The sequence below is a fragment of the Bradyrhizobium sp. genome, assembly GCF_035484855.1.
Lineage (GTDB): Bacteria > Pseudomonadota > Alphaproteobacteria > Rhizobiales > Xanthobacteraceae > Bradyrhizobium.
On the sequence record NZ_DATHOP010000095.1, the window covers coordinates 56,393 to 108,559 of the forward strand.

The 52,167-nt window shown below is 63.7% G+C and carries 53 protein-coding genes and 1 tRNA gene (1 of these 54 running past the window's edge); 21 read left to right on the forward strand and 33 right to left on the reverse strand.

Annotation, left to right across the window (positions count from 1 at the left end; all coding sequences use genetic code 11):
* From clpA to VK804_RS10975, 3 genes are all read right to left on the reverse strand, one after another.
* Positions 1-1,599: the 5' portion of an ATP-dependent Clp protease ATP-binding subunit ClpA gene (gene clpA / locus VK804_RS10965; RefSeq protein ID WP_325370825.1), read on the reverse strand. 825 nt of this gene lie to the left of the window's left edge; 1,599 of the gene's 2,424 nt are visible here — the first part of the coding sequence; its start codon is at positions 1,597-1,599; its stop codon lies beyond the left edge, outside the window.
* 285 nt (positions 1,600-1,884) lie between these two features.
* Positions 1,885-2,217, reverse strand: coding sequence for an ATP-dependent Clp protease adapter ClpS (clpS, locus tag VK804_RS10970; RefSeq protein WP_325370826.1), 333 nt, complete (start codon positions 2,215-2,217; stop codon positions 1,885-1,887).
* A 512-nt stretch (positions 2,218-2,729) separates the two neighbouring features.
* Complete coding sequence (locus VK804_RS10975) at positions 2,730-3,071, reverse strand: phasin family protein (RefSeq protein ID WP_325370827.1); 342 nt, start codon at positions 3,069-3,071, stop codon at positions 2,730-2,732.
* Between the two features lie 404 nt (positions 3,072-3,475).
* On the opposite strand from VK804_RS10975, the gene VK804_RS10980 reads away from it, so the two are divergent.
* Entirely contained in the window at positions 3,476-5,275 is a 1,800-nt protein-coding gene (locus VK804_RS10980; RefSeq protein ID WP_325370828.1) for a serine hydrolase, read from the forward strand.
* Positions 5,276-5,503: 228 nt separating this feature from the next.
* Here the strand turns inward: VK804_RS10980 and VK804_RS10985 are convergent, their stop codons facing one another.
* Complete coding sequence (locus VK804_RS10985) at positions 5,504-6,232, reverse strand: DnaJ domain-containing protein (protein WP_325370829.1); 729 nt, start codon at positions 6,230-6,232, stop codon at positions 5,504-5,506.
* A gap of 135 nt (positions 6,233-6,367) precedes the next feature.
* On the opposite strand from VK804_RS10985, the gene VK804_RS10990 reads away from it, so the two are divergent.
* Positions 6,368-6,778 (forward strand): DUF302 domain-containing protein, encoded by a 411-nt coding sequence (locus VK804_RS10990; protein WP_325370830.1) that lies wholly within the window; start codon positions 6,368-6,370, stop codon positions 6,776-6,778.
* A gap of 62 nt (positions 6,779-6,840) precedes the next feature.
* On the opposite strand, the gene VK804_RS10995 is transcribed toward VK804_RS10990, so the two are convergent.
* The 3 genes from VK804_RS10995 to VK804_RS11005 all read right to left on the reverse strand — a co-directional run bounded on the left by VK804_RS10995 (position 6,841) and on the right by VK804_RS11005 (position 9,829).
* On the reverse strand, positions 6,841-7,590 hold the full coding sequence (locus tag VK804_RS10995) for a VWA domain-containing protein (protein ID WP_325370831.1): 750 nt from the start codon (positions 7,588-7,590) through the stop codon (positions 6,841-6,843).
* Positions 7,591-7,708: 118 nt separating this feature from the next.
* Positions 7,709-8,596: an alpha/beta fold hydrolase gene (locus VK804_RS11000; protein WP_325370832.1), complete on the reverse strand. Its 888-nt coding sequence runs from the start codon at positions 8,594-8,596 to the stop codon at positions 7,709-7,711.
* 309 nt (positions 8,597-8,905) lie between these two features.
* The gene (locus tag VK804_RS11005) at positions 8,906-9,829 is read right to left on the reverse strand and encodes a division plane positioning ATPase MipZ (RefSeq protein ID WP_325370833.1); all 924 of its coding nucleotides are present in this window, start codon (positions 9,827-9,829) and stop codon (positions 8,906-8,908) included.
* A gap of 274 nt (positions 9,830-10,103) precedes the next feature.
* On the opposite strand from VK804_RS11005, the gene panC reads away from it, so the two are divergent.
* A complete protein-coding gene (panC, locus tag VK804_RS11010; protein WP_325370834.1) occupies positions 10,104-10,940 on the forward strand; it encodes a pantoate--beta-alanine ligase in 837 nt (278 codons plus the stop codon).
* A gap of 85 nt (positions 10,941-11,025) precedes the next feature.
* Entirely contained in the window at positions 11,026-11,787 is a 762-nt protein-coding gene (locus VK804_RS11015) for a hypothetical protein (RefSeq protein ID WP_325370835.1), read from the forward strand.
* Positions 11,788-11,809: 22 nt separating this feature from the next.
* On the opposite strand, the gene VK804_RS11020 is transcribed toward VK804_RS11015, so the two are convergent.
* The 9 genes from VK804_RS11020 to mgtE all read right to left on the reverse strand — a co-directional run bounded on the left by VK804_RS11020 (position 11,810) and on the right by mgtE (position 18,699).
* On the reverse strand, positions 11,810-12,247 hold the full coding sequence (locus VK804_RS11020; RefSeq protein ID WP_325370836.1) for a DUF1489 domain-containing protein: 438 nt from the start codon (positions 12,245-12,247) through the stop codon (positions 11,810-11,812).
* Positions 12,248-12,339: 92 nt separating this feature from the next.
* Positions 12,340-13,311, reverse strand: a complete 972-nt coding sequence (locus VK804_RS11025) for a hypothetical protein (RefSeq protein ID WP_325370837.1) — start codon at positions 13,309-13,311, stop codon at positions 12,340-12,342.
* A gap of 153 nt (positions 13,312-13,464) precedes the next feature.
* Entirely contained in the window at positions 13,465-13,668 is a 204-nt protein-coding gene (locus tag VK804_RS11030) for a hypothetical protein (protein WP_325370879.1), read from the reverse strand.
* A gap of 212 nt (positions 13,669-13,880) precedes the next feature.
* Complete coding sequence (locus VK804_RS11035; protein ID WP_325370838.1) at positions 13,881-14,249, reverse strand: YidB family protein; 369 nt, start codon at positions 14,247-14,249, stop codon at positions 13,881-13,883.
* 107 nt (positions 14,250-14,356) lie between these two features.
* Entirely contained in the window at positions 14,357-15,013 is a 657-nt protein-coding gene (locus VK804_RS11040) for a glutathione S-transferase family protein (RefSeq protein ID WP_325370839.1), read from the reverse strand.
* 48 nt (positions 15,014-15,061) lie between these two features.
* Positions 15,062-15,937 (reverse strand): hypothetical protein, encoded by an 876-nt coding sequence (locus tag VK804_RS11045; protein ID WP_325370840.1) that lies wholly within the window; start codon positions 15,935-15,937, stop codon positions 15,062-15,064.
* Positions 15,938-15,992: 55 nt separating this feature from the next.
* A complete protein-coding gene (locus tag VK804_RS11050; RefSeq protein WP_325370841.1) occupies positions 15,993-16,811 on the reverse strand; it encodes an aldo/keto reductase in 819 nt (272 codons plus the stop codon).
* An 88-nt stretch (positions 16,812-16,899) separates the two neighbouring features.
* Positions 16,900-17,205 (reverse strand): helix-turn-helix domain-containing protein, encoded by a 306-nt coding sequence (locus VK804_RS11055; protein WP_325370842.1) that lies wholly within the window; start codon positions 17,203-17,205, stop codon positions 16,900-16,902.
* A gap of 75 nt (positions 17,206-17,280) precedes the next feature.
* Entirely contained in the window at positions 17,281-18,699 is a 1,419-nt protein-coding gene (gene mgtE, locus VK804_RS11060) for a magnesium transporter (RefSeq protein WP_325370843.1), read from the reverse strand.
* A 107-nt stretch (positions 18,700-18,806) separates the two neighbouring features.
* Here mgtE and VK804_RS11065 point away from each other — a divergent pair, with 107 nt between their 5' ends.
* Both VK804_RS11065 and VK804_RS11070 read left to right on the forward strand, forming a co-directional pair.
* Positions 18,807-19,604, forward strand: a complete 798-nt coding sequence (locus VK804_RS11065) for a polysaccharide deacetylase family protein (protein WP_414642753.1) — start codon at positions 18,807-18,809, stop codon at positions 19,602-19,604.
* A gap of 169 nt (positions 19,605-19,773) precedes the next feature.
* Positions 19,774-21,066 carry a polysaccharide deacetylase family protein gene (locus VK804_RS11070; RefSeq protein ID WP_325370845.1) on the forward strand — a complete coding sequence of 431 codons (1,293 nt, stop codon included), beginning with the start codon at positions 19,774-19,776 and terminating at the stop codon, positions 21,064-21,066.
* Positions 21,067-21,070: 4 nt separating this feature from the next.
* Here the strand turns inward: VK804_RS11070 and VK804_RS11075 are convergent, their stop codons facing one another.
* The 3 genes from VK804_RS11075 to VK804_RS11085 form a co-directional block, all read right to left on the reverse strand.
* Positions 21,071-21,445: a hypothetical protein gene (locus VK804_RS11075; protein WP_325370846.1), complete on the reverse strand. Its 375-nt coding sequence runs from the start codon at positions 21,443-21,445 to the stop codon at positions 21,071-21,073.
* Between the two features lie 219 nt (positions 21,446-21,664).
* Positions 21,665-21,749: transfer RNA gene (locus tag VK804_RS11080), tRNA-Leu, on the reverse strand.
* A gap of 100 nt (positions 21,750-21,849) precedes the next feature.
* Entirely contained in the window at positions 21,850-22,092 is a 243-nt protein-coding gene (locus tag VK804_RS11085; protein ID WP_325370847.1) for a FliM/FliN family flagellar motor switch protein, read from the reverse strand.
* 66 nt (positions 22,093-22,158) lie between these two features.
* Between VK804_RS11085 and lipB the strand changes: the two genes are divergently transcribed.
* Positions 22,159-22,881, forward strand: coding sequence for a lipoyl(octanoyl) transferase LipB (lipB, locus tag VK804_RS11090; protein WP_325370848.1), 723 nt, complete (start codon positions 22,159-22,161; stop codon positions 22,879-22,881).
* 1 nt (position 22,882) lies between these two features.
* Here the strand turns inward: lipB and VK804_RS11095 are convergent, their stop codons facing one another.
* The 10 genes from VK804_RS11095 to VK804_RS11140 all read right to left on the reverse strand — a co-directional run bounded on the left by VK804_RS11095 (position 22,883) and on the right by VK804_RS11140 (position 33,037).
* Complete coding sequence (locus VK804_RS11095) at positions 22,883-23,446, reverse strand: WHG domain-containing protein (protein ID WP_325370849.1); 564 nt, start codon at positions 23,444-23,446, stop codon at positions 22,883-22,885.
* Positions 23,447-23,695: 249 nt separating this feature from the next.
* On the reverse strand, positions 23,696-24,385 hold the full coding sequence (locus VK804_RS11100; protein WP_325370850.1) for an outer membrane protein: 690 nt from the start codon (positions 24,383-24,385) through the stop codon (positions 23,696-23,698).
* 147 nt (positions 24,386-24,532) lie between these two features.
* Positions 24,533-25,852 carry an MmgE/PrpD family protein gene (locus VK804_RS11105; RefSeq protein WP_325370851.1) on the reverse strand — a complete coding sequence of 440 codons (1,320 nt, stop codon included), beginning with the start codon at positions 25,850-25,852 and terminating at the stop codon, positions 24,533-24,535.
* A gap of 224 nt (positions 25,853-26,076) precedes the next feature.
* Positions 26,077-26,745: a class II aldolase/adducin family protein gene (locus tag VK804_RS11110; protein ID WP_414642754.1), complete on the reverse strand. Its 669-nt coding sequence runs from the start codon at positions 26,743-26,745 to the stop codon at positions 26,077-26,079.
* A 276-nt stretch (positions 26,746-27,021) separates the two neighbouring features.
* On the reverse strand, positions 27,022-27,612 hold the full coding sequence (locus VK804_RS11115; protein WP_325370853.1) for a class II aldolase/adducin family protein: 591 nt from the start codon (positions 27,610-27,612) through the stop codon (positions 27,022-27,024).
* Positions 27,612-27,842: a hypothetical protein gene (locus VK804_RS11120; protein WP_325370854.1), complete on the reverse strand. Its 231-nt coding sequence runs from the start codon at positions 27,840-27,842 to the stop codon at positions 27,612-27,614. The genes VK804_RS11115 and VK804_RS11120 overlap by 1 nt, the downstream gene beginning before the upstream one ends.
* 26 nt (positions 27,843-27,868) lie before the next feature.
* Complete coding sequence (locus tag VK804_RS11125; RefSeq protein ID WP_325370855.1) at positions 27,869-28,168, reverse strand: acylphosphatase; 300 nt, start codon at positions 28,166-28,168, stop codon at positions 27,869-27,871.
* Positions 28,169-29,035, reverse strand: coding sequence for an isocitrate lyase/PEP mutase family protein (locus VK804_RS11130; protein WP_325370856.1), 867 nt, complete (start codon positions 29,033-29,035; stop codon positions 28,169-28,171).
* A 105-nt stretch (positions 29,036-29,140) separates the two neighbouring features.
* Positions 29,141-31,156 (reverse strand): acetyl/propionyl/methylcrotonyl-CoA carboxylase subunit alpha, encoded by a 2,016-nt coding sequence (locus VK804_RS11135; RefSeq protein ID WP_325370857.1) that lies wholly within the window; start codon positions 31,154-31,156, stop codon positions 29,141-29,143.
* 186 nt (positions 31,157-31,342) lie between these two features.
* Positions 31,343-33,037, reverse strand: coding sequence for a Na/Pi cotransporter family protein (locus VK804_RS11140; RefSeq protein ID WP_325370858.1), 1,695 nt, complete (start codon positions 33,035-33,037; stop codon positions 31,343-31,345).
* Positions 33,038-33,250: 213 nt separating this feature from the next.
* On the opposite strand from VK804_RS11140, the gene VK804_RS11145 reads away from it, so the two are divergent.
* From VK804_RS11145 to VK804_RS11155, 3 genes are read left to right on the forward strand one after another with little or no spacing between them, the layout of a single operon-like run.
* Entirely contained in the window at positions 33,251-34,300 is a 1,050-nt protein-coding gene (locus VK804_RS11145) for an ABC transporter substrate-binding protein (protein WP_325370859.1), read from the forward strand.
* Between the two features lie 3 nt (positions 34,301-34,303).
* Entirely contained in the window at positions 34,304-35,995 is a 1,692-nt protein-coding gene (locus tag VK804_RS11150) for an iron ABC transporter permease (protein ID WP_325370860.1), read from the forward strand.
* 2 nt (positions 35,996-35,997) lie between these two features.
* On the forward strand, positions 35,998-37,083 hold the full coding sequence (locus VK804_RS11155) for an ABC transporter ATP-binding protein (protein WP_325370861.1): 1,086 nt from the start codon (positions 35,998-36,000) through the stop codon (positions 37,081-37,083).
* 28 nt (positions 37,084-37,111) lie between these two features.
* Here VK804_RS11155 and VK804_RS11160 read toward each other — a convergent pair whose 3' ends face one another.
* On the reverse strand, positions 37,112-37,747 hold the full coding sequence (locus tag VK804_RS11160) for an HAD family hydrolase (protein ID WP_325370862.1): 636 nt from the start codon (positions 37,745-37,747) through the stop codon (positions 37,112-37,114).
* A gap of 189 nt (positions 37,748-37,936) precedes the next feature.
* Between VK804_RS11160 and VK804_RS11165 the strand changes: the two genes are divergently transcribed.
* The 8 genes from VK804_RS11165 to VK804_RS11200 all read left to right on the forward strand — a co-directional run bounded on the left by VK804_RS11165 (position 37,937) and on the right by VK804_RS11200 (position 46,266).
* Positions 37,937-38,707 carry a thermonuclease family protein gene (locus VK804_RS11165; RefSeq protein WP_325370863.1) on the forward strand — a complete coding sequence of 257 codons (771 nt, stop codon included), beginning with the start codon at positions 37,937-37,939 and terminating at the stop codon, positions 38,705-38,707.
* Between the two features lie 85 nt (positions 38,708-38,792).
* Positions 38,793-39,161 carry a cyclic nucleotide-binding domain-containing protein gene (locus tag VK804_RS11170; RefSeq protein ID WP_325370864.1) on the forward strand — a complete coding sequence of 123 codons (369 nt, stop codon included), beginning with the start codon at positions 38,793-38,795 and terminating at the stop codon, positions 39,159-39,161.
* A gap of 104 nt (positions 39,162-39,265) precedes the next feature.
* Positions 39,266-41,116 carry an alkaline phosphatase family protein gene (locus tag VK804_RS11175; protein ID WP_325370865.1) on the forward strand — a complete coding sequence of 617 codons (1,851 nt, stop codon included), beginning with the start codon at positions 39,266-39,268 and terminating at the stop codon, positions 41,114-41,116.
* A gap of 77 nt (positions 41,117-41,193) precedes the next feature.
* Positions 41,194-42,318 (forward strand): hypothetical protein, encoded by a 1,125-nt coding sequence (locus VK804_RS11180; protein ID WP_325370866.1) that lies wholly within the window; start codon positions 41,194-41,196, stop codon positions 42,316-42,318.
* A gap of 243 nt (positions 42,319-42,561) precedes the next feature.
* Complete coding sequence (locus VK804_RS11185) at positions 42,562-43,728, forward strand: acyl-CoA dehydrogenase family protein (protein ID WP_325370867.1); 1,167 nt, start codon at positions 42,562-42,564, stop codon at positions 43,726-43,728.
* Positions 43,729-43,863: 135 nt separating this feature from the next.
* The gene (locus VK804_RS11190) at positions 43,864-44,367 is read left to right on the forward strand and encodes a heme-binding protein (protein WP_325370868.1); all 504 of its coding nucleotides are present in this window, start codon (positions 43,864-43,866) and stop codon (positions 44,365-44,367) included.
* 235 nt (positions 44,368-44,602) lie between these two features.
* Positions 44,603-45,829 carry an SMP-30/gluconolactonase/LRE family protein gene (locus VK804_RS11195; protein ID WP_325370869.1) on the forward strand — a complete coding sequence of 409 codons (1,227 nt, stop codon included), beginning with the start codon at positions 44,603-44,605 and terminating at the stop codon, positions 45,827-45,829.
* 176 nt (positions 45,830-46,005) lie between these two features.
* Entirely contained in the window at positions 46,006-46,266 is a 261-nt protein-coding gene (locus VK804_RS11200; protein WP_325370870.1) for a hypothetical protein, read from the forward strand.
* Between the two features lie 162 nt (positions 46,267-46,428).
* On the opposite strand, the gene VK804_RS11205 is transcribed toward VK804_RS11200, so the two are convergent.
* Both VK804_RS11205 and VK804_RS11210 read right to left on the reverse strand, forming a co-directional pair.
* Positions 46,429-47,568, reverse strand: coding sequence for a hypothetical protein (locus tag VK804_RS11205; protein WP_325370871.1), 1,140 nt, complete (start codon positions 47,566-47,568; stop codon positions 46,429-46,431).
* A 162-nt stretch (positions 47,569-47,730) separates the two neighbouring features.
* Positions 47,731-48,153 carry a helix-turn-helix domain-containing protein gene (locus tag VK804_RS11210; RefSeq protein ID WP_325370872.1) on the reverse strand — a complete coding sequence of 141 codons (423 nt, stop codon included), beginning with the start codon at positions 48,151-48,153 and terminating at the stop codon, positions 47,731-47,733.
* A gap of 116 nt (positions 48,154-48,269) precedes the next feature.
* Between VK804_RS11210 and VK804_RS11215 the strand changes: the two genes are divergently transcribed.
* Positions 48,270-49,142: an NmrA family NAD(P)-binding protein gene (locus VK804_RS11215; RefSeq protein WP_325370873.1), complete on the forward strand. Its 873-nt coding sequence runs from the start codon at positions 48,270-48,272 to the stop codon at positions 49,140-49,142.
* Between the two features lie 99 nt (positions 49,143-49,241).
* Entirely contained in the window at positions 49,242-49,607 is a 366-nt protein-coding gene (locus VK804_RS11220; protein ID WP_325370874.1) for a DoxX family protein, read from the forward strand.
* Positions 49,608-49,744: 137 nt separating this feature from the next.
* On the opposite strand, the gene VK804_RS11225 is transcribed toward VK804_RS11220, so the two are convergent.
* A complete protein-coding gene (locus VK804_RS11225) occupies positions 49,745-50,497 on the reverse strand; it encodes an SDR family oxidoreductase (protein ID WP_325370875.1) in 753 nt (250 codons plus the stop codon).
* A 219-nt stretch (positions 50,498-50,716) separates the two neighbouring features.
* Here VK804_RS11225 and VK804_RS11230 point away from each other — a divergent pair, with 219 nt between their 5' ends.
* The gene (locus VK804_RS11230; protein ID WP_325370876.1) at positions 50,717-51,664 is read left to right on the forward strand and encodes a fumarylacetoacetate hydrolase family protein; all 948 of its coding nucleotides are present in this window, start codon (positions 50,717-50,719) and stop codon (positions 51,662-51,664) included.
* The last annotated feature ends 503 nt before the right edge of the window (positions 51,665-52,167 follow it).

Below are 52,167 nucleotides of genomic sequence, written 5' to 3' on the forward strand. Positions count from 1 at the left end.
CATATATTCCGACATGTCGAAGCGGATCAGCTCGACGCCGAGCGACGCCGCGAGCTGCTTTGCGACCTCGGTCTTGCCGACGCCGGTGGGTCCTGAGAACAAATAGCAGCCGATCGGCTTTTCCGGCTCGCGCAGGCCGGCGCGCGCCAGCTTGATCGAGGCCGACAGCGCGTCGATCGCCTTGTCCTGGCCGAACACCACGCGTTTGAGGGTCTGCTCGAGATGTTTCAGCACCTCGGCATCGTCCTTCGACACGCTTTTGGGCGGAATCCGCGCCATGGTCGCGATCGTGGTCTCGATCTCCTTGATGCCGATGATCTTCTTGCGCTTGTTCTCAGCCACCAACATTTGCGCCGCGCCGGATTCGTCGATCACGTCGATCGCCTTGTCCGGCAGCTTGCGGTCGTGGATGTAGCGCGACGACAGCTGCACCGCGGCCTCGATCGCCTCGTTGGTGTATTTCAGCCGGTGATAATCCTCGAAATAGGGTTTTAGCCCTTTGAGGATCGCGATCGCGTCTTCCACCGTCGGCTCGTTGATGTCGATCTTCTGGAACCGGCGCACCAGCGCGCGGTCCTTCTCAAAGTGCTGGCGGTATTCCTTGTAGGTCGTTGAACCCATGCAGCGAATGGTCCCCGACGCAAGCGCCGGCTTGAGCAGATTGGAGGCGTCCATCGCCCCGCCCGAGGTGGCGCCGGCGCCGATCACCGTGTGGATCTCGTCGATGAACAAAATCGCGTTCGGGTGCGCCTCGAGCTCTTTGAGGACCTGCTTCAGCCGCTCCTCGAAATCGCCGCGATAGCGGGTGCCCGCGAGCAAGGTGCCCATGTCGAGTGAGAACACGGTGGCCGCCGCCAGCACTTCCGGCACTTCGCTGTCGACAATGCGTTTAGCGAGTCCTTCCGCGATCGCGGTCTTGCCGACGCCGGCCTCGCCCACGAACAGCGGATTGTTCTTCTGGCGGCGGCACAGCACCTGAATGGCGCGGTTGATCTCGGAGTTGCGCCCGATCACCGGATCGATCTTGCCGTCGCGCGCCTTCTTGTTGAGGTTGACGCAGTACGTCTCCAGCGCCTCGCCCTTCTTCTTGGAATCGTCGTTGCCCTTGGTCTCGGTCTCCTCGTCGACGCCGCGCACGGGCCGCGCTTCGGACACGCCTGGCCGCTTGGCGATGCCATGGCTGATATAGTTGACCGCGTCATAGCGGGTCATGTCCTGCTCCTGCAGGAAATAGGCGGCGTGGCTCTCGCGCTCGGCGAAGATCGCGATCAGCACGTTGGCGCCGGTCACTTCCTCGCGGCCCGACGACTGCACGTGGATCACCGCGCGCTGGATCACGCGCTGGAAACCCGCGGTCGGCTTGGCGTCGTCGGCGCCGTCCGTGACGAGGTTTTCGAATTCGGTCTCGAGATAGTTGACGAGACTGGTGCGCAGCTTGTCGAGATCGACGCTGCAGGCGCGCATGACGGCGGCCGCATCCGAGTCATCGATCAGCGACAACAGCAGGTGTTCAAGCGTCGCATATTGGTGGTGACGCTCGTTTGCAATCGCCAGCGCACGATGCAGGGATTGTTCTAGGCTTTGGGAAAAAGTCGGCATTCGCGTCCTCTGTGGCCCCCGCCATCATGATCGCCGTTGCCCGGTCAGGCAACAACAACCTTTGTCATATAGTTACACAAGTTCGCGGCAAAAGAGCGGTTCCCGCGACTCGTTTTCAACACCACCGCAAGCATACATCCGAAAACCCGCCCCAGCGCGCCCCGTGAATGGCGTAGGCCAGACTGGTCCGCCGCCATCCATGTCGCCGGTGCAAGGGCTAAAGTCTCCAGTACCAAGGCTTTTAATGCAAAACCCGTTCCCATTTTCGGGGCAATTTGCGCGACGCTACTTTTTTTCCATCACGCATTGCAGGGGATGCTGGTGCTTGCGCGCGAAATCCATCACCTGCGTGACCTTGGTCTCGGCGATTTCATAGGTGAATATACCGCATTCGCCTATTCCATGGTGATGGACGTGGAGCATGATCTTGGTCGCGGCCTCGACGTCCTTCTGGAAGAATTTCTCCAGCACATGAACGACGAATTCCATCGGCGTATAATCGTCGTTGAGGATCAGCACGCGATAGAGATTGGGGCGTTTGGTCTTGGGCTTGACCTTGGCGATCACGGATGTGGCCGGACCGCTGGTACCCCCGCTGCGGTTCTCATCATTGCCCATTCGGGGGGCAGATGCGGCGGCAGGTGCGGAAGAGCGAGATCTGGAAGTTAATTGCAACATGGCACAGGCGTTCGAAATCCCCTCAGGAAACCGGAAAGTAACCTGGTAATGCGCTCCCGCTGGAGGGCATCATAACGAGTTTCCAGGCGTACATTCCAGATCGCCGCTCCGCAGCCGGCCCGACCATGCGCTGGTCAAACAGCAATATGGGTCTGGCCACGGCGCGCCGCAAGCACGCAGATTTACGGACTGCGCGGCCGGCGACGGCCCCGATTCCCGGATCGGCAATCCCGGCAACATTAATCAATCCCGCGGACTTTGACAAAACAAGAGCGCGTGGGCTCGGGCCGGCATTGACGATTCGCAAAGCCACTATTGCCGCCGGGTGGGTCCGCAATCGACCGAGCGCCGTCGGCGCTTGCGCGGGGGGAGCGACCACGACGCCATTCGACAAAAAAGCCCGGCCATCCGGCCGGGCTTTTGAATTGCAAGAACAAAAAACAGTGTGGCGTTCAGGCGGCGGCGGCCGGGGTGAACTTCGCGACCATGCCTTCGAGCGGCTTGAAGGTCTGCTTGGCGAGATCGGTGTAGAGGCCCGCGATCTTCTGCGATTCGGCAACGAAGGTCTCGTAGGAGGATTTCGCGAACTCGGTCTGCACTTCGAGCGCCTTGTCCAGCGACTTCACGCCCGACAGCTTCTCGACGAACGACTTGGTGTCTTCAAACGACTTCTTGGTGTAGTCGCCATAGGCGCTGGCGATGGCCTGCAGGCCGTGCTGAACCGTGGTCGCGGATGCAACGACGGTGTCGAGGTGCTCTTTTCCGTAATTCTGAATGTCTTCAACCTTGATCATTGAGGAGTCCTTCCCAGACTGCTGAGCTAGATGATGCCGGGAGGTCCCCGGCTCCCTGAACCGTGCCTAGATATAGTGCATTGCACAATTGACGTCAAGATTTTTTGTGCGACGCACAAAATAAAGCCCAAAAGCCGCAAATACCGGGGGACTATGCAAGGGTTCGTTAATCTTTTGGAAACTCCGGCCACCTAACCTGATTCCCGGGCGCGTCCGAAGCCGGGCCGTCCGCCGAAAAAGCTTTTTTGTACAGTCTCTTAGCTAGAAAGGCGGCTTGAACCGCGAGACAGCGGCAAACGGCCGCTTTGGATCGCATGGTTCGAGCAGGGAAACGTCACCGGCCGTTGGGCATAATTTAGCCTCACGAACCGGTGATCAAGACAGAAATCGGGACGGGGAAGTTCATGCTTGGTAAAACCTTGGCTTGCTCGCATCGTGTGCGGGTTTGCGTCTTTGGGCTGGTCACGGTCACAACCGCCGTCATTTTCACCAGCGATAACGCCGAGGCGCGTCAATACCGGCACTATCGTCACTATGCGCATGTGAGCCGCCACGAAGCGAGCGACAGCTCTAGCCCCGCCTTCTCCTCTATCATCGTCGACGGCAATTCCGGCGCCACCCTTACCGCTAATAGTCCAGACGCCAGCCGCCATCCGGCTTCGCTCACCAAGATCATGACGCTTTATCTGCTGTTCGAACGTCTCGACGCCGGCAAGATGAAGCTCGACACCGAAATGGACGTTTCCGAACACGCTTCCGAACAGGCTCCGACCAAGCTCGGGCTGCGCCCGGGCCAGACCATCCGCGTCGAAGACGCCATCAAGGGACTGGTGACCCGCTCGGCCAATGACGCCGCAGTGGTGATCGCGGAGGCGATCGGCGGCAGCGAGGACGATTTCGCCAAGCTGATGACCCGCAAAGCGCATGCGCTCGGCATGAGCCGGACCACCTATCGCAATGCTTCGGGGCTACCCGACGACGAACAGGTCACCACCGCGCGCGATCAATCGACGCTCGGCCGCGCCATCCAGGATCGTTTCCCAAGCTATTATCGCTACTTCTCGACGGCCGCGTTCAACTATCACGGCCAGACCATCCGCAACCACAATCACCTGATCGGCAGCGTCGAGGGTGTCGACGGCATCAAGACCGGCTACACCCGCGCCTCCGGCTTCAATCTCGTGACCTCGATGCATCGCGGCAACCGCTTCCTGGTCGGCGTCGTGATGGGAGGCCACAGCGGCGGGTCGCGCGACGCCATCATGCGCAATCTGCTCGCCGAAAATCTCGACAAGGCCGCCACCAGGCGCACCGTCGCGGCGATCACCGAACATGGCTCGTCGGATGCCAATGCCGATGTGGCGCAGACTGAGTCCGCGCCGGCGGTGCAGCCCCCGACTGTGGTTCAGCCTCCGGTCCAAATCGCGGCCGCAGCACCCGAGCCGGCCGCTGCGCCCGCGCGTGCACCGCTTACCCGATCGATCTTCGCCGCCGCGACCGCTTCCATGCCCCGGACCGAGCCGGCCCCTTTGACCAACGGGGTGATCCAGTCGCAATCTCTCGCCGCCATTCCCGGCTCGTCCGAACCGATGAAGCCCGTCAGGGTCAGGACAGTCCACGTCAAGGCCGGACCGGTCAAGGTTGCCTCGGCCGATCCGGCCCAACCCGCCACCCCCACGACCAGCGCAATCCCAGCGCGCCCGGAAATGCCGGAGACATCGAGCGCGATCGTTGCCAAGGCTGAAGCCGAGAAGGTCGAGGTTGCCAGACCCGACATCAGGCCCGACATGGTGCCGCAACCGGCCAATCACGGCACCGGCAATGGCGTGCTCGGCGCCCTTCCGGCCTCGAGCCTGCCCGCCTCCTCCTCGCAGGCCATGGCCTATGCCGATCCGGCTCCCCGCCCCCAGCCGCAGCCGGCTGCACCCGTCAACACCGCCAAGCCTGCCACCGTCCATAGCGGATGGATCGTCCAGGTCGGGGCATTGGAAAGCGAAGGCGAAGCGCTACAACGCATCGATGCGGCGCGCAGCCAGGCCCATGGCCTCTTGGCCAAGGCCGATCCGTTTACCGAGCCGGTGGTCGCCAAAGGCGACCGCAAGCTGTTCCGGGCCCGTTTCGCGGGTCTCGACCGCGATTCCGCCGAGGCGGTATGCCGGACGCTGAAGCACTCCGACATTTCCTGCATCACCGTCAGGAACTGACCAAGCCCGTAGAAATCCCGAAGATGTCGGCGCCGGCCGCCGGCGACGGTTGCGCGCCTGCGGGATCACGCGGCGACCTCAGTGCTGCAAACTTCTCGTCAAGATTTAGCGGTTACAACTTAAAGACACGAACGATCGACCACGCCGGACAACGGCGGGCGGCAACGGGGCGTCAGCCGGAGCAGGAACGGAAGCAATCTTCGGTTGGTGGCGTGGCGTTGTCCGGAGTCAGCTGTGATGCGTGCGAAGCAGAGTATCCTTGGCCTCGTTTACACGGGCGGCGAGATACGTCGACCCCCCCTGGTCGGGATGGAGTTTCTTCATCAGCGCGCGGTGCGCCCGGCTGATTTCGTCGCGCCCCGCCCCCGGCTGCAGGCCAAGGATCTGATAGGCCTCCTCGTCCGTCATTTTGCCGCCCGTCGGCGGGCGGCTCTGCCCCCCTGCCGCGTTTCCCTGCGCGTGCTCACGCCAGGCGGGAAACCGGCGGTCCAGATAGCTTTCAAGTAACGACACGCTCTCCGCGTCGAAGGTGGGAATCATCGCCGTCAGCTGCACCAGGTCCATCTTGCCGAGGGACTGGCGGGCATAGGGTCCGGCCACGACGCGTCCCGTCAAATCGCCGGTGTTGTGATAGAGCGTCATGTCGAGAAATCGCGAACGGACCCGCGAGGTCGGTCCTCGCGGCCGCGCGCTGAATTCGTCTAGCCTTTCGCGGAGATCGGCAAACCAGGATCCACTGACCGGAGACCATCCCAGCAGGGTTGCCCCGGCGATGGCGGTCGGGATCGCTACGACAAGCTCGCCCCTGATGCCCGTAAGGGCGGCGAGCCCGAGCAACAGCAGGCCGCCGCCGATCTTGACCAGGCGTGCAAGCGCGACCGGATCGGCCGCGCGAAACATCTGCAGCAGCGAATAGAGCACCACAACGGCGACGACACCGGCGATCAGGACAGGCATGTATCCAATATAGCCACTTCAGTGGCAAAAAGCATGGCGGTCGCGGCCTGCCCGGCCGACCTTCGATCGCCAAAAGCGCGTTGGCGAATTCGGCGTGCAATTACTAAGCTGCGATCGGACCGCAGCCGGATAGCCATGGAGCAAGCGATGGCGGTGCAGGGATTGACGACGGTACGAAGCAATTTCGGGCCGCAGGACACCATCGACAGGCTCGAGACGGCGATCAAGGCCAAGGGCATGACGGTATTTGCCCGGATCGATCATGCCGCGGGCGCCGCGGTCGTCGGACTGTCGCTGCGGCCGACCGAGGTCGTGATCTTCGGCAATGCCAGGGGCGGCACGCCGCTGATGCAGTCGGTCCAGACGCTGGGCATCGACCTGCCGCTGAAGGCTTTGGTCTGGCAGGACACCGCCGGCGCCACTTGGCTGTCCTACAACGATCCAGCCTGGCTCGCCGAGCGGCACGGGCTGAGCGGTGCGGAAGCGCCGGTTGGCGCGATGACCGCAGCCCTCGAAGCGGTCGCCAAAGCCGCTACCGCCGGCTGAGCCGATGTCGTCGCGTTTGCCGCCGCCGCTCGCGCGGCAGCGATCGCGATCACTTCACGCATTCACTTCATCTGGCCGATCAATTTGGCAGCGCCGCTTGCGGTCTTCGACAACCGGAGCAGCGCTTCGCGTCCGCCGGCGGCATAGGCGGCCGCGGCCCGCAGCAATTCGCGCAGTTGCGCGGCAGCACCGGGATCGAACCTGCACCAGGCGCCGCCGGTCAAGCGCGCGATCTCGCGGAACGCCTGCTCGGCACCTGCATCATGTCCCTCCTGGAACATGAACACCGGCACCTTGAGGAGCCCAAGTTCACCGGCCTTGGAGCAGAGTTCGTCGACCCTTTCTTCCATGGCATCGCCGACGAAGACCACCGCGCGTATGGCGGAGGCTGCCGCCTCGCGGCGCGCTTCCGCCAAGACCTTGCCGATCTGGGTGTTGCCGCCACGGCAATCGATCTTGCTCATCAGCTTCGCCAGTTTGGCGCTGTCGGAAATCCACCCAGTGCTACGGCATTCATTGTTGCCGCGATAATAGACGAGGCGGATATCGAGGCTGCCGAGCGCCGCCGCTTCGCGAAACATGTCGGCCTGCAGCGTGCACGCCATGTCCCAGGTCGGCTGCCGGCTCATGGTGGCGTCGAGCGCAAACAGCAGCCGCCCCCTGGCGCCTGCCGCATGCGGCGACATCGCTCGCGCCTTGGCGACGAAGGCGGCAATCTCTTCCGAAGCGGACGGTTGCGCATCCGGCAACGAGCCGGTCTTCGACGAAGTCACTTCCGTCGCGGAATTGGGTTTGATCGGTTCGCCGGACATCGGTGCTCGCAAATGGCAGCAAGCCCTATGTGGGCCCCGATCCGGGAGCGGTCAATGCGCACCGGCCCCTTGATAAGCGGCAGCGATGGTTCGGGCGCCGATCAATAGCCGACAGCCATCAATTCTGGAGCGGCGCGGCAGGCGCGGCCGACGGCTTGACCGGGACGAAAGGCGCGACCGGCCCGGCATCGGTCATCAGCGGCTGTGGCGTCTTGTTCTCGCCCCCCTTGAGCGGGCTGTCATCGGCGATGAACTGGTCGAGCATGTTCTCGATGGATTCCTTGGCCGCGTCAGGACCGGTGTCGCGCATGTCGTTGTGCTGGAAGCCGGTACGCACCACCGTGATGCCGGCCTTCTCGCAGACCTCCTCGGAAGGAATGACGCCGGGATCGGTCTTGAAGACGGGATCCTTGGAACGGAACGAAAGAATCTTGAATCTGCCATCGGTGATGAACGGCACGCGCAGATTATCCAGCGTCACGACCTTCTTGACCAGCTCGGGATGCAGCTTGGCGAAATACATCGAGATGTCGGCGCCGGCGGAATGTCCAACCACGGTGAGGTGTTCGTAATCCGCATTCGGTTGTACCTTCTGCATTTCCTCGACGGCAAACAGGATATTGGCGACGCCGCGCAGATATTGCGGCTGGCGGCCGACATAGAGTTCGCCGATTTTCGTCACCATCGGCGGATCGGTCGGCAGATCATGCTGGATGCTGATCGCCATGTAGCCCCGCGCGGCAAACAGGTTGGCCAGGAAAGAGTATTCGGTGAATTTGACGGTGTGGCCGTGATTGAGCACCGCGACCGGCAGCGTGATCATGCCGGCATTGGCCTGCAGCTCCTTGTCGCGCCGCACGGCAATGTCGACCGCGACCGTGCGATTGTCGCGGGTCGCATCGTGGAATGTCAGCGTCTCATGCCGGATCGCCCACTTGCTCACGGTGAAGTAGCCGAGCGTAGCCAGCACGGTCAGCGAAAGCAGAACGGCAATTCCACGTTTCATGTTTTCCTCGGCCCGCCGATCGCGTGGGATAGCAGCTCCTTGCCGGAGACTCTGCAGCGCCCTACCGGATTAATATATGTCACAGTGACGTGACGTGAAGGCTAAATGTTGTGAATTGACCGCCTGATCGTTGTGCGGTGCACCCTCTTATTGTGCAACTGCACAATCCGAGGTTCCGCGCTTACTGATGACTGTCGGACGCCACCGATCAACGTCAGGTTCAAATCTTCGGTAAAGGCGGCGTAAAATCGCTCAGACATCCGCCCGATACCAGCCATAGGCGGTCAATTGGCAGTAACGACTTACCGCCTAGGCGCCGATGATGTCGTGGACTTCGAGCGGCTTGTCGACCTGGCTGAACCATTCGACCCGATTGGCGGCGCGCCGGCGGCCGCGTTCGTCGAGCGGCAATTTCAGCTGCCGCAGCAGGCTTGTGACCTCTTCCCGCGCCGTGACATGGCCGAGGCTCGGTCGGGTGCCGAGCGTGGTCTCGTCGAGGTCGTCGAGCGCGGTCAGGCCGCGCGGGAAAAATTCGCGATAGACCACGCGCTCGGCGAACCCGTCGATCGAGCGGAAGCCGAGCCGGAACGACAGGTCGTTGAGGCTGTCGGCGACCAGCTGCTTGTTGCGCGATCCCAGCATCGACAGCCGGTTGCGGACCACGATCCAGTCGGTGGTGGCGCCGTCGAGCTGGCGGCGCTTGCGCCGCGTATCGCGCACCATTTCCGCATAGTGGCTCTCGCCGGTCACCGAATAGGTTTCGGGATCGACCGTGCCCAGCACGTCGAAATCGAGGAAGCTGTCGTTGATCGGCGTCACCAGGGTGTCGGCCATCGAATGCGCCAGTCGCATCAGATAACTGTCGGTGCCCGGGGTATCGATCACGATGAAATCGAAGGTCCGCTCCACCGCGCTGACCGCGTCCATGAATTGCTGGAACTCGGAGGTCTCATTGTCGGCGATCTGCATGGTCTCGCCGAGCTTGATGCAGCAATGCACGGGAATTTCGAGCCCGAGCGAGGTGCGGCGCGCCCAGGCTCGGCGGTTGCTGATGTAACGGGTGAAACTTTGCTGCCGGCAATCGAGATCGATGGTGGCGACGCGCTGACCTGCCTTCATCAAGGCGACCGCGATGTGCAAAGCGGTGGTGGATTTACCCGAACCGCCCTTCTCATTGCCCAGCACGACGACGTGAGCCGAGCCGGATTGCCCCTGACTAGCCTGAACCAACATGTTCGACCCCTCAAGATATCTTCAAATTCCGCGCGACCGCGGTCAAGTGAAATGCGCTGGTGACCTCGCCAAATCGAAGTCCGCCTGCCTTAATCATGAATCGGATACACGTCGCGGCAGCGCTGCCGTTTTTTTGCGCGCCAGCCGATTGTCTGCGGGGCGATTGGCGGCCACGCGTCGGACTTGATAAGGTCGGCGTCCTCGCCATGTCGGGGCTGGCGGCCTCCTCAACCCCCGACTCACCCCAAGAGATCTGCTCCCGATGCGAAGTCCCATGATCGTCCGCACGATCCCCGCGTTGCGCCGCGCCCTCGATTCGCTTCGCGCAAGAAAGGCAACGACCGCCCTGGTGCCGACCATGGGAGCGCTCCATGACGGCCATGTGTCGCTGGTGCGGCTGGCCCGTCGCCGCGCCGCCAAGGTCGTGGTCTCGATCTTCGTCAATCCGACTCAGTTTGCGCCATCGGAGGATTTCGGTTCCTACCCGCGCACCTGGAAGGCCGATGTCGCCAAGCTCGCCGCCGAAAATGTCGACCTGATCTGGAATCCCGACGTGCGGACGATGTACCCGGCCGGCTTTGCCACCCGCATCCTGCCGAAGGGACCGGCGGTCGCGGGGCTGGAGGATCGCTTCCGCCCGCATTTCTTCGGCGGCGTCGCCACCGTGGTCGGCAAGCTGTTTACGCAAGTGCGGCCGGATTTTGCGATCTTCGGCGAAAAGGATTTTCAGCAATTGCGGGTGGTGACGCGGATGGCCGGCGATCTCGACCTCGGCGTCAAGGTGATCGGCTCGCGCACCGTGCGCGAACGCGACGGTTTGGCGATGTCCTCGCGCAATGTCTATCTGGCGCCCGAAGAGCGCCGCGCCGCGCCCGTGCTGTATCGGGCGATGAAGCAGGCGGCCGGCCGGCTTCGCGCGGGCGACGACGTCGCGGCCGCCATCGCCGGCGGCGCGGAACTGATCGCGGGCGCCGGCTTCGCGCTGGATTATTTCGAAGTCCGGCACGCCGAGACGCTGGCGCCGGTTGCCTCGGTCGAAGACGGACCGATTCGGATCCTGGTCGCGGCGAAAATCGGAACCACCCGCCTGATCGACAACATCGCGGTGTGAGCCGCCGGCGCAGAATTCTTCGCTTGCACTACCGCCCGCCGCCATGAAAAATCGCCGCGCAATGATCGCGCTGGGGAACCGGGCCATGGGCAGATTACCGCTACGTGCGGCGATTTTCGGCGTGCTGACATCGCTGGTCGCGGCAGGTTTTGCCGGCGCGCAAACGCCACCGCCGGTCGGCGGTATCGCCTCGCCGCCCGGCGCCATGATTTTCTATGTCGCCCACGGCGCCGCCGGCGCCTGCGGGCCCGGCTGCTCCGAATGGATTGCGGCCGAAGGCACCGTGCAGTGGGATACCTACAAGCGGCTGCTCGCGATCTTGGATCGCCAGGCCGGGCGCAAGCCACCCGTCGTCATCCACGTCTGGGGCCAATCCAATTTCAATGTCTCGGCCAGCATGGGCCGAATCCTGCGCGACCGTGGCATCGACGCGACGGTCGGGTCGACCGAAGTCGAAGCCTGCAATGAAAAACCCGAGGCCGAATGTTTCGCGGCCAAGCGTCAGGGCGGATTGCTCGACGCAAAAATGGACTTCAAGGACGCGCGCTGCGACACCGCCTGCGTGCTGATGCTGGCCGGAGGCGTCCATCGCAGCCTGCCCGCCGGCACCAGGATGATCCTGAGCGGCATGACGATTCGTAATCGCCTGGCGCCCAACGTCTCCGACGAGCGGCGCGCCGGCCTTACCGAGTTGTTCGGTCAGCAGTTCCGCCTCTATTTGCGGGAGATGGGTGTCGACCCGGAGTTGATCGATATCATCGACAGGAATTCGGAAACCGGGCGCGCCACCGAAATCCCGCCATCGGATTGGACCCGGCTGCGGATCGTCACCTCGTCGGCGCTGTAACCGGTTAACAGCGTCTTCGAGTCTAGAGCAGCCCCAACTCGCGCAATTCGCGGCGCAGCGGCTCCGGCATCGCGGCAACGCCGGCGCCGGCGGATTTCAGATCCGGCGGCACGGCATCTTCGGTGAAATAGCGCCAGCCCTGGAACGGGCGCATCGGGCGGGCCAGCACTGAAATGACCTTGGGCTGCATCACCAGCCGGCATCGGCCGATACCATCTCGATCCCGGAACGGCTCGATCGCGATGATTTTTTCGCGCGCGGCGATCTCTCCGCGGATCACCCAGTACAGCGAGCCACCGTCCAGCAGCTCATCGACGCGCTTGGGCACCATCCGCGTGACGTGAACATGATGCTGCGGCAGGCCTTTTTTCTTCGCGGTCTGCATCCGCTTGGCGACCCAGCCCTTGAGGTCTTTCACGGAATCGCAGCCTACGGCAAGCTTGATGAGATGCAGCGTCATGGCGCGACGTTAGAGCATGATCCGCTGGTGTGGAAACCGGTTTTCCCCAGGGATCGTGCCAGAACCGAACTTTCGATGACAGCCGAACACCATCAATCATTCGACGCCGCGGGCGCCGGCGCTCCCGCGGCAGGTGCAAGCGGAACCGGCGCAGGCGTATGCGCGGATTTCGGCGCCGCGGCCTGCTTCTTGCCCGCAGCCGGCGCCGACCCTGTCGCCGGCCGCGGCGAAGGCAATGGCGCATTGGCCGGTGTCGACGCGACCGAACGCGGCGCGGGCGCAGGCGTGGTACCCGGCTCCGGCGTCATGATGCTGACGGGCGGGGTCGAGGCGGCCGAGGGAAAATCGGCATTGGTGGGTCTGCCCGTCGGCATGGTTGGCGCCAGTGTCGCAACCGGCCCGGGCGGCGGTGGCGGCGGGGCGTTCCATGACGGCGCGTAGCGCGCGATCAGGCCCTCATAGGTTCGCTCGTCCATATCGACCAGGATCTGGTGGTTGTCCGTGAGCGAGCGGAACGCCGGGCAGTCCAGCGGACTACAATGGTCGCGCGCGATCAGCACCTGCGACATCAGCCCATATCGGTCGCGTTCGACGGCATGGCGAAGGGTTTGCAGCTCGGGTGTCATGTTGCCGTTGGCGGTCGCGACGTCGCCGAACGCCACCAGCCGCGTCAGCTCGGAGGCTGCATAGGAGACGGCCGCAGCCGCATTCTCAGCGGAGCCGAACAATGCCTTCTCGCACGCCGCCAGCACGATATCGCCGGCCAGGTCGTCGATGCAGGACAACGCCGGCAGCGATGCCGTCGTCGGCTGCGATGACCGGCTCATCTCCCCGGATGCGGCCCGGCCGGAGGGACCGAAGCCGCGGATGGTCGCGGCAACCGCGATGCCGACCGCGAGCAGCGTGATCACCGTCAGCGCGCCATTGGCAACCGATTTCTCGGCGCGCAACAGTGTGATCAGCACGATGATTCCAAAGAATCCGGCAGCCGCCAGCGTCAGCCACATCGGAAACGCCGGCGAACGCCAGATTTGGTCGAGCGAAGATGCCCAAGCCCAGTTCATGCGCGATATCCCCTACCGCAGCATAGAACGCATCCAGCGAAAGTGAATGCCGATTCTTTTGCGGTCAGCTTGCACAGACTGGTTCGGAGAACGGGGCCTTTTGACGGCGGGCCACGCGGAACCCACCTCCCCGATCCGTCAGGACCGGTCCCGTCAGGAAATGTCGAGCTGGCTTTCCTTGGCCACCCGCTCGAAAGCTTCGGTGGAGTTCTTGATCCGATACTGGCAGTCGTCGCCATCGGTCGGCAGCAGCCGGATCACCTCATAGGTGCCGCTGGCGGCCGGTCTGGCGACATTGCTGGCAGTAAAATAGACGGTCTCTCCAACGTTGTATTTGTGCTTCAACGCCCTCTCCATCACGCAAAAACGTCGGCCGCGCCTTACGGTCCCGCTTGCTTCGGCCAACTGGGAAATCCCGGCAACTATATAGCATGGCGCCGGGCCCGTTGGCCAGTTACATCGGGGCATAGCAAGTACGCGAATTTTGCAGATTTTTCAGAGCGATAGGGAATTTGGGGGCTCCGGAAAACGCACGCTTTGCCGAATCCGGAACCGGCGATCCCGGCGCCTCACGCCTTAGGGGGAAGCTTGCCGTCCGGACTGGCATGATCCACGGCGAGCGGAAGCTGGTGCGCCAGCAATTCCGAGATCTGATCGACCGGAATGTTGTATTTGGCGGCGAGCTGCCGGACGGTGTCGTTACCCAGCACCTGCCGCACCTGGTCCGCCGTGATCGGAAGGTTCTGACCGGTTCCGATCCAGGAATTGACCTGGGCGCCGAGACCCGCCTGCTGCATCTTGGCGACGATCGCGTTGAGGCCGCCGGTGCTGCCGGTGCCCATCACTTCCCCGAGCACGACCGGAAGCACGGCTGCGCCGAGTTGGCCGAGCACGCCCTTGAGCGCCGGTGAATTTTCCAGTGAATCGAGAAATCCCATGGCCAAATCCTTTCTCCTGAATGCGCCCTGCCGGTCCGCGGAGATTCAGACCGCTTTCGCAAGGTCCCGTCAAGCCGCGATTGCGGCCGGCGTTCGGCAATCGAGCTTCACGCCGTCTCAAATCTGTCAATCACGATGGTTTCTGCAAGGCCCGCTTTGGTCCATTCGGCAAAGGCCGGCAGCGCCATCATCGTATCCATGTAGGCTTGTACTTCCGGCGCGACCGATATCGCATAGGTGCGGAAGCGATGCACCACCGGTGCAAACATCGCATCTGCAGCGCCGAAGGCGCCGAACAGGAACGGTCCGGATTTTCCGTACATCGCGCGACACCCGGTCCAGATGCGCTGGATGCGCGCGACGTTGGCGCGCGCCTCGTCCGACAGCGCGATCGCCCCGATCGGCCGGTGCAGGTTCATGCCGCATTCGTTGCGCAGCGCCATGAAACCCGAATGCACCTCCGCCGAAATCGAACGCGCATGCGCCCGCGCTGCACGCTCCGCGGGCCACAGCCGCGCCTCCGGAAAGCGTTCGGCTGCATATTCGATGATGGAAAGCGAATCCCAGACCGTGATGTCGCCGTCGATCAGCGCCGGCACCTTGCCCGCATCGCTGAAATTCAGGATCCGCTGCTTGTCGGCAGCGCCGGTGTAGAGCGGGATGAAGATTTCCTCGAAGGCAATGTCGTTGGCGCGCAACGCCAGCCACGGCAGCATCGACCATGACGAATAGTTCTTGTTGCCGATCACGAGCTTCAAGGTCATCGCGGGAAATCCTCTCGGTTGGTCATTCCGGCCGGCGCCGCGACTGAGTTAGGAGCCGGCCGCAAAATCCTGCGGCGTGAATGTCAGGTCCATCACCTTCCATTCGCTGTACCGATCCGCCGGCAACATCGGATAGGGCTGGCAGGCCTGCAGCGCGTCGATCGCACTTTGCGTGAGGTCGATCCCCTTCAACGATGCCGGGCCTTCCATCGCGACCGGTGCTCTTGCGAGCTTGCCGTCAGGCGTCAAGAACACCCGCACCCTGACCTTCACCCCGTCGAACGGCGCGACCGATCCCGGCAGCTTCGAACACGTCCTGACATGTTGGCGAAACTCGCCGACGACACTCGATGCGATTTCGGCTTTCGCCAAGGTTTCGGCGTCGCCGGGATCGCCGGCTTTTTCCCGCGCCTCTTTGACGAACATATCCGTCGGCCAACCAACCATCCCCGGATATTTGTTGGAAGGTTCAGGCGCCGGAGGTGCGTTGGCGGGCGCTGGCGGGGTCTCCGGCGGCTGCGGGGCGTTGACCGGTTGCGTCGGCGGTTGTGGAGCTGGTTGTGGAGGCGGCTGCGGGGTCGACAGTGCCGCCTGCTTTTGCTTTGGCTGCGGTAGCTTTTGCGGCTGCGCCGCCGCTGGTTGGGCGGCGGGCGGTTGAGCAGCCGGCGGCGGTGAATTAGAGGTCACCGGTGTAGTTGTGAAGTCGAAGCTGTCGGGGAGCTTCGGCTTCGGTGTGGGCTTCGGCTCTTCCTGCTTTGCGGGCGGCGGGGCTTCGGCCGGCGTTACGATATCGACCGCGATCGGCTCGGCCGTGACCGACCCGAACGGATGCACCTCCGAGAAGAACAGCACCAGCATCAACACCGACAGATGGGCAACCGCCGATGCCGTCATGCCGCTGAGTATGACCCGCCATGGTTTCATCGTACCCGATCACGAGATCGATCCCGCCTCCAGCATAGCGGCCCGCGCGCGAGCCTCAATCCCATTTCGGCGCGAAACCGAAATCGGTGAGCCGGGCCTTGGCGCTGCCCATCCGGAATATCTCGGCCATCTCCTCCTCCGACAGCGCGAAATCGAAGATATCGATGTTTTCCGACAGCCGTTCGATCCGCGAGGTCCGCGGGATCGCCGAAACATTCTGCTGCACCAGCCAGCGCAGGCAAATCTGCGCCGTCGTCTTGCCGTGGACCCGCCCGATTCGCGCCAAGGTCGCGTCGTTCTTGATCCGGCCCCTCGCCACCGGGCTATAAGCCACCAGCGCCATGCCGTGGCGCGCGCAGGCTTCCCTCACCTTGGTCTGGTCCAGATAAGGGTGATATTCGACCTGATCGCACACCAGCGGTTCCGGGCAGGCCGCGACCGCCTCGTCGATCAGCGCCACCGTGAAGTTCGAAACGCCGATGTGCCTGGCCATGCCGAGCTTCTTGACATGCGCCAGCGCGCCCAGCGTCTCCTCCAGCGGCACCTGCGGATTGGGCCAGTGCAGCAGCAACAGATCGACTTCGGTCAGCCGCAGCTTGGTCAGGCTCTCCTTGGTGGATCGCTCGAGATCGTGCGGCGCGAAATGGTTGGTCCAGACCTTGGTGGTGACGAACACGTCGTCGCGCCTGATCCGCGAGGCGCGCAGGCCCTCGCCGACCTCGCGTTCGTTCTCATAGACCTGCGCGGTGTCGATGTGGCGATAGCCGAGCCGCATGGCCTGCTCGACCAGCCGCGCGCAGGTGCGCCCCCGCAGCTCCCAGGTGCCGAGCCCGATCGCTGGGATTCTGGCGCCGTTGGCCTCGACGAAAAGCATGGACGGGTACTCGGGATTAATCGAGCGCCATTATGTCCCGCCGGCGCGGCGCTGCCAACCGAGAGCTGCCGGAGGTTCGGACGTCGGATCAGGCTCTCGCGAGCGCCGCGAACACCGTTTCCGGAGCATGGGCGATCACGGCAAGCAGCGCGCGGGCCGGTCCGCGCGGCATGCGCTTGCCTTGTTCCCAGTTCCGGATGGTTTCGACCGGCACGCCCAGCCGTGCGGCGAATTGCTGCTGCGTCAGGCGCGCGCGCCGGCGCAGGTCGCGCACCGCCGGGGGGTTTTCGGCTTCCGCAGGCGCGGCCGCTATCATGTCAGGCGCGAGCGGAAATTCCTGCCCGTCCCGCAATTCGACGATCCGTCCGTCCGCCTTCAACCGCAAGCGCTGCATGATCCTGCTCCGCGCAACAGTCTCGGTGATGCGCGTTAAGGTCCAATTAACGATGATCGCGGACCGCCGGCCGCCCTATTTCAGCCCGAACCACAGGGTGGCGATGCCGAGGAACGAGAAGAAGCCGACCACGTCGGTGACGGTCGTGACGAAGGTGCCCGAGGCCACGGCCGGATCGGCGCGCACCCGCTCCAGCACCATCGGGATCAGGATGCCGCCGAGCGCGCCGGCGACCAGGTTGCAGATGATCGCAAGCCCGATCACGATGCCGAGCCCGGGGATCTGGAACCAGGCCACCGCGGCAATACCGGTGATAACCGCAAAGGCCAGTCCGTTGACGAGGCCGACCAGGCCCTCGCGCATGACCACGCGAAACGCGTTGTTGGGGCCGAGCTCGCGGGTCGCCAAAGCGCGCACCGCGACCGTCATGGTTTGCGTGGCGGCGTTGCCGCCCTGGCTGGCGACGATCGGCGCCAGCACGGCGAGCGCCACCATTTTTTCCAATTGCCCCTCGAACAGGCCGAGCACCGATGACGCCAGGAAGGCGGTGGCGAGATTGACCAGCAGCCAGTTGAAACGGCCCTTGGCGATGGTCCAGACATTGTCGGACAGTTCTTCGTCGCTGGTGATGCCGCCGAGTGCCTTGATCTCCTCGTCGGCCTCCTCCTCGATGACGTCAACCACGTCGTCGACGGTGATGACGCCGACCAGCCGGTTTTCGGTATCGACCACGGGGGCTGCGACCAGATTATATTTGCCGAACAGCCGCGCCACCTCCTCCTGATCGTCCAGCACCGAGACCCGGCGGCGGTCTTCCTCGATCAGGTCGGCCAGCGGCACCGGCCGGCGCGAGCGCAACAGCGAATCCAGTGACACCGCGCCCTGCCAGTGCTGCGCGCCGTCGACCGCGTAGATTTCGTAGAACCGCCCCGGCAGATCCGGCGCGTCGCGCATGAAGTCGATCGCCTGCCCCACGTTCCATTCCGGCGGCACCGCGATGAATTCGGTCTGCATCCGCCGTCCGGCGGAATTTTCGGGATATTCCAGGCTGCGCTCGAGCACGTCGCGCTCCGAGGCCGGCAGCTTGTCGAGGATTTCCTCCTGCTCTTCCTCATCGAGCCCTTCGAGCAGTTCGACGGCGTCGTCGGATTCCAGCTCGCGCACGCCCTCGGCGACCGTCTCAGGCTCGAGCTCCTCGAGGATTTCCTCGCGGACGGCGTCGTCGACCTCGTTCAGCGCCGAAAAGTCGAAATCGGTGCCCGTCAGTTCCACCAGGCTGACGCGGTCGTCGGGCTCAAGCGCTGCGATCAGATCGCCGAGATCGGCCTCGTGCAGTTCCGCCACCACGGCGCGCAGGAACGGAGCATCGGCCGCATGGATTGCACGCGCGATCTCCTCGACGAAGGGGGCGCGAATTTCGCCATCTTCGTCGCGCATCGGCAAATGGTCGAGCACGGGGACGGCGCCCTCGGCAACGTCGATATCTTCGGCCATGCCGCGCGCTCCGCCGGTTTGACAGAATGGCTCAACTCGTTTGAGCTGTCGCTTCACGCCTTACCCAATGGGCAACACCCAGCGCAATGGCAAAGATGCAGTGGCGAATGAGGATCCGCAGATTCATCGGCCTTTTGGCCGGTGCGCTGCTCGCCTGCGTCATACAGGGCAACCTCGCTCGCGCGGCGCAATGTCCGCGCGAACGAACCCTTGGCACCTCCCGCATTCTCCATGTCGATGCCGCCACCACGCCGCGGGTGGGCTTGAAGGAATTTCCGCAAACGCTGCCGCTCTGGGATCACGAGGTGGTATTGACCTTCGATGACGGCCCGTGGCCGCCGACGACGCCGAAGGTGCTGGAAGCACTGGCCGAGCAGTGCGTGAAGGCGACATTCTTCGTGATCGGCAAGCCCGCCACCGAACACCCCGAACTGCTGCGCCGGACCGCGGCCGAAGGCCACACCATTGGGCATCACACCTGGACCCACGCCAGCCTGATGCGGATTCCACCCGCTGATGCCGTGACACAAATCGACCGCGGCATATCGGCGGTCGAAATGGCGCTTCACGGCACGGCGACGACGGTCCCGAGCACGCCCTTTTTTCGTTTTCCGGGCTTCGAGACCACGCAAGCCACCCTCGACCTCCTGCAGTCCCGCGGCATCGTGGTGTTCGGCGCGGATATCTGGGCCAGCGACTGGAAACTGATGACGCCTAACCAGGAATTGAAGCTGGTGATCGACCGCCTCAAGGCCGCCGGCCGGGGGATCATCCTGTTCCACGACGCCAAGGCAAGGACCGCGGCCATGCTGCCGGCATTTTTGCGCTATCTAAGGGACAACGGCTATCATGTGGTCCATCTGGTGCCGACCGGGCCCGCCGTCGATTTCGACGGCGTGCCCTAAGCGCCGAGATGGTGTACGTAAAGCGAACATTAAGCCGCCGTTCATGCCGCCGCATGTAACAAAACGCGGGCGTCAATGGGAATGCAGACGGTGTGCGATGATCGGTAATGTGCTGGCTGGCGTTCGGACACCGCGATGGACGGCTGCTTGCCTTCTGCTACTTGGCCAGATGCTGTTGGCCTGCATCGCCGCGCCTTCGGCTTCCGCTGCCGATTGTCCTGATCATCCCGACGCGATCGGCACCTCGCGCACGCTGGTGGTCGACCCGCGCGAACATCCCCGCATCGGCGTGATGCAATATCCGGAAACGCTGCCGCTGGCCGATCACGAGGTGGTACTGACCTTCGACGACGGACCGCTGCCGCGCAACAGCAACCAGATTCTCGACATTCTCGCCGCGCAATGCGTGAAGGCGACCTTCTTCGAGATCGGTCGCATGGCGCAGGCCTACCCCGAGGGCGTGCGCAAGCTCGCCGCGGCGGGCCACAGCATCGGCACCCATACCGAGGACCATCCGCTGACGATGAACCACATGCCGATCGAGCGCGCCAAGGCGGAGATCGACGACGGCATCGCCTCGGTAAAGGCAGCCCTCGGCGATGACGCCCCGGCGCTAGGGCCGTTCTTCCGTATTCCCGGCCTTTTGCGCGAGGAGGCGGTCGAGGACTACATGGCCTCGATGGGCATCCAGATCTGGAGCGCCGATTTTCTCGCCGACGACTGGCGGCATATTTCCTCCACCAGGGTCTTTGAACTCGCGATCAAGCGGCTGGAGCAAAGGGGGAAAGGCATTCTGCTGCTGCACGACATCCAGTCGCGAACGGTCGCGGCCTTGCCGAGAATCCTGCAGGAAATGAAGGCGCGCGGCTACCGCATCGTCCATGTCGTGCCGGCAACGCCGGAAAACCCGGCCACGCCGACCGAACCGGAGGACTGGCGGCTGCATCCGGAGGATATGGCGGCACACTGGCCGAAGACTCTCCCCGTTGCCGATACCGATGCCGGCACGCTTCCCGCGCCCTCGCTGTGGGACAAGGACTGGCTCGACAACGGGTCGATCACGCTCGCGCTGGAAGCCGACAACAGCCGGCCCGGGCACAGCGTTCCGCTGCCGCGGGAAGCCCCATGGCCGCGGCAGTCGCCCTTGCTGGTGCAGACCGCGATTGCGCTACCGGTGCCGGCGCAAGGCATTTTCGACATCCCCGAAGGGCTGCGCATGGCGATGCGGACCGGCACGCCGGCGGCGCATCGCGAGGGGCAGGCGGCCGCGGTTCATGAAGCGGCTGCGATCGAGGCCGTCGAATCGCGGGCCGCGACGCGCGGCAGGCATCGTGCGGAACAGCTCCGTCACGTCGCCGGTCGCGGGAGCCGGCATGTCGCCGCTCGCGCAAGCCGGCATGTCGCGCATGCCCGTCACGTTCCCCTGAAACATCTGGTCCAGGTCAAGAGAAGAAGCGTCTGACGCCTCAATCCGTCACGATCTTCGAGATGCACAACAGCACGATCATCGCCAGAAACAGCAGGTCGATATAGGAGTTGAATTCGTTGGCCCGGCGCAGCGTGCTGACGTCGGCAACGATCTGCTTGCGGGACAATGTGAGATTGGCCGCTTCGCCGGCGACGCCCGCCAGGCGCCGCGCCTCGAATTCGAGCCGTTCGACGCGCTGGTAGAAGTAAAACGAACGCAGCGCGGAGACCGCGCGCATCGCGGCATAGACCAGCACCAAAATCGCAAGGATCGCGCGCTGCGAGTATTTCTCCATGAAATTCAGGCTGTAATAGACCAGCGCCAGAAAGACGAAATTGGAACCGAACCGATAGGCGTGGCTGAGGAATCTCATGGCAGGGTTCCTGTCGATGATCTCTGAGGTTCGATCAAGCCTGATGCGCGGAATTTCTAGCTGGCAGGGCCGGAACCGCCCGGAACCCGCATCGCCGGATGTACGCCCACGTTGTTACAACACGGCAACGGGGGCGCGTTCGGCATCGCCAGCGGCAACGCATCGCGCCTTCAAGCCCCGGCCCTTGCCGGCACGGCGCCGTCGCACAATTTTCTTTCTTGGTGCGCTCGGAGGGACTCGAACCCCCACGATGTTACTCACTGCCACCTCAAGGCAGCGCGTCTACCAATTCCGCCACGAGCGCTTGGGAAACCGGTTTTCCGGAACGGCCGGACCGGATCAACGGCTGCGGGATGTAACAAATCGCAGATGACCGGACAAGGCCCGGGAATCCCGCGTCCGGGCTACCTTGTGCCCGGGGATTTCGGCAGTATCTGCTTGACTTCGACGGCGATGCGGTTGCGGTCGACCAGCACCACGCCGCTGGCGATCGGCAGGTTGTTGGCGAGGATCTTGACCTCGTCGGCTTCGGTGGCGTCCAGTTCGATGATGGCGCCGCGGGACAGCCGCATGACCTGATGAATCGGCATCGTCGTGGTGCCGAGCACCACCATGAGGTCAACGCTGACTTTATCGAGGGTTGGCACTAAAGGACCCGACTGACTGACAAATGCGAATTGCGTGAAAAGACATCACCACGTTATGGTTAGCCAATGGTTAAAGCCCGCCAAAGCCTTGATTTGACGCCATTCTCGCAGGGTCCCGGCGCCCCGCTGGAATGGCTGATTTCAGAGGCACCGGTCCCCTATCCAGAAGCCGTGTCCTTCATGGAAGCCCGCGCCGCCGACATCGCAGGCGGCCGGGCGGCCGAGCTGGTCTGGCTGCTGGAACACCCCCCGCTCTACACCTCCGGCACCAGCGGCAAGGCCAGCGACCTGCTCGACCCCCGCTTCCCGATGTTTGCCACCGGGCGCGGCGGACAGCTGACCTATCACGGCCCAGGCCAGCGGGTGGCCTACGTCATGCTCGACCTCAAGCAGCGGCAGCCCGACGTGCGGGCCTATGTGGCGGCCCTGGAGCAATGGATCATCCGGACGCTTGCCGCCTTCAACGTGCGTGGCGAGCGGCGCGAGGATCGCGTCGGGGTCTGGGTCAGCCGTCCGGACAAGGGCAAAGGCTTCGAAGACAAGATCGCGGCTATCGGTGTGCGGCTCAAACGCTGGGTGTCGCTGCACGGCATCTCGATCAACGTCGAACCGGATCTTTCGCACTTCACGGCGATCGTGCCGTGCGGGGTGGCGGACCCGCGTTATGGCGTCACCAGCCTTTACGATCTCGGTCATACCGCAAGCATGGCAGATGTCGATATCGCGCTCCGGCAGGCGTTCGAACAGGTGTTCGGCGCCTTGCAAGCGCAGCCGGAAACGACAGTCTGACTTAAACGGACGGCGCCGCGGAGCGAAGCGCGTCGAGGCCGCGAATGAAGACTTCGATCGTCATCGCGTACAGCCTGTCGTAATCAACGGTGTCCAGGAACGATGCCGCCATTTCGTGGAGCACAAATCCGCGGACCAGCGTGCGCAACATCAACAGCGCGTTGATCGCCTGCTCGCGATTCAGTTCGGCGCTTTCGAAGGCGCTCAGGGCGACGGCGCCCAACAATTGATGTTCACGCCGCCATTCCGGCGAGTCGGTCGTCGCATTTCTGAAGGTTGCCGCCGACAGGCCGGGGCGCTCGTGGGCGAAGGCGCGCATTGCCCGGGCCATCGCCCGGATCGCATCGTCTCCGGTCGCATCGCCGATTTCGAATTGCAGCCGCGCCCGCAATTGCCGATAGCCCTTGACCGCGAGAAACCGCCTGATCTCGGGGATGGTGTCGACTTTCTCGGCCAACTGGCTTTCCAGCTCGGACGCAAGATCGGCGGCGATCCGGCGGTCCCAACGGGAAGCTTCGCTGGACAGCAGTTCCTCGATCGAAAAACTCTTCTGGTTGATCGACATCACCGGCTCTCGATTGCCCTCATCGCCACGGGCGTTGCCCGAGAGCCTAGAGACAAGCGGTTAATGCAGGCGTTAATCGAGCAGCCCGTAGTTTCCCGGGGTCTGTCGTTCCGTCGCGGCTTCACGCTTCGTTGCCGCGCCGCTCGGGGGTTATGGCCCTTACGGTTATGGCCCCTACGCCTATTACGACGGCCCGGTCCACTGAGACCAGCGGATTACGCGCGTGAAGCGGTTGCGGCGTCCGGAAGATCAGTAACGCGCGACCACCGGTCCGCCCCAGCCGAAGCGGTAGTTGACGCCCAGTTTGACGGTGTGAACGTCGAAGCTCCCGCTCGGCAAGCCCGGCGGCAGTATTCCCACGAAGTAATTCTCGCTCCCATAGTGAGCGAAGAGGTATTCGCCCTTCACCGACCAGTTCGGGGTGAAACCGTATTCGACACCGCCGCCGGCCGTATAACCGAGATGGGTTTCGGTGTCGCTGACCGATGCGCCCAGCACGGCAATTTTGATGTTGTTGCTTGCAGCGGCAAAGCCGCCCTTGCCGTAGATCAGCCAGTTGTCGACCGCCACGCCCGCTCTGACCGTGGCCGATCCGAAGGCCTGAATGGTGTCGGTCGCGCTTGCGAACCCGAGGATCCCGACCGTTTGCCCGATATCCGCCCAGGCTCCTTCGACTTCGCCGCCCACGACGAAGTTCCCAAATTGGGCATTGCCGCCGATCGTCCCGCCGGCAAAGCCGCCCTTGAAGTCGACGCCCTGGCTGGTCGACCATCCATAGCCGCCCATCGCGCCGATATAGAAGCCGGTCCAATTATAGACCGGCGCTACCGGTGGCGGCCGATAGACGGGCGGCGGCGCCGGCGTCGGAGGCAATACATCTGCGGCCACCGCAGCCGAAACCGACGCGGCGAGCGCCAACACAACCAAAACTGATTTCATCCCACGCCCCTTTTACAATATCCCCGTCCACACCGGAACATAGGCAGACTCCGCAATCAATAGTTGAGGTTCTATTTTTCGGATTTTTTGTGCAGAGGTCGTGGAACCGGAACCGCTGTGGCCGTCGATGCGGAACCCGTCCGAAATCTATGCGGCCATCAGCATGCGGATGTCATGGTCCTCGTCCAACTGGGCGATTTGGCGCTGGAGCATGCTGGCTCGTTCGGCTCCAATGACGGGATCGGCGAGGCTATGAAACTTGGCCACGAGGCGCCCGCCCTGGCGGTCCAGATCTAGATCCGGGATCGCCACGTCGAAGGCAGTCTCGGCAGTTTGGCCGCGGCTGGTCGTGATTCTGACGTGGGCGTCCCGGCCTGCACCGCGATCGCCGTGCACGGTCACCCGTTCGCGAACCATGGCGAGCGTCGCATCAAGGGCGTTCGCATCTGAATAAGTCTGGATCGCGGCAGTATCCTTGCCGCAAGCCGCAAGTGCCGCGGTGTGGCGCAGGCTGAACTTGGTTTCGAGCCCGCTCCGCGGTGAAGCAATGTTGCAAACCGATAAATGTCCCGGTGCGACATGGAGGTCGATGCTTGCTACATCGGGGCCGCTAAAAGACAGCTGGCGGCGCAACAGTTTGATCGCCTCGATGCTGGAATGGGTGAGGTAGCAGGCTGCGTGATATTTGAAGAGCGTCTCCACGACCAGGCTGCCCCGAGGCGGCAATGGCACGTCGATCGACGGATCGCCGTCGCTCTGGGTCGCGATGAAGCCCTGCGCCACCTCGAGCACGCTCGCGTTGGCGGTGAATCCGCGCGCTGCAAGGCGCGCAGCCAGCACGCCGTTGGCCGCCGCGCGACCGGCATGGAACGGCTTTCCCATGGTACCGAACATCGATTTCAGCCCCGCCGCCTGGGTGCCGGCAAGACCAAGCGCAACCGCCATCTGCGCCTCATCGAGATCGAGCAGGAGGCCGGCCGCTGCTGCCGCACCGAACGAACCAAGCGTAGCGGTAGCGTGAAAGCCACGCTCATAATGCGAGCGCATCACCAATGAGCCGACAAAGCCTGCCGCCTCGTAGCCTGCGATGAAAGCACGCAGCACGTCCATTCCCGAGCGTCCCTTGGCTTCGGCGATCGCCAGCACCGCCGGCAGCACCGCGGCTGTGGGATGGCCGATCAGCGGATGAACGTCGTCGTAGTCGAGCGCGTGCGAGGTCGCGCCGTTGATCAACGCCGCATCGACCGGCGAGCAGCGGAGATCGAAGCCCACGATCGACGATGATCCTTGCCCGGAGGTCGCCATCTCCTCGCGCAGAATGCGCGCTACCGGCTCGTCGGCGCCTGCAAGCGTCACACCGTACCAATCCAGAACGCACTGTTTAGCCACCGTCAGCGCCGCCCGATCGAGCCCGGCGCCGCGATAGCCGACGATGTGACGGGCAAGCTTTGCGGTGAGGTTCGGCATTTGTCGCTCCCATGTCCCTGTTCGGCGCTATGGATACAGCACTGTCACTAAAGTCGCTTCCAACTCTATGAACCGGTGGGATCGCCGTTGCCCATCGGTCAATGGGTCAGGGGCATTGTGAACTATTTGGCATTTGGTGAATAGGTCCGCCGCGCAAGTGTGATTCAAGCACGCCCGCGCATCAACGGGCGACCTCCCAAGCGAGCCGCGAGTTGACGCCCCGCCTACTTCGGAAGACCGGGCGCGACGCGCATCTTCCACAGGTTCCAGATGCGATCGAGCACGACGAAGTTGATGGTGTCGGCCTTGGCGCCCTCGCCCGGCGTCAGGTAATTGATCTCGCCGCCGAGGCCGATCGCCTGCGCCTGCAGCTTTGCATCGACGTCGGTGTAATAGGCGCGGAACACGGCCATCCGGACGCTTGGCGCGACGGTGACGTCGCCATGGCCGCGCATCAGCACCACCGGTTTGTCGCCGAGCGTCGTGGCCAGCGACTTGCCGCGCGCGGAATCGCGAACCAGCATGTCGGTCTCGCCAAACTCTTTGCGGATGTCCCAGACCGGCACACCCGCCCCGAGGAAGGCCGCGTTGTGGAACATCGGCCGCAGCGCCATTTGGCTCACGCCGAAGGGAATGACGCCGGGCGAATGGGTGTGGACCACCGCCATCACGTCCGGCCGCGCCTTGTAGATCTCGCTGTGGATGAAGCGCTCCAAAAACACCTGACGGCCGCGGGCATCGACGGCGTTGCCGTCGAGATCGAATTCCATGATGTCGTCGGCCGTGACCAGCGCCGGCGCCAGCGAGCGCGACATCAGAAAATGATTTGGATTCTTGGGATCGCGCGCGCTGACGTGACCAAAACCGTCGAGCACGCCAAAATCGGCCAGCACGCGGCTGCCGATCACGATGTCTTCGATCGTGCTGTCGGCGCCCGCCGCCGGAACGGCGGGGGCCTGGGCACGCACCTGTGCCAAGCCGCACAGCAGCGCCATCGTCACCAAGGCGCCGAGGCAAGGGAGCCGAACAGCCAATTTGAATGTCGCAATCATTCGCCATCTCCTGCCGCAAACATCATCCACTTACATACTCCAGTTTTCGTACGCTGTTATTTCAGCGAGCGGGAATCGCGTCGCGCTACGTGTCGTGGTGATTGATTAGAGCCGCGCCTACTTCGCAAGCCCGGGTGCAACGCGCAGCTTCCACAGGTTCCAGATCCGGTCGATCACGATGAACTTGATGGCGTCGGCTTTGGCGCCCTCCCCCGGCGTCAGATAGTTGATGTCGCCGCCGAGCGCGATCGCCTGCAACTGCAGTCTTGCATTGACGTCGGTATAGTAGGCGCGGAACACCGCCATCTTGACGGACGGTCCCACCGTCACGTCGCCGTGGCCGCGCATCAGCACCACCGCTCCGTCGCCGAGCGCAAGCGTCAGCGATTTGCCGCGCGCGGCATCGCGGACCAGCATGTCGGTCTCGCCGAACTCCTTGCGGATATCCCATACCGGTGCGCCGGCGGCGAGAAAAGGCGCGTCGTGGAACATCGGCCGCAAGGGCACCTGGCTCACGCCGAAGGGGATGACGCCGGGAGAATGGGTGTGCACCACCGCCATCACGTCCGGCCGGGCCTTGTAGATTTCGCTGTGGATGAAGCGCTCCAGGAACACCGATCTTCCCTTCGCATCGACGGCGTTGCCGTCGAGATCGAATTCCATGATGTCGTCGGCGGTGACCAGCGCCGGCGCCAGCGAGCGCGACATCAGGAATAGTTTGGATTCTTGGGATCACGGGCGCTGACGTGCCCAAATCCGTCGAGCACGCCGAAATCGGCGAGCACGCGGCTGCCGATCACGATGTCCTCCACCGTGCTGTCGGCCCCCGCCGCCGGAGCGGCCGGGGCCTGGGCCCGCGCCGGCACCAGGCCGCAGAGCAGCACGGCCGCGACGAGCGTGGCGAGACGCGTGAACCAACAGTTTGCGCTTGTTCTCATTGTCACCTCCAACAGGCCGCCGTTCCCTACACCGTCGGCAGCACCGAAAACCGCTCGCCCTGCCGCCGCAGATTCAGCGCATCGGGACCGGCGGGCTCGTCCTCGACCGCCTCGACCCGCGCCGTCGAAGGGCCGCGCCGGCAGCGATCGATGAAATCGGCGATCTCATGGTCAGGTCCCGCCAGCACCGCCTCCACGCTGCCGTCCTGCCGGTTGCGCACCCAGCCCTCGAGCCCATGCGCCCTCGCCCGGTGCTCGACCCAGGCGCGGTAGCCGACGCCCTGCACCCGGCCGCGGATCGTCAGGTGACGGATCGCGCCGCCCATCTAGCGTTTGAGCCCCAAAAATTCCGCGAGCCGCGCCTTCACGTCGGCGTCGCGGGTGACGCGTCCGGTCAGTTCGGCAGACGCCAGGCCCTTCAATGACTTTGGCGACGTTCCTTCACGCAGCACTTTAAGCGTTTCATAGACGGCTTGTGTTGCGGCGGCAAATGGTGCGTGTCCCTGCAGCGCGATCCGCACTCGCTGGCTGGCGAGATAGCCGAGGTCGGCCATATCGTCGGGTGCGCCGCCCAGCACGATCGGCAATTTCGTCGCCGCCGCGATGGCTTCCAGTTCCGCGCGGTTCTTGATGCCGGTCAGGAACAACCCATCGACGCCGCAGGCCTCATAGGCGACCGCGCGCGCGATGGCGTCATCGAGCGAGACGATCGAGACCGCACCGGTGCGCGCCAATATCACCAGCGCCGGATCGGCGCGGGCGTCGACCGCCGCCTTGATCTTGCCGATGCCCTCTTCGCGCGAAATCAGCTGCGTCGCTGTCTGGCCAAAGGCCTGCGGCAGCAGCGTGTCCTCGATGGTGAGGCCGGCGGCGCCGGCCACTTCCAGTTCCTCGATGGTGCGGCGGACGTTCATGGCGTTGCCGTAGCCGTGATCGGCATCGACCAGCACCGGCAGGGAAGCCGCGCGCGACATCCGGCGCATCTGCTCGGCGAGTTCGGTCAGCGTGATCAGCGCGATGTCGGGATCCCCCAACACCGCAAGCGAAGCCACCGAGCCGCCGAACATGCCGACCTCGAAGCCGAGGTCGTGCGCAATGCGGATCGAGGTCGCGTCATAGACCGAACCGGGGCGGATGCACCTCGTCCCCGTCAGGATCGAGCACAGTGCCTCGCGGCGTTTGTGGAAAGTCATTCCAGGATTCCTCTCACTTTCGTCATTGCGAGGAGCGAAGCGACGAAGCAATCCATTCTTTCTTTGTGCGCGATGGATTGCTTCGCTTCGCTCGCAATGACGGTACTACGCAAACTCCAGTATCAGCGCGTCGACCGCCAGCGTGGCGCCGGGGCTGGCGTATATCTTCTTCACCGTGCCGTCACGTTCGGCGCGCAGCACGTTCTGCATCTTCATCGCCTCCACCACCGCAAGCGTCTCGCCGGCCTTGACCTCCTGGCCCTCGGTGACCGCGATCGACACCACGAGCCCCGGCATCGGGCACAGCAGTTTCTTCCCCGTGTCGGCCTTGGCGCCGACCGGCATCAGGCGGGCAGCAGTAGCCTCGCTCTCGGTAAATACGTTGACGGCGACCTCATAGCCCTGATGCGCAAGCCGGAAACCGTTCGGGATCGGCCTCACCTGCATCGCCAGCGGATGGCCGTCGATGCTGCCGTGCCAGACCGGCTCGCCCGGCTTCCAGGGCGAGGCCAAGAGATGCGGCTGGCCGAGCGTGCCGTCGGCGCCGACAAACCGCACCGCGATGCCATCGGTTTCACGTGCGATATCGAGCGCGATCTCGGCGCGGTCGAGCCAGACCGCGCGGCGGCGCTCGCGTTGCACCAGCCGTCCATTGAGCTGCCCGGAAATCTGCCGCTTGCGTTCGCCGAGCACGTGATCGATCGCGGCCGCGACCGCGGCGAGCCGGCGCGCGACCTCGCCATCGGGAACGCGCACCGCAAAACCTTTGGGGAACTCTTCGGCAATGAAGCCGGTCGAAAGATTGCCCTCGCGCCAGCGCGGATGCAGCATCAACGCCGACAGGAACGGAATGTTGTGGCGGATGCCGTCGATGTAGAAGGCATCGAGCGCGTTGGCCTGCGCCTCGATGGCGGCGATGCGCGATGGCCCGTGCGTCACCAGCTTGGCGATCATCGGGTCGTAATAGATCGAGATTTCGCCGCCCTCCTGCACGCCGGTGTCGTTGCGGACGGTGATGCCGTCGATGCTGCTCTCGACCGGTGGGCGGTATTTTGTGAGCCGCCCGATCGAGGGCAGGAAATTGCGGAACGGGTCCTCGGCATAGACCCGCGTCTCCACCGCCCATCCGGTCAGCGTGACGTCCTTTTGCTTCAGCGCCAGCTTTTCGCCGGCCGCAACGCGGATCATCTGCTCGACCAGGTCGATTCCGGTGATCAATTCGGTCACGGGATGCTCGACCTGCAGCCGCGTGTTCATCTCCAGGAAAAAGAAGCTTTTGTCCTGCCCGGCGACGAATTCGACGGTGCCGGCGGAATCGTATTTCACGGCTTTTGCAAGTGCTACCGCCTGTTCACCCATCTGGCGGCGGGTGGTCTCATCCAATAGCGGTGACGGCGCCTCCTCGATCACCTTCTGATTGCGGCGCTGGATCGAGCATTCGCGCTCGCCGAGATAGATCACGTGGCCGTGCTTGTCGCCGAGCACCTGGATCTCGATGTGGCGGGGATCGACGATGAATTTCTCGATGAACACCCGGTCGTCGCCGAACGAGGCCTTAGCTTCGGCTTTCGCCAGCCCAAAGCCTTCGGCCACCTCGGACTGCGAATGCGCGATCCGCATCCCCTTGCCGCCGCCGCCGGCGGAGGCTTTTATCATCACGGGATAGCCGATCTCGCCCGCGATCTTGACCGCGTGCTTTTCGTCCTCGATGACGCCGAGATGGCCCGGCACCGTCGATACCTTGGCCTTCGCCGCGGCCTTCTTGGATTCGATCTTGTCGCCCATCGCGGCGATCGCGCCCGCGTTCGGTCCGATGAAGACGATGCCGGCCTCGCTAAGCGCGCGCGGAAAGGCTTCGCGCTCGGACAGGAATCCATAGCCGGGATGCACGGCCTCCGCGCCCGTCTCGCGGCAGGCCGCGATGATCTTGTCCATCGCCAGATAGCTCTCGGCCGCCGCCGGCGGGCCGATCAGCACGGCCTCGTCGGCCATTTCGACATGGAGCGCGTCGCGGTCGGCCTCGGAATAGACGGCGACCGTCTCGATTCCCATCCGGCGCGCCGTCTTGATGATCCGGCAGGCGATCTCGCCGCGATTGGCGATCAGAATTCGTTTGAACATGTTGTTTTTGCTTGCGACCTCAGGGGCGGGCTCCTCGCCCGCAATCTGGCACGCGGGGATCGAGGTAACAATTCCGTCGTACAGCAAAATCAAGCGGAGGCAACGGTCCTCTGGCTGGAAATCCGCTCCTCGGGGCAGATATTTGCGACTGCAGGTGCAATAGCGCGCGTGGCGGAGGGGCCTTCATCAACGGGTCGAGGGAAACACCGTTGCCCTGGAAATCTCTCCGACGTTGCCTTCAGCCTCCCGACGGACCGGCAACTCGCCGGCGGCATCGAGCACGGGATAAGCCACCGAACAGATATGCGAGTGGATTCGCCGGAGGTCGCGCAGCACGTCGAGATGCAGCGAGGTGGTCTCCAGCGTCTCGGGCCGGCCCTCGCGCAGGCGGTCCAGATGCCGTTCGGTGGCGGCAAGCTCTGCATTGCGCAAGGCAGCCTTCTCGGCGAGCAGCTTGCGAGCTTCGTTGACATCGCCCGACATGAAGACGCCGAACGCGATCCGAAGCGAGTCCGTCGTCCGCTTGTGGAAGGCCGACAGTTCCTCGGCGCCCTCCGGCGAAAACTGGAACCTGCGCTTGATCTTCTTGGTGGCGAGCTCGCTCAAATTCTTGTCGATGATGTCGCCCATATGCTCGAGGTTGATGGCGAAAGAAATGATCTCCATCGCCCGCTTGCCCTCGCGCTCGTCGAGGCTGCCGCGGGTGAGTTTGGTCACATAGAGCTTGATCGCCTCGTCGAGACTGTCGACTGCATTATCCATCCGCGAGACCTGATCGACCAGCGCGCGGTCGTTGGTCATGATCGCGGCCATGACCTTGCGCAGCATGACCTCCACATGATCGCCCATATGCAGGGTTTCGCGGGCCGCATCCGCCAGCGCGAGCGAAGGCGTGTCGAGCGCGCTGTCGTCGAGGTAGCGCGGCCGCGACGGGTCGGCTTCCCTGACCTGGTCCGGGAAAATCTTCTTCAGCAACGCCGCCATGCCGTCGAGCAGGCCGATGAAGAGGATCGCCATGACCACGTTGAAGGCGATGTGAAACTCGGCGGCGAGCTTCGCGAGGTCGGGTTGCCAGGCTTGAGAGGCTTCCGCGATCGGGCGCAGGAACGGCGCGACCAGCGCAATCCCGACCAGCCGGTTGACCAGATTGCCGACTGGCAGCCGGTAGCTTGCCGGATTGTCCCGGCGTGCGCCCTCGAACAGCGGATTGATCGCGCTGCCGAGATTGGCGCCAAGCACGAGCGCGAGCGCGGCCACCGGCGAGACGAAATGCGCATAGGCCAGCGACATCACCAGTAGGACGCTCGCCACGCTCGAATGCACCAGCCAGGTGACGAGCGCGCCGATGACGATGCACAGTACGGGATCGCCGGTGATGGCGCCCAGCAGCACGCGCACGCTGGGCGCATTCTCCGCCGGCGCCAGGCTGTCGAGCAGGATATGCAGCGCCAGCAGCATCAGGCCGAGACCGATCGCGACCCGTCCGATATCCTTGATCCGCGATCGCGCGCCGCTGCGGAACGCGACCAGCCCGATGATGAAAAGAACCGGCGCCGCGGCGGAAATGTTGAACGCCAGAACCTGAACGATCAGCGTGGTGCCGACATTGGCGCCGAGCATGATCGCAAGCGCCGGGACCAGGCTGACCAATCCTTCCGCGGTAAAGGAGCTGGTGATCAAGGCGGTCGCGGTGCTGCTTTGCAGCAGGGCCGTCAACCCGACGCCGGCCGCAAAGGCGCTGAAGCGGTTGCGCAGGGCTTTCGCCAGCAGCAGCCGCAGATCGGGACCGAAGGCGCGCAGAATCCCGCTGTGGACCATGTGCAGGCCCCACAGCAACAGCGCCACGCCGCCCATCAGGTCGAGAAGAACCATGCTTCCCATGGACATTCACTGCGAAATTCGAGTCGAGAGGTCAGGCTACCAGCAAACCGCCGGGGATCAATGCAATAATGCTCCGGCGGAGGCGGTCCGGCAGGAGGGGAGGACGGCGACTGCCGACCGGCCGGACGTATCCATTCGCGCCTTGACAGTCAGGGGTGCGGACTCAACACTGCCGCCAACAACCAGAATTATTCGCGGCAATCGGAGGGAACCATGATCACATCCCGCACGCGGCGTATCGCCTCGCACGGACTCAGCAGGCGTGGCCTACTTGGATCGGTGCTCGCCACACCCTTCATCGCGCGCCGGGCTTTCGCCGCCGACACCTTGAACGCTTATTCGATCTGGCCTGAAAATTATGCGCGGCCGATGATGGAGGCCTTCGAGAAGGAGTCAGGCATTCACGTCAAATTCATCCGCTTCTCCTCGGGCGAAGCGCTGGCGCGGGTCACCGCCGAAAAAGCCAATCCGCAGGTCGACGTGTTGTTCGGCGGCCCGGTCGAAACCTTCACCGCCGGCCAGGCCCAGGGCATTTTCGACAACTACGTGCCGCCGGCGGCCGCGGATTTGCCGGCGCGCTTCAAGGACAAGGGTGGCGCCTGGACCGCGATCGCCGACGACCCGCTGGTCTTCATGACCAACACCCAGTTCCTGAAGCAGAACAATCTTCAAGCGCCGGCATCGTGGGACGACCTGCTCAATCCCGCCTACAAGAACATGCTGCAGATGGCGGATGCGCGTACCTCGGGCACCGCCGTGACGCGAATCTTTTCCATCCTGCAGGTGCACAACCGCAACGAGGACGAAGCTTTCGCCTACATGAAAAAACTCCGGCAGAACGTGCAGCTCTATACCAAGAGCGGCGGCGGCGGCACGCTGCCGGTCGGTCTCGGCCAGGCCGGCGGCGGCATCTTCTTCATCGTCGATGCCTTGTTCACGCGCCAGCAGGGTTACGACGTGCAGATCTCCTTCCCCAAGGAAGGCATCGGTTCGGCGGCCGAATGCATCGCGCTGATCAAGGGCGCCAAGAACCCGGACGCCGGCAAGAAGCTGATCGACTGGGCGGCGAGCCCGGCGATGCAGTCGCAGCTCGCGCCGAACAAGATCAACTTCATTCCGGCGAACCCGAAGGTCGAGACCGAAGCCGGCCTTGCAGCCATCCTCAAGGGCGCCAACATCATCGAGATCGACGACGCATGGGCCGGCGCCAACCGACAGCGCATCGTGCAGCGCTGGGTCGCCGAAGTGCTGAACGCCAGCTGAGGCATGGCAACCGCGGGGGCATGGACGCGGTGGCGCGGCGCCAGCGATCCGCTACGTCTGCTGGTCGTTGTCGTGCTCTGGCTGCTGCTCGCGCTGTTCGTGCTCTACCCGCTCGCCGAGTTGATCGGCCGCGCGCTCAGCGACGATAGCGGCTTCACCCTGGCGCCGCTGGTCGCGGCGATCGACAGCAAGAGCAATTTGCGCGCCTTCGCCAACAGCCTGCTGCTGGCGACGCTGGTCGGCGTCTGCGGCACGTTTTTCGGATTCCTGTTCGCCTTCACGGTGGAACGCACGCAGGCGCCGAGGTTTTGGGTTGGGCTGCTCGACGTCGCGACCTTGCTGCCGCTGATCTCGCCGCCCTTCACCACCTCGATCGCGTTCGTGTTCTCGTTCGGACCGCGCGGCTTCATCACCCACGATCTCCTGGGGATGAACAACGCCTCCGTCTACGGCCTGACCAGCACGCTCGCGGCCGAAACGTTGACCTATTTCCCGCTGGCCTATATGGCGCTGCGGCCGATGCTGGCGGGAATCGGCGGCGATCTCGAAGAGATGGCCTTCAGCCTCGGCAGTTCGCGCTGGCGCGTGTTCCGCACCGTGACGCTGTCCCTGACGGTGCCGGGACTGGCCAACGCGTTCCTGCTGCTGTTTGCGGCCTCGTTGGCGGATTTCGCCACCCCGCTGATTTTGGCCGGCAACGACTTTCCGGTGCTGCCGACCGAAGCCTACTTGCAGATCACCGGCATGTTCGACCTCAAGGGCGGCGCGGTGCTGTCGCTGCTGTTGCTGGTGCCGGCCGGCGTGGTTTATTTCCTGCAGCGCCAGGTCGTCGGCCGCCGCCGTTATGTGACGATGACGGGCAAGGGGCGCGCCGGGACGTCGCAAAACAGCGTCGCGCCGCTGGCAAGTGCGGCGCTGATGGGCGTCTGCCTCGCCGTCGTCCTCTTCATCCTCTATCTCTACGCGCTGCTCCTGATCGCATCGCTCGTGATATCGTTCGGCGCCAATCACACCCTTACCCTGGCGCATTACCGCGTGATCTTCACCGAGGGCCTGCCGGCCATCGAGGACACGCTGATCATTGCCCTGATCGGCATGCCGATCGGGGGACTCTACGGCGTCGTAGTCGGCTACCTCGTCGCGCGCACCGAATTTGTCGGCCGACATGCGATGGAAATCGTCACCATGCTGAACTATGCCCTGCCCGGCACCATCGTCGGCATCGCCTATCTGATCGCCTTCAACCAAAAGCCGTTCCTCCTGACCGGCACGGCTGCCATCATCATTGCCTGCTACGTGTTTCGCTACAGCCCGACCGGTATCCGTACCACCGTCGCCCTGCTGCAGCAGATCGACCGCAGCATCGAGGAGGCCTCCTTCAGTCTCGGCGCTTCCAGTTTCATGACCTTTCGCCGCATCATGCTGCCGCTGATCATGCCGGCCTTCTTTGCAGGCCTGAGCGTGGTGTTCATCCGATCGATGACCGCGATCAGCGCCACCATCTTCCTCGTTTCCATCAACTGGACGCTGATCACGGTGCGCATTCTCGAAAATATGACGGAATTGTCGCTGGGACCGGCTGCGGCATTTTCGGTGTTCGTGATCGTGATCGTCGTGATTGTGACGGCAGCGCTGAACCGCGTGCTGCGGCATCTGACGGCGCCGGGCCTGCGACTTCCAGCGGTCGAGGGTTGAACATGATCGAACGCGCAGAGCCAGCCGGCATCCGCCTCGAAGGCGTCTCGGCCACCATGCAGGATCGCAATCGCGGCGAGATCATCGCGGTCCGCAATATCGATCTGGATGTCCGGCCGGGCGAGTTGATGACCCTGCTCGGCCCGAGCGGCTGCGGCAAGACCACGACCTTGCGCATGATCGCGGGCTTTCAGCCGCCGAGCGGCGGCAGGATCCTGATTGCCGGGCGCGATGTCACCAATGTCGCGGCGAACCAACGCGATATCGGCTTCGTGTTCCAGAATTATGCCCTGTTCCCGCATCTGACCATCTTCGGCAACGTCGCCTACGGCCTGCAGGTCCGCAACAAATCCGGAAGCGAAATCGATCGCGCGGTCGCCGAGGCGCTGGAGCTGGTGGGACTGGCCGGATTCGGCGAGCGGCTGCCGAACGAATTGTCCGGCGGCCAGCAGCAGCGCGTCGCGCTGGCGCGCGCCATCGTGATACGCCCTCGCGTGCTGCTGTTCGACGAACCGCTGTCGAACCTCGACGCAAAACTGCGGGTGTCGATGCGCGGCGAGATCAGGCGGCTGCAGCAGACGCTGGAGATCACCACCGTCTATGTCACCCACGACCAGGAAGAGGCGATGGCGATCTCCGACCGCATCGCCGTGATGGAGAAGGGCCGGATCGCGCAGCTCGACGACGCCGAGGCGCTTTACCGGCGGCCGGCGACCGCTTTCGTCGCCGGCTTCATTGGACGGGCCAATCTGCTGCGTGGCACCGTCGAGAGCGTGCGCGAGGGCCGGGCCATCCTCGATGTCGGCGGCCAGAAAATCGCGGCCGCCCCGCAAGGAGTGCCCGCGCCCGGTCATGCCGTCACCGTTGTCGTGCGCCCGGAGGCAATCGCCATCTCATCCTCTGATACCGGCCTGACGGCTGTCGTGCAGTCCCGCATTTATCTCGGCGACAAGATCGAGTACGAGATCTCCTTCGGCGGGCAATTGCTGAATATCGTTCGTTTCAATCCGGCCGACGATGAAGGCTGTTTGCCCGGGACGACCGTCTCCATCGCCATTGCACCGGCCGATATCCGGCTCGTAGACTGAGGCGCAAGCCCGGACTTCGCCTCGATGGCTAAACTGCGTGATCGCGCAACGCCTGCGGTGTAGCGCAAATATGGTGCGCGCCTGCGGCCAGCAATTCCGCCTCGCTGCCGTAGCCGTAGAGGACGCCGACAGCGGCCATGCCGTTGTTTCGCGCGCCAACCATGTCGTGGCTCCGGTCGCCAATCATGATCGCTTGTGAAGGATCGACGCCCGCGCTCCGGACGGCGTAGCCCAAAAGATCGGTCTTGTCGGAACGCGTCCCATCCAGTTCGGAACCGAACACGCGCTCGAAATAGCCCCTCAATTTGAAATGATCGATGATGCGCTCGGCATAGATGCCGGGCTTGCTGGTCGCAACGAACAGGCGGCGGCCCGAATCGGCAAATATGGATAGAGCGTCTACAATACCGGGATAGATTTCGTTCTCGAAGATGCCGATATCGGCGAACCTCTCGCGATAGAGCAACAGCGCCCTGTCCGCCAGATCGTCAGTGCCGACCAGCTTTTTCAGGCTGGCGCGCAGTGGCGGACCGATGCACCAGGCCAACTCATCTTCCGTTGGAACTGCCCGATCCAGCCTGCTGAGAGCATACTGAATCGAACGGGTTATTCCCGGTTTTGGGTCCGTCAGCGTGCCGTCGAGGTCAAAATAGATCGCGGTCATCTCGGCCAACGCTCGTTGAAGGTACCCATCACCAATACAGAAGTTTCGCCATGGACGTCGAGCAGCGCGTGATCATGAGCCTGCCGGCGCAGCTTCGGCAACGAATAGCGGTTGGCGCGTGCGGTGGCGCCGAGCTTTGGGGTTACTCGGCCACGACAAACGTTGACAGCCCATCATTCGACATTTGTAATGCCAATCGAGATGAAGTCGATCCGTGCCCTCCTCCTGATTCTGCCGATTGTCGCGGTGAGCCATGCTTTCGCAGCGGGCCCGATCGTCCGGGACGGCGGCACCATCCAGCTCGGTGAAGTGACCTACCGGCTCGACGGCATCGATGCGCCGGAACTCGACCATATCTGCATCGATGAGCATGCCGACCCCTGGGCATGCGGTATCGAGGCCCGCGATCAACTCGCCAAGCTGATCGGCGACCGCGCGGTGCATTGCGAGGACCTTGGCCTCGATCCCACCAAAAAGCGGCATCTCGGCCTTTGCAGCGTCGCGGGCGAAAGCACGAGCCTGAACGCGCTCGCGGTCCGCCAGGGCCTTGCCTTGAACTCCGAACCATCGGCGAAAGGCCGTTTCAGGGATGACGAGGCCTCCGCCAGGAACAGGCGCAGCGGACTTTGGCGGGGCTGTTTTGTGGCGCCCGCCGAGTTTCGCCGCGGCAAGAAGGACGGCGCCCTGCTCGGCGATGCCTGCCGGGCGGACAAGGACCGCGAAATACGCGCGGTGCTGTTCCCCGCGGATCCCATGATGCCGCCCGGCTGCCCGATCAAGGGCAAACTGGCGATCCGCGCCCGCGTCACCGGCAATGTCGGCGTCTATCATCTGCAGGGGTGCCGCAGTTATCCTGCGCTGACGAAACCGGATCGCTGGTTCTGCTCCGAGGAAGACGCGCAGGCCGCGGGCTTCCGCAAGGCCTATAATTGCGGCTCGGCCGCCAAGAAGCCGATGTAGCACGGTCCCCGGCATCTCGGGAATCCTTGCCTGTCGGCCCCTTGCTCCCTTAGCATGTCGTAAAATTGTCAAACGGGGGCCAGCGATGCAGGATGCGAGCTTTGGCGTATTGACCGGCAACGACATCGAAAGCCATTCGGTCAAGGCCGGCAGCGTCATTTTCCGGGAGGGCGAGCAAGCCCACGAACTCTTCGTCATCAAGAGCGGCGAGGTCCGAATCCAGATCGGCAACCGGACCGTTGCCGAGCTGTCCAGGGACAGCGTGTTCGGCGAGATGGCGCTGATCGACAGCGAGCCGCGCAGCGCCACCGCGATTGCCGTGACCGATGTCGAACTCGTGCCGGTATCCGAAAAGCAATTCCTGTTTCTGGTCAGCCAGACCCCCTATTTTGCCCTGAAGGTCATGCGCGTGCTGGCACAACGGCTGCGCGCCACCAACAAGACCTTCGGCTGAGGCGCCGCGTCGCAAGCCGGCGACGTAACAAATCCGTCATACAGCAAAACTAAACAGGGGCGCCGGCCTCCGCGGCCGAAAATCCGCTTCGCACGGAGATCTTCATGCGCCGCTCCATCGTCCTGCTATCGGCTGGCCTGACGCTATTGTCCGCCGGAACGGCGTTCGCGCAGAACAATACGCCGCACAATCTGATCCTGTTCGTGCCCGACGGATTGCGCGCCAGGATCGTGACGCCTGAGACCGCGCCGGCCATGGCCGAGGTGCGCGACAAGGGCGTCAATTTCAGGAATTCGCACTCGATGTTCCCGACCTTCACCACGGCGAATGCCTCCGCGATGGCCACCGGCCATTATCTCGGCGACACCGGCGACTTCTCCAACACGATCTATGCCGGCTATCCGGTTACCGCCGCCGACGGCACCGTCACGCCATTCCTGGAATCCGATCCGGTGCTGCACGACGTCGACGAGCATTTCGGCGGCGATTATCTGAACGAGGAAACCGTGCTGAAAATGGCGCGCGCCAAGGGTTTCAGCACCGCTGCGATCGGCAAGCTCGGCCCCACCTTGATCTTCGATCACAACGACAAGATCGGCACAGCCGGCCTGCATTCGATCGTGATCGACGACTCCACTGGCGGCAAGGGCGGCGTTCCCTTGTCCGACGAAATGAAAGCCGCGCTGGAAAAGGCCAATCTTCCGCTGGCCACGCCCTCGCGCGGCGACAATGCCAAGGCCGGCGACGCCAGGACGCCGGGCACCACGGTGCCCAACACGGCGCAGCAGGGCTACATGGCCGATGTCGCGACCAAAGTCGTGCTGCCGATGTTCAAGGCCCGCAACAAGCCGTTCGTGCTGGTGTTCTGGTCGCGCGACCCCGACGGCAGCCAGCACAACAACGGCGACAGCCTCAACAATGTGACCCCCGGCATCAACGGCCCAACCTCGATGGCCGGCATCCGGAACGCCGACAACAACCTGGCGCAGCTGCGCAAGGCGCTCGACGACCTCGGGCTTTCCGCCACCACCGATGTGATCGTCTCGGCTGACCACGGCTTCTCGACGATATCGAAGGAAAGCAAGACCAGCCCGGCGGCGAAAATCAGCTACGACGACACGCCGAAGGATTTTCTCCCCATGGGCTTCCTCGCCATCGACCTTGCCAAGGCGCTGGAATTGCCGCTGTTCGATCCGAACGACAAGAATGCAGCGGTGGCCGACAGGGCCCATCCCAAGGCCGGCAACGGCTTGCTCGGCAAGGATCCCGCCAAGCCGGATCTGGTGGTGGCCACCAACGGCGGTTCGGACCTGATCTATTTGCCGGCCGGCGACAAGAAGCTGGCGGAGCGCACGATCACGGCGCTGCTCGACCAGGACTATGTCTCCGGCCTGTTCGTCGACGACAAGCTCGGACGCTTCCCCGGCACCTTGCCGATGTCGGCTCTCGCGCTGAAGGGCAAAGCGGTGACGCCCAATCCCTCGATCGTGGTCAACTTCCGCTCCTATGTGGAGGGCTGCAACGAGCCGACCAATTGCTCGGTCGAAGTCGCCGACACCGTGCTGCGGCAGGGCCAGGGCATGCATGGCAGTTTCAGCCGCGGCGACACCATGAATTTCATGGCGGCGATCGGGCCGGACTTCAAGGCCGGCTATGCCGATGCGCTGCCGGTCAGTAATGCCGATGTCGGCATGACCATCGCGCGCCTGATGGATCTGCATCCCGCCGGCAACGGCGGACTGATCGGCCGGGTGATCTCGGAGGCCCTGCCCAATGGCGTGACCCCGAAAGCGGCCGAGCAGACCATCACCTCGAAACCCGCCGCCAACGGCCTGCAGACGGTGTTGAAATTCCAGCGGGTGCTGTCGCAGCGCTATTTCGACGTGGCGGGATTCCCGGGCCGCACCGTCGGGCTCGATGCGGAAGCCGGCAAGCAGAAAGCGGCGGCGAAATAACGCCACCGCCTACCGGCCGAGGCTTTCTCTATCGCGATTATTGTCGCATGATCGTGGCGCATCGGTACGAGGCGTCCATGAGTTCCGCAAACGGCTTGCGTCAGGTCGGATATTTCGATTGCCCGGGCGGCGGCCAGATCGTCGTGGCCGGCACGACCGCCTTCATCGGCCACATGCGCGCGCCTGCCGGCACCTCGATCGTCGATATCGCCGACCCCGCGCATCCGAAGCTCGTGGCGCGGCTCGAGATGCCGCCCGGTACCCATTCGCACAAGGTGCGCGTGCATGACGGGCTGATGCTGGTCAATCGCGAGCGCAATGGCGCCGACAAGAACGCCCCGCCAGAGGATTTTCGCGGCGGGCTCGGCATCTATGACGTGACCACGCCTGCAAACCCGCGCGAGATCGCGCGCTGGGAGACCGACGGCATGGGCGTGCATCGCTTCGATTTCGACGGGCGCCACGCCTATATCTCGCCGACGGTTGCGGGCTATCGCGGCAACATCGTGATGATCCTCGATCTCGGCGATCCCTCACAGCCGCGCGAGGTCGGCCGCTGGTGGATGCCCGGACAATGGACCGAAGGCGGCGAGGAGCCGAGCTGGCAGGGCACGGCGCACCGCTGCCATCATCCGCTGCGCCAGGGCGACCGGCTCTATGTCAGCTACTGGCACGGCGGCTTCGTCATCCTTGATATTGCCGACATGGCCAAGCCGGTTCTCGTCTCCTCGTTCGACTGGAGCCCGCCGTTTGCCTGTCCGACGCATACGACGCTGCCGCTGCCCTTCCCGCTGCATGGGCGGCGCGTCATGCTGGTCGCCGACGAGGATGTGGCGCGGGTGGCGCCCGGACCGCCGGCCTGCCTGTGGGTCGTCGACATCACCGATGAGCGGCACCCGATGCCGTTCGCAAGTTTTCAGGTCGACGGCCTCGACGACGGCACGCCGCAGCCGGAGTTCACCGCCTGCCATCAGCCGAGCGAAAAGGTGACGGGAACCGTGATCCCCGCCGCATGGTTCGCCCATGGCTTGCGCCTGATCGACATTGTCGACCCGCGCCGGCCGCGCGAGATCGGCCATTTCCTGCCCGAAATCCCCGAGGGCTCGCAGCGCGTCCAGAGCAACGACGTCACCACCGATGACCGCGGCCTGTTCTATCTGCTCGACCGGCTGCGCGGGTTGACCATTTTGGAGCGCTGCTAAAAACGCCCCACCAAATTGAGTATTGTAGCCCGGATGTAGCCAACGGGTCGCGCGCATGCGCGTCCTGTTGGCGCAATCCGGGAACAAATCTTGCGTCGGCCCCGGATTTCGCCGTCGGCTCGCGCATTCGCGCGATCCGTTGGCTGCATCCGGGCTACAGGCTCCGCTCGCGGACATGTTGCACCCGCCCTTGACAGCGCTCGCGCGGTCGGCCGCAATGGCACGCAAAAATTGAGGTGGCGCATGGATACCCAGACCACTATGGACCCGGTCGCCCGCGCCCGCGAACTCGGGGCCGACATAACAGCTGCGGCCGACGAGATCGAGCGCACGCGGCGCATCCCCTCCCCGTTGCTGGAGCGGCTCCATGACAGCAGACTGTTCCGCATGCTGCTGCCGCGCTCGGCGGATGGCGACGAGACCGAGCCTGCGCTGTACGTCGCGGCGGTCGAGGAACTCGCTGGGCATGACGCCTCGATCGGGTGGAACGTCTTTGTCGCCAACAGTTCCGCCTTGATCGCCGCCTTCCTCGAGCCCGCGGCCAACAAAGCCATCTTCGCCGATCCGCGCACCTTCATCTCCTGGGGACCTCCGGGCGCCTCGCGCGCGCAGGCGGCCGACGGCGGCTATCGCCTCACGGGCCGATGGGATTTCGCCAGCGGTTGCCGGCAGGCCCGCTGGATGGGCGCGCACTGCCACGTGCTGGAGGCCGACGGGAGCTTGCGGCTCAACCGCTTCGGCCGGCCGACGATCCGCACGCTGCTGTTTCCGGTTGAACAGGTCACCCTGATCGACACCTGGCAGACCATCGGGCTACGGGGCACGGCGTCGGACTCCTATAGCGTCGAAGATTTGTTCGTGTCGGAGACCTTCAGCTCCACGCGCGAGGACCCGACGCTGCGCCGCGAGCGCGGCCCGCTCTATGCCTTCACCATGCCGGGCCTCTACGCCTGCGGGGTCGCAGCCGTGGCGCTCGGCATCGCGCGCGCGATGCTGTCCGAGTTCATCGCGCTGGCCTGCCGCAAGGCGCCGCGCAACCTCTCCCGGCTCGCCGACAACGCGGTGGTGCAGGCGGACATCGCGCGCGCCGAGGCGCGGCTCGGCTCGGCACGCGCCTATCTGATGGAAACGCTCGTCACGATCTACGCGCAGGCCGACGAGGTGGCGCCGATCGAGGTCGCCGATCGCGCCCGCGTGCGGCTCGCCTGCACCAACGCGATCCAGGGCGCGGCGGAGGTCGTGGACTTCGCCTACAAGCAAGCCGGGGTCGACGCGATCTTCCCCGGCAGCCCGTTCGAGCGCCGCTTCCGCGACATGCACACGCTCTCGCAGCAGATCCAGGCCCGCACCGCTCATTTCGAGCAGGTCGGGCAAGTTCTGCTCGGCACGCCGCCTGAGGTGTTTTATTAGAGGGGCGGCGAAGGTTCGCGCGCGGGCGGCGGGCGGTTGGATTGGAGCCCGCTGACGTCGGAGCGGAAATACACTAGGCTCTCCGCCGTGCCGTCCTCAAAAGAGGATCGGTGAAAACTTCAGGGGAGTAACGTCATGCAACCGTCCGGTCTTCGTCGTACCGCCATCGCTCTCGCCTCGACCTGCATCCTTGCCCTGGCCGCTCCAGCGAGCGCGCAACTGCTCGAGCACAAGGACCTGAGCGCTTCCATCGCCATCACCATTGCACAAACCGCGATCGAGACCTGCAAGGCCAACGGCTACGCCGTGTCGGCGACCGTAGTCGGCCGCAACGGCGAGGTCATCGTGCAGGTGCGCGGCGACAATACCGGACCGCATACCTTCGAGAACAGTTTTCGCAAGGCGTACACCGCGCGCACCTTCCGCGCGCCATCGGGCGCGCTGGTCGAACGGCTGAAGGCGGATCCGACACTCGGCTTGATCCATCTGACCAACGTCATCGCCAACCAGGGCGCGCTCCCGATCAAGGTGGGGGATGAGGTCATTGGTGCTGCCGGCGCATCGGGCGCGCCCGGCGGCGAAAAAGACGAGGCTTGCGTCAAGGCCGGCATCGAAAAAGTGGCCGATCAGCTGAAGTGAACGGGGCAAATGGCGGATTACGCCCATCGGGCCGCGCCTTGCGCGGACCCGTTGGGCTCCAATCCGCCTACCATCCACGCCTCCCGAAAGACATGCCTTCGACGCGACTGTGCCATCATGCATGGCGCGCATCCGCAAGATGACACGAAACCTACTCGCAACCGACACCGGATCGGATTAGCCTCCTTCCCGCCAGGCCGGATCAACCGGCAGGCAGCTACATTGGGAGGATGTGATGACACGCGACGTGCAGCGCGATCCGCAATCAATGCTTTCACGACGAACGCTGGTCCAGGGCCTGGCCATCGCGGCCGGCGCCACCGCGGCCGGGACCGGCACAGCGTTGGCCCAGCAGGGCGGCGATCTGGGGCCGCCATCGACGATCACCACCCCGCCGCGCGATTTCGGCCCGCATGGCGCGCCCACCACCTATTTCTGGGACCCCGACATCATCGCGGTCGACCCGTCGTTCAATGGTCTCGCGCAGCCCAACACCTCCATAAAACGCCTCGTGACCGGAATGCTGTGGACCGAAGGCCCGGCGTGGTGCGCACAGGGACGCTACTTCGTATTCTCCGACATCCCCAACAATCGCCAGATGCGATGGCTGGAGGACGACGGCCGCGTCAGCGTGTTCCGCTATCCCTCGAACTACTCCAACGGCAACTCGTTCGACTTCCAGGGCAGGCAGCTGTCTTGCGAGCACCTCACCCGCCGGGTGACGCGCTACGAGAACGACGGCACCGCGACCGTGCTCGCCGACAACTTTGGCGGCAAGCGGCTGAACTCGCCGAACGATATCGTCCCCCACCCCGACGGCAGCTACTGGTTCACGGACCCGCCGTATGGCGGCCAGCTCTATGAGGGCGAGCCCGATGCGCCCGGAGGCTCCGCCAATCCCGGCGGCAAGCTCAATCCGCTGATCGGCCAGCCCGCCGGCTTCGTGGCCAGCAAGCGCGAACTGCCGACCAACTGCTACCGGATCGATCCAAGCGGCCGTCTCGACGTCGTGGTGACGGAGGAACAGGTGCCCGATCCCAACGGCATCGCGTTCTCGCCGGACTACAAGAAGCTCTACGTGGTCTCCACCGGCAAGGGACCGGGCGATACCGGCCCGGGCGGCAAGGGCAATGTGTTCGTGTTCGACATCGGCGCCGACAACAAGCTCTCGAACCAGAAAGTGTTCAGCGACTTCGTGATCGACGGCGTAAATTGCGGACCCGACGGCATCCGCTGCGACGTCAACGGCAATGTCTGGGCTTCCAGCAATGCCGGCCGCCATGTCGGCTATAACGGCGTGACGGTATGGTCGCCGGAGGGCAAGCTGCTCGGCCGCATCCGCCTGCCCGAAGTGTGCGGCAACATCTGCTTCGGCGGCCCCAAGCGCAACCGCCTGTTCATGGCCGGGAGCCAGTCGATCTACGCGGTGTATACGGCGACGCAAGGCGCTGCCCCGGGCTGACGTCAGCGCGCGATACGAAGAGGCGCCGGGGTGATCCTCCGGCGCCTCTTTGATGCCGCGGCCGCCCGCGCCAATCCCGGCAGCGCCTCCTTACAATCGGGTAATCTTTCGAACCTCCTGCGTTTCGTCGCTGTCCAACAAATGAGCGATGGTCGGCCAATGAAACGGAGGATGCCATGACGCGCATAATCATCGTCACTGCGGTACTGCTGGCAAGCGCGCTGAGCGCGCAGGCCGCTCCCGTCAAAAAGCACCTGCCGGTCGTGAATGGGCGCTCGTGCCACGAGATCGTGCTAGGGAAGGACGATGCCGTGAGTTACGCCCTGGGTATCGCCAGCGGCGCGATTTCCTTGCCCTCCGTGCCGCGGATGAAACAATGCTTCACCCGTGAGTCGCCCGAAGCGTTTGCACGCGATAATCCTCACCCTGACATGTGATCTGGCTCAATCGATCGTGACCCGGTGAAGAATTCCTCGATCTCGTCAAACAAACGCTTGGCGTCTCCTCCCGGCGCGTGATCGTCTCCCGGCAGCTCGATATATTTTGCGTTCGGCAGATACGGCATCCTGTCGGCTCAACCGATGACTTGAGGTCGCGGTCTAAAGGCGGGGGATCCAGCCTGGACGGCTCAACAAATATTCGACCATTCGCGGAGGAATGCTTAAAGCTCTGGCTATCTCGCGTTCATCCTTCGGCAGTCCCGCAAGGATCGATGCTTCGCTCTTGCTTCGGACCTTGGAAAGCCACTCCGGATCAACCACCACGGCGCGTCCGACCGCGACCAGATCAGCTCCCAATTTGATCGCCCCCTCGGCATCCCCGCACGTCTTGATCCCGCCGCTGGCCATCACCGCACTGCGACCCGCTATGACGCGGGCAAATTCCGTGATCGGACTCTCTGCCAGGGTATAACTCCTCTCGACCGGACCATTGTAAACACGGGTCTCTCCGGTCGGCCGGCTCTTCCGATAATCATCGAGCGAAACGGAGATGTAATCGAGACCCAGCCTGGCAAGTTCATGACAAAGCGTTTTGGCGTCCTCGAGCGTATAACCGTCCGCCTCGGCCTCGAATGGCGTCACGCGAAACCCTGCGATCAGCTTCGGACCGAGCGCGTCGCGAACGGCCTGCGCAACGGCGAGAGGAAAGTTCATGCGCTTTGAGAGCGTGCCGCCCCAATGATCGACGCGATGATTGGCCCGAGGCGAAAAAAACTGATGAGCCGCGTAGTGGTTGGCGCCGTGAATCTCGACGCCGTCGAAACCGGCTTTTCGAGCCAGCGAAGCAGCCGCTCGAAAGCTTGCAATCAGGTTTTCCACCTCATCTGATGTCATCGCCCTTGGCGTCCTTGCTCCGGGACGCAACGATGCAACCGCAGACGGCGCACGCAGACCTTGCTCGCCGATCAACTCGGGCTTTGCGATGCGGCCACCGTCATAGATCTGGAGGATCGCAAGACCTCCTGCGGCACGCATCGCTTCAGCGAGCCGATGCAGACTGGACAAGTGTCCATCATGTGCCGCACCTATTCCCTGCCAGGAGCGCCCGCCTTGTTCGACATAAGCCGCGGAAGAAATGACGGCTCCGAATCCGCCGGCAGCACGCCGCCGGACAAATTCGAGTTCATGTTCGGTAGCCGTCCCATCTTGATGGGAAGCATCGGTTGTCAGCGGAGCGATTGCAAACCGATTTGCCATCTCTCGACCGCTGTTGAACCTAAGCGGAGACCACAAAACCATCGATCAAACCTCCGATATTCTCAAGCGTTCGAAGCTGCGTGGCCAAGCCCGTTGTCCTAGAGCGCGATGAGATCAAGATGAATCATCGCGCTTTAGATTCTTGTTTGCGCATGATCTTTTCCGGAAGACCGCTTCACACTTTTCCCGATCAAGCGCTAGTGACTAGCGCTGGACATCACAGGGTGCTCCGTCAAAGCGGACGCGCGCGGCATGGATATCGGAATAACGACGGTCGGCCCAATCGATGAGGCTCGCCATCGGGTCCAGCAGGGATTGGCCTAGCGGGGAAAGGCAATATTCAACGCTCGGCGGCTTGGTCGGAAAGACATGGCGGGTGATAAGTCCGTCGCGCTCCAAGTCGCGTAGCGTCTGAGTCAGCATGCGCTTGGAGATGTCGCGGATTGCTCGGTGAAGCTCGCTGAAGCGCTGCGGTCGCGTCGCGAGCGTCATGATCATGAGTATGCTCCATTTGTCGCCGATGCAGTCAAGCACGTCGCGCACCGGGCAATGTACGGGTTCTACTGAGCGGGCGTCGTCCGATTGATATCGGCTGAATCGCTCGATCGCGCTCAATGCGTCGCTCATACGGGTTCCCTTTTTCTCTCCTGGCTACAAAAACCTGCCTCCTTACGGTGCAGGTCTAAGGTCTTTATATGAGACCTACCCTAGAACATAGACCATCTAGCTCCAGGAGAATACGCATGTTTCTAGTCGTGGGAATTACGGGAAAAGTAGGCGGCGCAACAGCCACACACCTGTTGGCGCAAGGTAAGAAGGTACGCGCGCTGGTTCGCGACCGCGCGAAGGCGGCAAGCTGGACGGACCAGGGCGTCGAACTGGTCGACGGCGACTGGAACAATGCGGCCGCCATCGAGCGGGCGCTCAAGGGCGTCGACGGCGCGTTCGTCATGCTGCCGGCGGTCTGGGCCCCCTCGCCGGATTTCAAGGAAGCCAAGGGCGTCATCGCGAACTATGTCGAGGCGCTGACCAAGGCCGCGCCGCCACGTGTGGTCGCGCTCTCGTCGATGGGGGCGAACCGGACCAGCGGGCTGGGAATGATCACTGCCCTGTCGCTGCTGGAGCAAGGCTTTCGCGACTTGGCGTCGCCGGTCGCTGTCGTGCGCGCCGGCGGGTTCTTCGAGAACTTCCTTTACGGCCTGCACGTCGCCCAGGGCGGCACGCTCCCAGTTTATTACCATCCGACCAGCCGGAAATCGACCATGGTCGCGACGAACGACATCGGTGCCGAGGTGGCGACGTTGCTGACCGGGCCGGCGTGGTCGGGGCATCGCGTCATCGAACTTGGTTCGATGGTCAGCGCGGATGAAGTCGCAGCGCAACTGGGCGATGTCATGCAGCTCGACGTCAAAGCCTTTGCCGTCCCGCGGGCCGGTTGGCCAGCAGCGTTCGAGCAGTTCGGCATCCCGAAGGGCCAGACCGGACCGGCCGAAGCCATGTTTGAGGCCGTCAACGCGGGCTGGATGGACCTCGGCGTCGCTGGCACGGAGCACGTCGCCGGCACAACGCTTCCCCGCGATGTCTTCGCTGCGGCTCAGAAGGCCGCTACGGCGTAAGTCCGCGGATCGGCGATGAGATGCGACTTTCGAACCTGCTCCGGAAATTCGCATCCATTCGGAATGAATGCGTCGCCCTCATCAGAAAAGGATGGACAAATGTCAAAGATTTCCTGGCCACAGGTCCCGGCCTTGGCACTTGCAGCTTTCTTCGTCGTGGGATCGCTCAGCAACATCTTCGCCCCCGGGTCTATCTACGAAGAATATCTGCGGTGGGGATACCCGCCATGGTTCCATTTCGTGACTGGATCGCTGGAACTCGCGACCGCCGTTCTGCTGGCGCAGGCACGGACGCGGCTGTGGGGCTCGGCGCTCGGCTGCACCGTGATGTTGGCCGCGTTCGCGACCGTCACCCTCCACGGCGAATACGGCCACGGGGTGCCGCCGCTTATCGCGGCGACACTATCAATCGTCGTCGGCCGGATCGCCTGGCGGAAGCGGCTCCCCGGGGCCGTAGGGCCGTAGGGCGGATTCCCTTTAATCCGCCATCTCGTGATCGGCGGGTTAAAGAGAACCCGCCCTACGCGAGCTAAAAAAATCTTAGATTCTTGTTTGCGCGCGATCTTTTCGGAAAACCGCTTCACACTTTTCCGGATCACGCGCTAGTGGAAGATGCGCCCAGCGTCGATGACGACGGTCTGGCCGGTCATGGTCTCGGTGCGGCACATGGCGACCACCATGTCAGCGCAGTCGTCCTTGTCGGCAGCCTTCTTCAGGAGCGAGGCCGATGCGGAGCGCTCGATCTGCTCGGACCGGAGATTGGCTGTCGCGCGAGTGCCCTCCAGCAGGCCCGGTGCCACGCAGTTGACGAGCGTCTCGGGCGCCAGCGCCACCGCCATGCAACGCGTCAGATGAATGAGCCCCGCCTTCGACACGGCATAGGCGATGGAAGAGCCGGTTGGGCTGAGCCCCGCAACCGACGCGATGTTGACGATGCGGCCTCGCCCCTGGGCCTTCATGATGGGGGCTACCGCCTTGGTCAGGCTCATCGGCCCCGTCAGGTTGACGGCCATGATCTTGCTCCACACCTCCGGCGTCAGATTGTCGAGATCGCCGAAGGGGATCGAGACGTTGTAGGCGGCGTCGTTGATCAGAACATCGAGGCGGCCGAAGGCCTGGGTTACCTCACCGACCAGCCGATCCACAGCCGCGCCGTCGGTGATGTCACAGCCGAAAGCCTGAGCGTTGATTTGATGACGCGACCTTAGTTCGCTGGCGACGCCTTCCGCCTGGTCGCGGCTGCGTGCGTACATGACCGCGACATGTGCGCCCTCTTGCGCGAGCGCGTGGCAGATGCGCTGCCCCAGCCCGCCATTGCCGCCCGTCACCAGTGCAACCGCGCCCTTCAGGTCCATCGCTTCTCTCCCTTAATGCGAATGCGCCGTCGCATCGCTACCACTCCCACCCCTTTAATACCTTGCCGCGCCGTCCGATAGGCCCGGCTACTTTGGGCGACACACCAACAAGCCGGTTCTCGCCCCGCCGAGATGCGGTATAAGCTCATCGCCGGCGAGATCGGCGCGGCGACCGGGCAGCCTGGACGCAAGCACGACACAACAGGTGAGGAACACAGGATGAAGTTGGTCTATTTCGATGATTTCAAGCTCGGCGTGCTGAAGAACGACGCCGTGGTCGACGTCAGCGCCGAGGTCAAGGACATCCCGCATACCGGCCCGGGCGATCTGATGAACGGGCTGATCGAACATTGGAGCAGCTACAGGCCGCGGCTCGAGGCGGCGGCGGCGCGCGGCACCGGGGTGCCGGTAGCGGGCGTCCGCATTCGTCCGCCGGTGCCGGGTCCGCGCACGATCGACTGCATGGCGGTCAACTACATGGAAGATGGCACGCGCAGCACGCCGGCGCCGATCAACGCCTTCCACAAATCGCCGAGCGCGATCATCGGACATGGCGACACCATGGTGCTGCCGGACGTGCCGGCCACGATCTTCGAAGGCGAGGCCGAGATTGCGGTCGTCATCGGCAAGAAGTGCAGCCGTGTCAGCGAGCTTGATGCCATGAGCTACATCTTTGGCTACATGAACTTCGTCGACGGCTCGGCGCGCGGCTTGCCGCCACAGGGCAACGTGTTTTTCCAGATGAAAAGCCGCGACACATTCGCGCCGATCGGCCCCTGGCTCGTCACCGCTGACGAGATCAAGGACCCGCTGAAGCTGCAAATCAGGCTATGGAACAACGGCGTGCTGATGCAGAACTTCAACACCGACGATATGGCCCACAAGATCGCCAAGTGCATCGCCTGGCTGTCGAGCATCCATACGCTGCTGCCCGGCGACATCGTCGCCACGGGCACCAATCACCGGGGTCTCAATCCATTCATGGACGGCGATACGATCGAGCTGGAAACCGAAGGGCTCGGCCGGTTGAAGTTCGGCATCAAGGACGATCTCAAGCGCAGCTGGGCGCGCAAAACCCGCCTCCAGATGCACGAAGAGGCCAAGGAGAAGACCCCGGGCGCCTACCCGGACATCACCCCGCAGCTTTCGGGCAAATACGCGAAGTGACTGCCGCTTGCAGCCTCAACTCCCTCCCCCGCCAGCGGGCGAGGGTTGGAGTGGGGACCGATGGCGGAAAGATAATTTGCTACGTCTTGAATATCTATCCTTCCTTTCGAGGCCCTCGCGCAACGATCCTCATCGCATGATCAACCCACATCCGAGGCGGCCGCGGCGGTAATCAGATGCTCCCATAATTACAGAAAATAATTTCTGATTTATTGAAATAATGCTTGCGCCCCGCCCAAATCACTTCTATATTCCGCGCTGTCCCGCCCCACCAAAGGGGCGTTGCGCAACGTCAACAACGCGGGGCGGGATGCGGTGGACGCTGAGGGTGCATCTGACGAGGGCACTCGAGGCGGACGGACAAGACGTGTGGTTCTGGCACCCCGACGCTGGTGTCAAGTCTGCGAGAAGGAGCGCAGGCGACGGTGGCCAACAAGCCCGGAGCACCGGGAAGAGCACGTTATAATCCGTAAAACCATTGCGTGGGGAATGCCGGGTGATTC

Bases quoted from the DNA above. Each gene is read 5' to 3' on its own strand.
- VK804_RS11120 (WP_325370854.1), bottom strand. From the start codon at position 27,842: ATGAGAACAAGCGCAAACTGTTGGTTCACGCGTCTCGCCACGCTCGTC.
- VK804_RS11155 (WP_325370861.1), top strand. From the start codon at position 35,998: ATGATCGAACGCGCAGAGCCAGCCGGCATCCGCCTCGAAGGCGTCTCG.
- VK804_RS11140 (WP_325370858.1), bottom strand. From the start codon at position 33,037: ATGGGAAGCATGGTTCTTCTCGACCTGATGGGCGGCGTGGCGCTGTTG.
- VK804_RS11035 (WP_325370838.1), bottom strand. From the start codon at position 14,249: ATGGGATTTCTCGATTCACTGGAAAATTCACCGGCGCTCAAGGGCGTG.
- VK804_RS11055 (WP_325370842.1), bottom strand. From the start codon at position 17,205: ATGCAGCGCTTGCGGTTGAAGGCGGACGGACGGATCGTCGAATTGCGG.
- VK804_RS11050 (WP_325370841.1), bottom strand. From the start codon at position 16,811: ATGCTTTTCGTCGAGGCCAACGGCGCCAGAATCCCAGCGATCGGGCTC.
- VK804_RS10995 (WP_325370831.1), bottom strand. From the start codon at position 7,590: ATGTCCGGCGAACCGATCAAACCCAATTCCGCGACGGAAGTGACTTCG.
- VK804_RS11100 (WP_325370850.1), bottom strand. From the start codon at position 24,385: ATGAAATCAGTTTTGGTTGTGTTGGCGCTCGCCGCGTCGGTTTCGGCT.
- VK804_RS11015 (WP_325370835.1), top strand. From the start codon at position 11,026: ATGGGCAGATTACCGCTACGTGCGGCGATTTTCGGCGTGCTGACATCG.
- VK804_RS11190 (WP_325370868.1), top strand. From the start codon at position 43,864: ATGCAACCGTCCGGTCTTCGTCGTACCGCCATCGCTCTCGCCTCGACC.
- VK804_RS10975 (WP_325370827.1), bottom strand. From the start codon at position 3,071: ATGATCAAGGTTGAAGACATTCAGAATTACGGAAAAGAGCACCTCGAC.
- VK804_RS11165 (WP_325370863.1), top strand. From the start codon at position 37,937: ATGCCAATCGAGATGAAGTCGATCCGTGCCCTCCTCCTGATTCTGCCG.
- panC (WP_325370834.1), top strand. From the start codon at position 10,104: ATGATCGTCCGCACGATCCCCGCGTTGCGCCGCGCCCTCGATTCGCTT.
- VK804_RS11150 (WP_325370860.1), top strand. From the start codon at position 34,304: ATGGCAACCGCGGGGGCATGGACGCGGTGGCGCGGCGCCAGCGATCCG.
- VK804_RS11065 (WP_414642753.1), top strand. From the start codon at position 18,807: ATGAGGATCCGCAGATTCATCGGCCTTTTGGCCGGTGCGCTGCTCGCC.
- VK804_RS11205 (WP_325370871.1), bottom strand. From the start codon at position 47,568: ATGGTTTTGTGGTCTCCGCTTAGGTTCAACAGCGGTCGAGAGATGGCA.
- VK804_RS11135 (WP_325370857.1), bottom strand. From the start codon at position 31,156: ATGTTCAAACGAATTCTGATCGCCAATCGCGGCGAGATCGCCTGCCGG.
- VK804_RS11225 (WP_325370875.1), bottom strand. From the start codon at position 50,497: ATGGACCTGAAGGGCGCGGTTGCACTGGTGACGGGCGGCAATGGCGGG.
- VK804_RS11125 (WP_325370855.1), bottom strand. From the start codon at position 28,168: ATGGGCGGCGCGATCCGTCACCTGACGATCCGCGGCCGGGTGCAGGGC.
- VK804_RS11195 (WP_325370869.1), top strand. From the start codon at position 44,603: ATGACACGCGACGTGCAGCGCGATCCGCAATCAATGCTTTCACGACGA.
- mgtE (WP_325370843.1), bottom strand. From the start codon at position 18,699: ATGGCCGAAGATATCGACGTTGCCGAGGGCGCCGTCCCCGTGCTCGAC.
- VK804_RS11220 (WP_325370874.1), top strand. From the start codon at position 49,242: ATGTCAAAGATTTCCTGGCCACAGGTCCCGGCCTTGGCACTTGCAGCT.
- VK804_RS11070 (WP_325370845.1), top strand. From the start codon at position 19,774: ATGCTGTTGGCCTGCATCGCCGCGCCTTCGGCTTCCGCTGCCGATTGT.
- VK804_RS11200 (WP_325370870.1), top strand. From the start codon at position 46,006: ATGACGCGCATAATCATCGTCACTGCGGTACTGCTGGCAAGCGCGCTG.
- VK804_RS11025 (WP_325370837.1), bottom strand. From the start codon at position 13,311: ATGAACTGGGCTTGGGCATCTTCGCTCGACCAAATCTGGCGTTCGCCG.
- VK804_RS11115 (WP_325370853.1), bottom strand. From the start codon at position 27,612: ATGTCGCGCTCGCTGGCGCCGGCGCTGGTCACCGCCGACGACATCATG.
- VK804_RS10980 (WP_325370828.1), top strand. From the start codon at position 3,476: ATGCTTGGTAAAACCTTGGCTTGCTCGCATCGTGTGCGGGTTTGCGTC.
- VK804_RS11180 (WP_325370866.1), top strand. From the start codon at position 41,194: ATGAGTTCCGCAAACGGCTTGCGTCAGGTCGGATATTTCGATTGCCCG.
- VK804_RS11095 (WP_325370849.1), bottom strand. From the start codon at position 23,446: ATGTCGATCAACCAGAAGAGTTTTTCGATCGAGGAACTGCTGTCCAGC.
- VK804_RS11185 (WP_325370867.1), top strand. From the start codon at position 42,562: ATGGATACCCAGACCACTATGGACCCGGTCGCCCGCGCCCGCGAACTC.
- clpS (WP_325370826.1), bottom strand. From the start codon at position 2,217: ATGGGCAATGATGAGAACCGCAGCGGGGGTACCAGCGGTCCGGCCACA.
- VK804_RS11030 (WP_325370879.1), bottom strand. From the start codon at position 13,668: ATGGAGAGGGCGTTGAAGCACAAATACAACGTTGGAGAGACCGTCTAT.
- VK804_RS11000 (WP_325370832.1), bottom strand. From the start codon at position 8,596: ATGAAACGTGGAATTGCCGTTCTGCTTTCGCTGACCGTGCTGGCTACG.
- VK804_RS11130 (WP_325370856.1), bottom strand. From the start codon at position 29,035: ATGACTTTCCACAAACGCCGCGAGGCACTGTGCTCGATCCTGACGGGG.
- VK804_RS11020 (WP_325370836.1), bottom strand. From the start codon at position 12,247: ATGACGCTGCATCTCATCAAGCTTGCCGTAGGCTGCGATTCCGTGAAA.
- VK804_RS11040 (WP_325370839.1), bottom strand. From the start codon at position 15,013: ATGACCTTGAAGCTCGTGATCGGCAACAAGAACTATTCGTCATGGTCG.
- VK804_RS10990 (WP_325370830.1), top strand. From the start codon at position 6,368: ATGGAGCAAGCGATGGCGGTGCAGGGATTGACGACGGTACGAAGCAAT.
- VK804_RS11175 (WP_325370865.1), top strand. From the start codon at position 39,266: ATGCGCCGCTCCATCGTCCTGCTATCGGCTGGCCTGACGCTATTGTCC.
- VK804_RS11215 (WP_325370873.1), top strand. From the start codon at position 48,270: ATGTTTCTAGTCGTGGGAATTACGGGAAAAGTAGGCGGCGCAACAGCC.
- VK804_RS11105 (WP_325370851.1), bottom strand. From the start codon at position 25,852: ATGCCGAACCTCACCGCAAAGCTTGCCCGTCACATCGTCGGCTATCGC.
- VK804_RS11045 (WP_325370840.1), bottom strand. From the start codon at position 15,937: ATGAAACCATGGCGGGTCATACTCAGCGGCATGACGGCATCGGCGGTT.
- VK804_RS10985 (WP_325370829.1), bottom strand. From the start codon at position 6,232: ATGCCTGTCCTGATCGCCGGTGTCGTCGCCGTTGTGGTGCTCTATTCG.
- lipB (WP_325370848.1), top strand. From the start codon at position 22,159: ATGGTTAAAGCCCGCCAAAGCCTTGATTTGACGCCATTCTCGCAGGGT.
- VK804_RS11005 (WP_325370833.1), bottom strand. From the start codon at position 9,829: ATGTTGGTTCAGGCTAGTCAGGGGCAATCCGGCTCGGCTCACGTCGTC.
- VK804_RS11210 (WP_325370872.1), bottom strand. From the start codon at position 48,153: ATGAGCGACGCATTGAGCGCGATCGAGCGATTCAGCCGATATCAATCG.
- VK804_RS11145 (WP_325370859.1), top strand. From the start codon at position 33,251: ATGATCACATCCCGCACGCGGCGTATCGCCTCGCACGGACTCAGCAGG.
- VK804_RS11160 (WP_325370862.1), bottom strand. From the start codon at position 37,747: ATGACCGCGATCTATTTTGACCTCGACGGCACGCTGACGGACCCAAAA.
- VK804_RS11230 (WP_325370876.1), top strand. From the start codon at position 50,717: ATGAAGTTGGTCTATTTCGATGATTTCAAGCTCGGCGTGCTGAAGAAC.
- VK804_RS11075 (WP_325370846.1), bottom strand. From the start codon at position 21,445: ATGAGATTCCTCAGCCACGCCTATCGGTTCGGTTCCAATTTCGTCTTT.
- VK804_RS11170 (WP_325370864.1), top strand. From the start codon at position 38,793: ATGCAGGATGCGAGCTTTGGCGTATTGACCGGCAACGACATCGAAAGC.